At 60.2% G+C, this 57,671-nt stretch carries 52 protein-coding genes (1 of these 52 running past the window's edge); 42 read left to right on the forward strand and 10 right to left on the reverse strand.

Translation table 11 applies throughout. From position 1 onward, the window contains the following. From B5E43_RS07720 to B5E43_RS15485, 4 genes are all read left to right on the forward strand, one after another. Positions 1 to 723: FHA domain-containing protein (locus B5E43_RS07720; protein WP_158098993.1), on the forward strand; the 723-nt coding region annotated here is incomplete at its 5' end. Positions 724 to 756: 33 nt separating this feature from the next. After that, positions 757 to 915, forward strand: a complete 159-nt coding sequence (locus B5E43_RS15100; RefSeq protein WP_158098994.1) for a hypothetical protein — start codon at positions 757 to 759, stop codon at positions 913 to 915. Positions 916 to 932: 17 nt separating this feature from the next. Then, complete coding sequence (locus B5E43_RS07725; RefSeq protein WP_087395365.1) at positions 933 to 3,797, forward strand: WD40 repeat domain-containing serine/threonine-protein kinase; 2,865 nt, start codon at positions 933 to 935, stop codon at positions 3,795 to 3,797. 4 nt (positions 3,798 to 3,801) lie between these two features. After that, positions 3,802 to 7,392, forward strand: coding sequence for an S-layer homology domain-containing protein (locus B5E43_RS15485; protein ID WP_242964763.1), 3,591 nt, complete (start codon positions 3,802 to 3,804; stop codon positions 7,390 to 7,392). A 169-nt stretch (positions 7,393 to 7,561) separates the two neighbouring features. Here the strand turns inward: B5E43_RS15485 and B5E43_RS07735 are convergent, their stop codons facing one another. Next, entirely contained in the window at positions 7,562 to 8,632 is a 1,071-nt protein-coding gene (locus B5E43_RS07735; RefSeq protein ID WP_087395368.1) for a GntR family transcriptional regulator, read from the reverse strand. A gap of 551 nt (positions 8,633 to 9,183) precedes the next feature. Here B5E43_RS07735 and B5E43_RS07740 point away from each other — a divergent pair. From B5E43_RS07740 to B5E43_RS07805, 14 genes are all read left to right on the forward strand, one after another. After that, positions 9,184 to 10,281, forward strand: a complete 1,098-nt coding sequence (locus B5E43_RS07740) for an ABC transporter substrate-binding protein (protein WP_087395371.1) — start codon at positions 9,184 to 9,186, stop codon at positions 10,279 to 10,281. A 118-nt stretch (positions 10,282 to 10,399) separates the two neighbouring features. After that, the gene (locus B5E43_RS07745) at positions 10,400 to 11,881 is read left to right on the forward strand and encodes a sugar ABC transporter ATP-binding protein (protein ID WP_343214288.1); all 1,482 of its coding nucleotides are present in this window, start codon (positions 10,400 to 10,402) and stop codon (positions 11,879 to 11,881) included. Further along, positions 11,874 to 12,953 carry an ABC transporter permease gene (locus B5E43_RS07750; protein WP_087395377.1) on the forward strand — a complete coding sequence of 360 codons (1,080 nt, stop codon included), beginning with the start codon at positions 11,874 to 11,876 and terminating at the stop codon, positions 12,951 to 12,953. Before B5E43_RS07745 ends, B5E43_RS07750 begins: the two co-directional genes overlap by 8 nt. Further along, a complete protein-coding gene (locus B5E43_RS07755; RefSeq protein ID WP_087395381.1) occupies positions 12,950 to 13,996 on the forward strand; it encodes a sugar ABC transporter permease YjfF in 1,047 nt (348 codons plus the stop codon). The genes B5E43_RS07750 and B5E43_RS07755 overlap by 4 nt, the downstream gene beginning before the upstream one ends. Before the next feature lie 14 nt (positions 13,997 to 14,010). Then, entirely contained in the window at positions 14,011 to 15,606 is a 1,596-nt protein-coding gene (locus tag B5E43_RS07760; protein WP_087395385.1) for an FGGY-family carbohydrate kinase, read from the forward strand. Between the two features lie 40 nt (positions 15,607 to 15,646). Next, positions 15,647 to 17,131 (forward strand): L-arabinose isomerase, encoded by a 1,485-nt coding sequence (gene araA, locus B5E43_RS07765; RefSeq protein WP_206406956.1) that lies wholly within the window; start codon positions 15,647 to 15,649, stop codon positions 17,129 to 17,131. A gap of 68 nt (positions 17,132 to 17,199) precedes the next feature. Beyond that, entirely contained in the window at positions 17,200 to 17,898 is a 699-nt protein-coding gene (gene araD, locus B5E43_RS07770) for an L-ribulose-5-phosphate 4-epimerase (RefSeq protein ID WP_087395389.1), read from the forward strand. Between the two features lie 15 nt (positions 17,899 to 17,913). After that, a complete protein-coding gene (locus tag B5E43_RS07775) occupies positions 17,914 to 18,966 on the forward strand; it encodes an aldose epimerase family protein (protein WP_206406958.1) in 1,053 nt (350 codons plus the stop codon). A gap of 151 nt (positions 18,967 to 19,117) precedes the next feature. Next, a complete protein-coding gene (locus tag B5E43_RS07780; protein ID WP_087395396.1) occupies positions 19,118 to 20,170 on the forward strand; it encodes a hypothetical protein in 1,053 nt (350 codons plus the stop codon). Further along, positions 20,160 to 21,167 carry a GNAT family N-acetyltransferase gene (locus B5E43_RS07785; protein ID WP_143382973.1) on the forward strand — a complete coding sequence of 336 codons (1,008 nt, stop codon included), beginning with the start codon at positions 20,160 to 20,162 and terminating at the stop codon, positions 21,165 to 21,167. Before B5E43_RS07780 ends, B5E43_RS07785 begins: the two co-directional genes overlap by 11 nt. Beyond that, on the forward strand, positions 21,164 to 22,501 hold the full coding sequence (locus B5E43_RS07790) for a radical SAM protein (RefSeq protein WP_087395402.1): 1,338 nt from the start codon (positions 21,164 to 21,166) through the stop codon (positions 22,499 to 22,501). The genes B5E43_RS07785 and B5E43_RS07790 overlap by 4 nt, the downstream gene beginning before the upstream one ends. A gap of 13 nt (positions 22,502 to 22,514) precedes the next feature. Continuing rightward, a complete protein-coding gene (locus B5E43_RS07795; RefSeq protein ID WP_087395403.1) occupies positions 22,515 to 23,834 on the forward strand; it encodes a radical SAM protein in 1,320 nt (439 codons plus the stop codon). A gap of 372 nt (positions 23,835 to 24,206) precedes the next feature. Next, positions 24,207 to 24,542 (forward strand): hypothetical protein, encoded by a 336-nt coding sequence (locus B5E43_RS07800; protein ID WP_087395406.1) that lies wholly within the window; start codon positions 24,207 to 24,209, stop codon positions 24,540 to 24,542. Further along, on the forward strand, positions 24,539 to 25,102 hold the full coding sequence (locus B5E43_RS07805; RefSeq protein WP_087395409.1) for a hypothetical protein: 564 nt from the start codon (positions 24,539 to 24,541) through the stop codon (positions 25,100 to 25,102). The genes B5E43_RS07800 and B5E43_RS07805 overlap by 4 nt, the downstream gene beginning before the upstream one ends. Here B5E43_RS07805 and B5E43_RS07810 read toward each other — a convergent pair. Continuing rightward, positions 25,066 to 25,926 carry a helix-turn-helix domain-containing protein gene (locus B5E43_RS07810; RefSeq protein WP_158098995.1) on the reverse strand — a complete coding sequence of 287 codons (861 nt, stop codon included), beginning with the start codon at positions 25,924 to 25,926 and terminating at the stop codon, positions 25,066 to 25,068. The two genes, B5E43_RS07805 and B5E43_RS07810, sit on opposite strands and share 37 nt — an antisense overlap. Before the next feature lie 42 nt (positions 25,927 to 25,968). On the opposite strand from B5E43_RS07810, the gene B5E43_RS07815 reads away from it, so the two are divergent. The 8 genes from B5E43_RS07815 to B5E43_RS07850 all read left to right on the forward strand — a co-directional run bounded on the left by B5E43_RS07815 (position 25,969) and on the right by B5E43_RS07850 (position 33,917). Then, complete coding sequence (locus B5E43_RS07815; protein ID WP_143382974.1) at positions 25,969 to 27,585, forward strand: hypothetical protein; 1,617 nt, start codon at positions 25,969 to 25,971, stop codon at positions 27,583 to 27,585. A 678-nt stretch (positions 27,586 to 28,263) separates the two neighbouring features. After that, entirely contained in the window at positions 28,264 to 28,593 is a 330-nt protein-coding gene (locus B5E43_RS07820; protein WP_087395418.1) for a (2Fe-2S)-binding protein, read from the forward strand. Then, positions 28,590 to 29,711 (forward strand): FAD-dependent oxidoreductase, encoded by a 1,122-nt coding sequence (locus B5E43_RS07825; RefSeq protein ID WP_343214286.1) that lies wholly within the window; start codon positions 28,590 to 28,592, stop codon positions 29,709 to 29,711. The genes B5E43_RS07820 and B5E43_RS07825 overlap by 4 nt, the downstream gene beginning before the upstream one ends. Before the next feature lies 1 nt (position 29,712). Then, a complete protein-coding gene (locus tag B5E43_RS07830) occupies positions 29,713 to 30,225 on the forward strand; it encodes a 4Fe-4S binding protein (RefSeq protein ID WP_087395421.1) in 513 nt (170 codons plus the stop codon). Between the two features lie 18 nt (positions 30,226 to 30,243). Beyond that, a complete protein-coding gene (locus tag B5E43_RS07835; protein WP_087395587.1) occupies positions 30,244 to 30,522 on the forward strand; it encodes a (2Fe-2S)-binding protein in 279 nt (92 codons plus the stop codon). After that, positions 30,515 to 31,681: an FAD-dependent oxidoreductase gene (locus tag B5E43_RS07840; RefSeq protein ID WP_242964764.1), complete on the forward strand. Its 1,167-nt coding sequence runs from the start codon at positions 30,515 to 30,517 to the stop codon at positions 31,679 to 31,681. The genes B5E43_RS07835 and B5E43_RS07840 overlap by 8 nt, the downstream gene beginning before the upstream one ends. Before the next feature lie 99 nt (positions 31,682 to 31,780). After that, a complete protein-coding gene (locus B5E43_RS07845) occupies positions 31,781 to 33,199 on the forward strand; it encodes a hypothetical protein (RefSeq protein WP_087395424.1) in 1,419 nt (472 codons plus the stop codon). A 28-nt stretch (positions 33,200 to 33,227) separates the two neighbouring features. Continuing rightward, positions 33,228 to 33,917 (forward strand): aspartate/glutamate racemase family protein, encoded by a 690-nt coding sequence (locus B5E43_RS07850; protein ID WP_206406959.1) that lies wholly within the window; start codon positions 33,228 to 33,230, stop codon positions 33,915 to 33,917. A gap of 84 nt (positions 33,918 to 34,001) precedes the next feature. On the opposite strand, the gene B5E43_RS07855 is transcribed toward B5E43_RS07850, so the two are convergent. Beyond that, the gene (locus tag B5E43_RS07855) at positions 34,002 to 34,445 is read right to left on the reverse strand and encodes a hypothetical protein (protein WP_087395428.1); all 444 of its coding nucleotides are present in this window, start codon (positions 34,443 to 34,445) and stop codon (positions 34,002 to 34,004) included. A gap of 199 nt (positions 34,446 to 34,644) precedes the next feature. Between B5E43_RS07855 and B5E43_RS07860 the strand changes: the two genes are divergently transcribed. From B5E43_RS07860 to spoIID, 10 genes are all read left to right on the forward strand, one after another. Further along, the gene (locus B5E43_RS07860) at positions 34,645 to 35,718 is read left to right on the forward strand and encodes an ATP-dependent 6-phosphofructokinase (RefSeq protein WP_087395431.1); all 1,074 of its coding nucleotides are present in this window, start codon (positions 34,645 to 34,647) and stop codon (positions 35,716 to 35,718) included. A 229-nt stretch (positions 35,719 to 35,947) separates the two neighbouring features. Beyond that, a complete protein-coding gene (locus B5E43_RS07865) occupies positions 35,948 to 38,395 on the forward strand; it encodes a glycoside hydrolase family 3 protein (protein ID WP_087395433.1) in 2,448 nt (815 codons plus the stop codon). A 19-nt stretch (positions 38,396 to 38,414) separates the two neighbouring features. Continuing rightward, positions 38,415 to 39,110 carry a tRNA (N6-threonylcarbamoyladenosine(37)-N6)-methyltransferase TrmO gene (gene tsaA / locus B5E43_RS07870; RefSeq protein ID WP_087395436.1) on the forward strand — a complete coding sequence of 232 codons (696 nt, stop codon included), beginning with the start codon at positions 38,415 to 38,417 and terminating at the stop codon, positions 39,108 to 39,110. 76 nt (positions 39,111 to 39,186) lie between these two features. Continuing rightward, entirely contained in the window at positions 39,187 to 39,522 is a 336-nt protein-coding gene (locus B5E43_RS07875) for a cyclic-di-AMP receptor (protein ID WP_087395439.1), read from the forward strand. Positions 39,523 to 39,676: 154 nt separating this feature from the next. Then, positions 39,677 to 40,330: a MerR family transcriptional regulator gene (locus B5E43_RS07880; RefSeq protein WP_087395441.1), complete on the forward strand. Its 654-nt coding sequence runs from the start codon at positions 39,677 to 39,679 to the stop codon at positions 40,328 to 40,330. After that, the gene (locus tag B5E43_RS07885; protein WP_087395444.1) at positions 40,314 to 40,568 is read left to right on the forward strand and encodes a hypothetical protein; all 255 of its coding nucleotides are present in this window, start codon (positions 40,314 to 40,316) and stop codon (positions 40,566 to 40,568) included. The genes B5E43_RS07880 and B5E43_RS07885 overlap by 17 nt, the downstream gene beginning before the upstream one ends. Continuing rightward, positions 40,549 to 40,815 carry a hypothetical protein gene (locus B5E43_RS07890; RefSeq protein ID WP_087395447.1) on the forward strand — a complete coding sequence of 89 codons (267 nt, stop codon included), beginning with the start codon at positions 40,549 to 40,551 and terminating at the stop codon, positions 40,813 to 40,815. Before B5E43_RS07885 ends, B5E43_RS07890 begins: the two co-directional genes overlap by 20 nt. After that, the gene (locus B5E43_RS07895; RefSeq protein ID WP_087395450.1) at positions 40,796 to 41,107 is read left to right on the forward strand and encodes a YbjQ family protein; all 312 of its coding nucleotides are present in this window, start codon (positions 40,796 to 40,798) and stop codon (positions 41,105 to 41,107) included. Before B5E43_RS07890 ends, B5E43_RS07895 begins: the two co-directional genes overlap by 20 nt. A 125-nt stretch (positions 41,108 to 41,232) precedes the next feature. Then, positions 41,233 to 42,195 (forward strand): L-lactate dehydrogenase, encoded by a 963-nt coding sequence (locus B5E43_RS07900; protein WP_087395453.1) that lies wholly within the window; start codon positions 41,233 to 41,235, stop codon positions 42,193 to 42,195. Between the two features lie 24 nt (positions 42,196 to 42,219). Continuing rightward, complete coding sequence (spoIID, locus tag B5E43_RS07905) at positions 42,220 to 43,293, forward strand: stage II sporulation protein D (RefSeq protein WP_242964765.1); 1,074 nt, start codon at positions 42,220 to 42,222, stop codon at positions 43,291 to 43,293. Between the two features lie 49 nt (positions 43,294 to 43,342). On the opposite strand, the gene mnmE is transcribed toward spoIID, so the two are convergent. The 4 genes from mnmE to B5E43_RS07925 all read right to left on the reverse strand — a co-directional run bounded on the left by mnmE (position 43,343) and on the right by B5E43_RS07925 (position 47,539). Then, positions 43,343 to 44,716: a tRNA uridine-5-carboxymethylaminomethyl(34) synthesis GTPase MnmE gene (mnmE, locus tag B5E43_RS07910; protein WP_087395456.1), complete on the reverse strand. Its 1,374-nt coding sequence runs from the start codon at positions 44,714 to 44,716 to the stop codon at positions 43,343 to 43,345. A 358-nt stretch (positions 44,717 to 45,074) separates the two neighbouring features. Next, on the reverse strand, positions 45,075 to 46,475 hold the full coding sequence (locus B5E43_RS07915; RefSeq protein ID WP_087395459.1) for an NAD(P)/FAD-dependent oxidoreductase: 1,401 nt from the start codon (positions 46,473 to 46,475) through the stop codon (positions 45,075 to 45,077). A 158-nt stretch (positions 46,476 to 46,633) separates the two neighbouring features. After that, a complete protein-coding gene (locus tag B5E43_RS07920; RefSeq protein WP_087395460.1) occupies positions 46,634 to 47,020 on the reverse strand; it encodes a hypothetical protein in 387 nt (128 codons plus the stop codon). Between the two features lie 123 nt (positions 47,021 to 47,143). Beyond that, on the reverse strand, positions 47,144 to 47,539 hold the full coding sequence (locus tag B5E43_RS07925; protein WP_087395462.1) for a hypothetical protein: 396 nt from the start codon (positions 47,537 to 47,539) through the stop codon (positions 47,144 to 47,146). Between the two features lie 270 nt (positions 47,540 to 47,809). Here B5E43_RS07925 and B5E43_RS07930 point away from each other — a divergent pair, with 270 nt between their 5' ends. Together B5E43_RS07930 and rny are read left to right on the forward strand one after the other, a co-directional pair. Next, positions 47,810 to 48,295, forward strand: coding sequence for a deaminase (locus tag B5E43_RS07930; RefSeq protein WP_087395465.1), 486 nt, complete (start codon positions 47,810 to 47,812; stop codon positions 48,293 to 48,295). A gap of 282 nt (positions 48,296 to 48,577) precedes the next feature. Then, complete coding sequence (gene rny / locus B5E43_RS07935) at positions 48,578 to 50,125, forward strand: ribonuclease Y (RefSeq protein ID WP_087395468.1); 1,548 nt, start codon at positions 48,578 to 48,580, stop codon at positions 50,123 to 50,125. A gap of 605 nt (positions 50,126 to 50,730) precedes the next feature. On the opposite strand, the gene B5E43_RS07940 is transcribed toward rny, so the two are convergent. Further along, complete coding sequence (locus B5E43_RS07940; protein ID WP_087395471.1) at positions 50,731 to 50,949, reverse strand: helix-turn-helix transcriptional regulator; 219 nt, start codon at positions 50,947 to 50,949, stop codon at positions 50,731 to 50,733. A gap of 91 nt (positions 50,950 to 51,040) precedes the next feature. Between B5E43_RS07940 and B5E43_RS15105 the strand changes: the two genes are divergently transcribed. Then, positions 51,041 to 51,196: a hypothetical protein gene (locus B5E43_RS15105; protein WP_158098996.1), complete on the forward strand. Its 156-nt coding sequence runs from the start codon at positions 51,041 to 51,043 to the stop codon at positions 51,194 to 51,196. A 56-nt stretch (positions 51,197 to 51,252) separates the two neighbouring features. Here B5E43_RS15105 and lepA read toward each other — a convergent pair whose 3' ends face one another. Continuing rightward, positions 51,253 to 53,061 carry a translation elongation factor 4 gene (gene lepA, locus B5E43_RS07950; protein ID WP_087395477.1) on the reverse strand — a complete coding sequence of 603 codons (1,809 nt, stop codon included), beginning with the start codon at positions 53,059 to 53,061 and terminating at the stop codon, positions 51,253 to 51,255. A gap of 82 nt (positions 53,062 to 53,143) precedes the next feature. Beyond that, positions 53,144 to 53,845: a helix-turn-helix domain-containing protein gene (locus tag B5E43_RS07955; protein WP_087395480.1), complete on the reverse strand. Its 702-nt coding sequence runs from the start codon at positions 53,843 to 53,845 to the stop codon at positions 53,144 to 53,146. Between the two features lie 227 nt (positions 53,846 to 54,072). Between B5E43_RS07955 and pta the strand changes: the two genes are divergently transcribed. The 3 genes from pta to B5E43_RS07970 form a co-directional block, all read left to right on the forward strand. After that, a complete protein-coding gene (gene pta / locus B5E43_RS07960; RefSeq protein WP_343214287.1) occupies positions 54,073 to 55,047 on the forward strand; it encodes a phosphate acetyltransferase in 975 nt (324 codons plus the stop codon). A 190-nt stretch (positions 55,048 to 55,237) separates the two neighbouring features. Further along, entirely contained in the window at positions 55,238 to 57,646 is a 2,409-nt protein-coding gene (gene feoB / locus B5E43_RS07965) for a ferrous iron transport protein B (RefSeq protein ID WP_087395486.1), read from the forward strand. Positions 57,647 to 57,668: 22 nt separating this feature from the next. Further along, positions 57,669 to 57,671: the start of a Cof-type HAD-IIB family hydrolase gene (locus B5E43_RS07970; protein WP_158098997.1), read on the forward strand. 807 nt of this gene lie beyond the right edge of the window; only the first 3 of its 810 coding nucleotides appear in the window; its start codon is at positions 57,669 to 57,671; its stop codon lies off the right edge, out of view.

The raw sequence follows: 57,671 nt of genomic DNA on the forward strand, positions 1-57,671 counted from the left end.
GCTTCGGAGCCTGCGCCCGCCCCGGCTGCCGCGCCGCAGCCCGGGTATTCGGACCCCAAGCCCCAGGGGGCTTCCCAGGCTTCGGGACTGTTCCCGGGCATGGAGGACGACATTGTGATCGACTTGTCGGGGGGCGGAAAGAAAGAGAAGGAAAAGGGCTGGGGCCTGTTTGGCAAGAAGGGCAAAAAGGCCCCCAAAGAGGAACCCCACAAGGAGGAGCCCCACAAGCGGGGCGGCCTGTTCCAGAAAAAGGAGGCCCCCGCTCAGGAGCTGCTGCTGGGGGCGGCGGCCCAGCCCGTCCCGGATCCCGTCCAGGTGATCCCCCAGCAGTCCTGGGCCCCTCCCACGGAGGAGAGCTGTGAGGCGACCCAGCTGTCTGACGAAATGAACTGTCCCCGGCTGCGCCTGATCGGGGACCCCTCCCTGCCCCGGGAAATTCCCGTGGAGATCGAGGTGGGCCGCCCCTTTACCATCGGCCGCTTCGACGTCTCCGTGGGACGGCCCCAGTCCGACTTTGAGTTTGATAAGCGCACCCGCGCGGTGAGCCGCCATCACGCGGCCATTGAGCGGGGGCCGGAGGGTTACACCGTACAGGACCTGTCCTCCAGCGCGGGCACCTTTGTGGACGGGGAGAAGCTGATCCCCAACGTCCCCAAGCCGCTGCGCCAGGGCAGCCGGATCGCCTTCGGCACCGGAGGAGCGGAGTACATCTGGGAGGAGTAAATCCGTCCAAAGCAAGGAAAGGAGGGTGGAACGGTGTTGCACCTGACCACAACGGAACTCTTTTTTTACGGCGGAATCGTGCTGATGGGCGCGGCGGCGGTATTGGCCTTGGCGGCGGTTGGCATCTTCCACGCCACCGGGCGGCGCCTTCGGCGCCGTCTGGAGGAGGAATACGGAAAAAAGCCGCGCTGATGCGGTGAGGAGGTCCCATGTCTCATATTGTTGCGTCTACCTATGAAATTCTGGGAGAGATCGGTTCGGGCGGCGGCGGCGTGGTCTATCTGGCCAAGCATCTCCGCCTGGGCAAGCAGGTGGTGCTGAAGGCGGACAAGCGCACCCTGTCCGCCAAACCGGAGGTGCTCCGGCGAGAGGTGGATGCCCTGAAAAATTTGAGCCACACCTACATTCCCCAGGTCTATGACTTTGTGGCGGAGGACGGCGTGGTCTACACCGTGATGGACTATATCCAGGGCGAGAGCCTGGATAAGCCGCTGAAACGGGGGGAGCGCTTTTCCCAGCCCCAGGTCATCCACTGGGCCAGGCAGCTGTTGGAGGCCCTGTGCTACCTCCACAGCCGTCCGCCCCATGGTATTCTCCACAGCGATATCAAACCGGCCAATATTATGCTGACCCCCAGCGGGGACATCTGTCTGATCGACTTCAACATCGCCCTGGCCCTGGGGGAGGAGGGGGCGGTGCGGGTAGGGTTCAGCCGGGGCTACGCCTCCCCGGAGCACTACGGCCTGGACTACACCGCCGCCGCCGTCACCCAGGGTCTGGACACCGACGTGAACACCCGCCTGACGGAAGGGGCGACCACCCAGCTCCCCGTAGTGGGGGAGTCCAGCTCTTCCGGCTCCGGGTCCGGGAGCGGACAGCGAACGGTGCTGCTGGATGTCCGTTCGGACATCTACAGCCTGGGGGCGACCCTGTACCACCTGCTCACCGGCGTGCGTCCGGCCCAGGACGCCAAAGAGGTGTTCCCCATCGGGGACCAGAACGTCAGCCCCGCCGTGGCGGCCATTGTCCAAAAGGCGATGCAGCCCAACCCGGACCTGCGCTACCAGACGGCGGAAGAGATGCTGGCCGCCCTGAACGGGCTTCACGAGAACGACCCCCGCTCCCGCCGGCACAAGCGGAGAGAGCGGATGGCGGCCGCTGTGCTGGCGCTGGTATTTCTGGGGGGAGGTCTATCCACCTTTGTGGGTCTGAAGCGGATGGAGGCGGAGCAGGCCGCCTACGCCCTGGCGGAGTACTCCGGGAACGCCCTGGCGTCGGGAGACGTGGCCGGAGCGGTGGACTACGCCCTCCAGGCGCTTCCGGACCAGAACAGCATCCTCACCCCGCCCTATATTCCCCAGGCCCAGCGGGCCTTGGCCGACGCGCTGGGGGTCTATGACCTGTCCGACGGCTTCAAGGCGCTGGAATCCATCCAGCTGCCCTCGGAGCCCCTGAAGCTGGTCCTCTCCCCGGAGGGGACCCGGCTGGCGGCCCTGTACGCCTATGAGGCGGCGGTGTACGATACCGCCACCGGCGGGCAGCTGGCCGCCCTGCCCGCCGAGCCCTCCGCCCTGTCCGACCTGGTCTTCTCGGGCGAGGACAAGCTGATCTACGCCGGAGAAGGGGCCCTGCGGGCCTACGATCTGGCTCAGGGTCAAGAGCTGTGGGCCGGCGGTCCGGCCACCGGCATCGCCCTCTCCGCCGACGGAAGCCGGGTGGCCGGGGTGTACAAGGACCAGGGGACCGCCTCGGTCTATGACGCCGCCACCGGGGCCCTGGTCAAGACCGTGGAGTTCGGCGGCCGGGGACAGCGCACCCTGACCAACGACACCTTTGCCGATCCGGAGGACAACCTCTTTGCCCTCAGCGCCGACGGGAGCTGGCTGGCGGTGAGCTTCTCCGACGGCACCCTGGCTGTCTTCGACCTGGAGACGGGGGAAAACGACCTGGAGCTGCTGGACCCCTCGGGGTACACCCATTTTGAAGGGGGATTCTACGGCCCCTATCTGGCCTTCTCCGCCAGCGGCTCGGGGGAGGACGCCCTCTTTGCCGTCATCGACACGGAAAATCTGGTCCAGACCGGAGGCTTTTCCGGCCAGCAGCCCTTCCGGGTCCAGGCCGGGGAGGACGGCATTTTCGTGGCCACCGAGAACGTACTGGTCAAGCTGGACCCGGTGACGGGGGAGCAGACCGAGGTGGCCTACACCCAGGGGAGCACCATCACCGGGTTTTCCCGGGGGCCGGAGTACACCATGGTGGCCACCGGGGATCAGACCTTCTGGTTCTTTGACCGGGGGGCCGGCCTGCTGTCCAAGGAGGACCTGGGATACAGCTGCGACTTTGTCCAGGCCGCCGGCCCTTATGCCGTGGCGGCCAGCCGGGACACCCCCCAGGTGCGGGTGCTGCGGCTGGAGGACCATAGCCAGAGCCAGATCTTCTCCTACGACCCCACCTATGACCACGACGAGCTGCGTCTGAGTGCCGACGGCCAGACCGTGATGCTCTTCCGCTACAACGCCTTCCGCCTGTACGGAATAGACGGCGGCCTCATCCGGGAAGTGTCCATCCCCGACCCCAACCAGGTCTATGACCAGCAGTACCGCCGGGTGGAGGGGGACTCCTATCTGGAGGTCATCTACTACGACGGGACGGTGCGCACCTACTCCGCCGCCGACGGCTCGCTGCGCTCGGAGACGGCGGGGGAGGCCCCTAACCCGGATCTGTACGAGGAATTTTTCACCGACCGCCTGCGGATCACCGCCCCCCTCCATGAGGCTCCGGTGGCTTACGACCGGGAGACGGGCGAGGAGATCCGGACCCTGGAGCAGGACGCCTACCTCACCTATGTGACCCAGGTAGGGGAGTATGTGGTGACGGAATACATCTCCGCCCAGGGGGAGCGCTACGGCCTTCTTCTGGACGAGAACTGCGAGACCCTGGCCTACCTGCCTGACCTGTGCGACATCGTGGGGGACCGGCTGGTCTTTGATTACCCATCGGGAAGTGTGCGGGAGAGCCGCATTTATTCCATCCAGGAGCTGATCGCTCTTGGGAATACGTATAAGGAGGTATAGAGAAATGCGAACCCTGAAAAAGAGACTGGCGCTGCTCCTCTCGGCGCTGATGCTGGTCTCTGTCCTGCCCACCGCCGCGTGGGCGGGCGAAACCGCCGTGGGCACGGCGGTGGGCGGGGATCTGAGCTCCAGCGTCCAGGCGTCGGAAGAGATGCTCCCCACCTATATGTCCCTGCTGCCTCTGGATGAGGACTATCTGGATTTGGATTTGACCCATTATCTGCCGGGTGAGCTGGCAGCTGTGCCGGTCCAAACCATTCTGGACAACACCACGAACTATTCTGGTGCCTCTCCAATCACCGTGGGAGCGGGGGAGACCATCGTCTGGGCAGCAAACGGAGATGACAACTTCCAGTTTGTCAAAGCGGACGATGTGATCGACCTGACCCCCCGTAGTGACTACAATGACTATGTGAGCTTGACACTGATTGTGGGGGATGGGGACCAGCTGAACGCCAGCAACCAGCGCTACGAGATCGACGTGGCGATTACTCCCATGAGGGAGATATTCTCCTTCCAGGCCAAGTCGACAGAGGGAACCGAAATTGCCATCTATGACACCTATCTCTCGGAGCGGAGCAATGGAGATGTGATGCAGATGGGGGCCGACCCCAAGGCGTGGCAGGCGGGCCAGCAGGCCTATCTGACCATGGACCTGCAGCCGGAGCTCACAGGTCTGAGCGCGGTGGTGTACAAGGGCCGGTACGACTCGGAAGCGGCAGCTGTGGCAGCTGGAGCGGAGGAACTTACCGCCCAAATCTGGGGCGCTTCCGCCGCTGGTTATCTGGCGGATTACAGCTATCAGACAGGATACAAAAATATGCCGGAGGTCACCGTTGTTCTCAAGCGGGATGGCCAGACGGTGTATACAGAGAATTTTGTCCTCTACATGTATGAGGCCACCATGGACCTGTCCTGGAATGGACTGTATGCGGAAAAGGATGGGGGCCGAACCAACATCTGGGATATAAGTTACAGCGACTATGACGAGTATCTGCATCTGGAGATTGCGCTGGACTCTGGCTACCCGGTAAATGGAGACTACTATTTTGGTGCAGAACTGTACAACCCTGCCGATGACTATGTCACAGACAACGGGATCGCCTATGTACAGTCCGCCTGTGTGGGCTATGTAGCCAGCGCCGAGGACATGCCTGCGGCAGGAGCGGCAGAGAATATCAAGGACCAGCTGTTCTCCGATGCCGGCTATGATGGGGGTTACCTGGCCGATTACAGCGACGGGGTAATCTTCAGCGTGTTGGATACCGATGGCTTTATGCACTACATGGAGGTAAAGACGGTGGGAAGCCGGCTTCCCTCGGAGCCTAGACCGACCTCCAGCGACACCTACTTCCGGGCCAATGGGGCCAAGGAGAGTGCGGACGGTTCCAACTACAGCGCATATACCATGTCCTATAAGGACGACAGCTACTATTACAACGGTTACCAGACCGTTTTCCTGCTGAAAACCAACGATGGATCGGACCAGGACAATTACCCAACTGGAGTCTATCGCTTTATGCCGGTGGCGGACGATGAGATCGTTCCTCTGTTCTACACCGGCAACCAGGTGACCATGTACGCCGGGGAGGGAACCACCAGCGGAACCAAGCAGGAGAATGGAATCACTTCCGTCTCCTTTACCTCCGGGGCACCCATCCAGTACTCCGCTGCGGCGGAGAGCGGAAGCCACCTGAAGAACTACTGGGTGACCTACCTGACCCTCCAGCCCGGTCCCAAGCTGTTTGTCAACGCCACCAATTATGAGGGCCACTACGACGAGGAGGATAATCTCCCGGTTCGGACGATCTACCTGGATGAGGCCCATAACTATCGCCACGATATTTTCATGGCCAATATCGGCACCCAGGAGTTGACCGGTCTGACCGTCACTTTGTCCGAGGATGCCCAGAACATCGCCCTGGACGAGTATTGGCAGGTCCGGGACGGTTCCACCCAGACTCTGGGAGCCTTTGATAGCGCTAGTAGCGCGGACATGGGCAACATCGCCAAGGTCCGCCTGGTGGCCCCCGAGGGCGCTCAGGGTGAGATCAGCGGCACGTTGACCATCTCCGCCGACGGCCAGGAGGATGTGGTCATCAAGCTCACCGGTGTGGCAGGCGTACCCAAGATCACCACCACGGATATTCGGGATGGAGTTAAGTACGTCCCCTACTCCAGCGTGATTCAGACCAACAACATGGATGCCAGCGATGCCATTCGGTTCACTCTGGTCAGCGGCGAGCTGCCCCGTGGGGTAGAGCTGAAGCCCAATGGTGAGATCTACGGTGTACCCACCGAGTACGGCGAGTTTACCTTTACCGTAAAAGCCGCCTACAACGGAGAAGAGGAATATTCTGACACGGCGGAGTTCACCATGACGGTGCTGAACAACACCAACGAAAACGTGGAGGGTGCCACCGATCCGGGCTACGAGCTGGACGTGCGTGTTCCTGACAGACTGACGGAATTCACCGACCAGGTATTTGAGTCCCGTGGCGAGCTGGGCGAGTTCCAGGACTTCTGGCTGGACGGCGAGAAGCTGGTGGAAGGTGTGGATTACATTGCCGAAGAGGGAAGCACAAAGATCACCATTAAGGCCCAGACCTTCCAGAATGCCGGCGGCGGCACCCACACCATCGCCGCTGAGTTCCGTGTCAACGGTACGGTAAATGGAGAACTGAAGCGTGCTGCCCAGAACTACACCGCACCTGGCGGAGGTGGCGGAGGCAGCTCCACCAGCTACTACACCCCCAGTGTATCCAAGAGCGAAAACGGCTCTGTGACCCTCTCCACCGAGCGCGCCAAGAAGGGCGATGTGGTCACGGTCACCGTCAAGCCTGACACCGGCTATGAACTGGATAAGCTGACGGTACGGGACAACAAGGGCAATGTGCTGGAGCTGACGAAAAAGTCTGAGAACGTCTATACCTTCGTTATGCCTTCCGGTACAGTAGATGTGAAGGCCACCTTCAAGGCGGTAGAGCCTGAAATCATCCCCGCCCAGGGCCAGCCCTTCCTGGATGTGGCCGAAGGCGCCTGGTATGTGGATGCTGTGAAGTACGCCTATGAAAACGGGCTGATGGCCGGCGTGTCCGCCACCCAGTTTGCCCCTGAAGTTACGACTTCCCGCGGCATGGTGGTCACCATCCTGTACAGCCTGGAGGGCAAGCCCCAGGTGTCCGGCTGCTCCTTTACCGACGTGGCCTCCGACGCCTACTACGCCGATGCCACCTGCTGGGCTGCCCAGAACGGGATCGTCAGCGGCTATGGTGACGGGATCTACGGTCCCAATGACCCGGTGACCCGGGAGCAGCTGGCCATCATCATGATGAACTACGCCAAGCAGAAGGGATTGGACGTGAGCAAGAGGGGCGACTTGTCCGCCTTTACCGATGTGAGTATCGCTTCCGCGGGCGCACAGGATGCTCTGTCCTGGGCCAATGCCATGGGCCTGCTGGCCGGCAAGGGCGACGGTATCCTGGACCCCGTGGGCCAGGCCACCCGTGCGGAGGCCTCCGCGATCCTGGGGCAGTTCCACCGCCTGATGGAGGAAATGAACCAGGAGAATGTGCCGCAAGACGTAAACGGCTGAGCGGCTGCTTGTCTTGAACGAGCAAAACCGGAAGTAAACTAAGAAGAAGCGCCCGTATCCATCCAAGAACTTGGAGGATACGGGCGCTTTTGTCATAAAAGCATATGCAGCGTTCCGGGGATAGAACCGGGAGGGGGTGGGCTTGCCGCGGACCGAAAGAAGCGGGAGGTCAGCTGCTCTGACGCTCCACCAGAGTCCAGGGGGCCAGCTGGGACTGTCCGGTTTCCCCATTGAACAGGCGGATCAGCAGCTCGGCCGCCATGCGGCCCACATTATATTCCCCGTGGGACAGGGACGTGATGGGGAGAACGGACAGCTCGCTGTATTGACTGTTGTCGAAGCTCACCACAGCCACCTCCTCGGGGATCCGGACGCCCCGCTTCAGGAGCAGACTGACCAGCCGGGAGGCGATCTCGTCGTTGTAACAAACCAGGGCGGAGCAGTTGAGGAACATATCGCCGGCCAGATCCCAGAAGGCGTCGCCGGAGAGGAAGAGCTCCTTGCTCTCGGTATTGTACCAAAGGACCCGCTGGTCCTCCAGGGGAAGGCCCAGGTCGCGGAGGGCGTCGGTATAGCCGGCGTAGCGCTGCAGGCCCTGAATGTCGTCATTTTTAAAAATACCGGCAATGGAGCGGTGGCCCTTGGCGTACAAATACTCCACCAATTGCCGTCCGCCGCCGTAGTTGTCGTCTAAGACGGATAAGGAGTCGGACAGCTCGGGGTAGATGCCGTGCATAAATACCATGGGCACGCCCCGGCTGATCAGCTTGCGGTAGAGGTCCAGGTTGGGGTTTGGCAGGCCGGTTTTTGTGCCCTCCACCAAAATACCGTCCGGCAGCTCGCCGTCCAGGAGGGATTGCAGAATGCGCCGCTCACTGGACACCTGGTTTTGGGTGGCGTAGAGGGTGGGAGCGCCGTTGTTGGCGGAGAGGACCGTTTCAATTTCCCGGAGGATGGAGGGGAAAATGTAATTGCTGATATAGGTGGTGACGACAGCTACCGTTCGTCTGGGTGCGGAAAGCCCTTCATCCCGTTTCAGGATGTGGGAGCCGCTTCCCTGTTTGCGCTGGATATAGCCTTCCGAGGCCAATACGGAAAGAGCCTGCCGGATGGTCTGGCGGCTGACATTGAACTGCTGGCACAGCACCTGCTCGGTGGGCAAAAGCATCCGCTTTTGGTAGAGGCCTTCCGCGATTTCACCCCGCAGAACGTCGGCCACCTGTTGGTATTTCGGAGCCATGGTTCCCTTCCCCCTTAGTGACACTCTAAGCTTTCCTATACCATACCATAGTTAGGCTGACAATTTCAAGGAGCAAAGTGAAAATTGTACGTATTTTTAAAAAATGAAAATGGGGGAGTTCTGGAGCGAAACCAAGACAACCTGGAGATCGTACGAAGGCAGGAGGGAAAAAACAGACCAAAAAGGAAAAAAGTGGTGTGCAAAATACACAGAAGAACGGGCGGAACTTCCGGGAGAACTGAGATGATTGTGGAATATCACGAAGGCTCGGCTGGGAAAAAAGGGAGAAAAAGAACAAAACAAACCTGAAAAAAGTTATTAAAAACAAAGCAACAGATAAATATTAAAAACTTAATCAAGAAAAATAAAAAATTGTACCGTTCTAAAAATGGATTATTGACATAATTTGTATTGTTTATACGTATAAAAATGAAAATCATACGGATGTATTTATTGACAAGGGGATGTGGGCGCGCTATACTCCAAACATAAAGTCCAAGGGCGGAACCCTTGGACACCTGCAAAATCGATATAGATTGGAGAGTTTAGGAATGAAAAAGAAACTGCTTGCTCTGACCCTTGCTCTGGCTATGTCTCTGGCTCTTGCCGCCTGTGGAGGCACTTCCAGCTCCTCCAGCTCCGCTGGTTCCGCCGGTTCCGCTGGCTCTGCCGGATCTGCCGGTTCCGCCGGCTCCGCTTCCGGCAGCGATGGCGATGTGATCTCCGTTGGCTTCGCTCAGGTGGGTCACGAGTCCGACTGGCGTACCGCTTCCACCAATTCCGCTTATGATGTGTTCTCCGAGGAGAACGGCTACGATCTGGTCTTCGTGGACTGCGACAACGACTCCGCCAAACAGCTGGAGGCCGTCCGCAACTTCATTCAGCAGGGCGTTGACTACATCATCATCGACCCCATCGTCTCCACCGGCTGGGACGCCGTCCTGACCGAGTGTGAGGATGCCGGTATCCCCGTCATCGTCATCGACCGTACCATCGACGACTCCGACAAGTACGTTTCCTGGGTCGGCTCCGACTTTAAGGTTGAGGGTCTGGCCTGCGGCGAGTGGCTGAAGGCCTATGCCGCTGACAAGGGCATCGCTGAGATCAATGCCCTGGTCATCGAGGGCTCCGTGGGCGCCTCCGCCACCATCGGCCGTACCGAGGGCTTCAAGGAGATCGCTGACCGTGAGGGCTGGAACATTCTGGACTCTCAGTCCGGTGACTTCACCGAGGCTGGCGGCCAGGAGGTTATGGAGTCCTACTGCCAGAGCTACAAGGGCCAGTTCAACGTGGTCATCTGCCAGAACGATAACGAGGCCGCCGGTGCTATGACCGCCATGGACAACGCCGGTATCACCTACGGTGTGGGCGGCGACGTGATCCTGGTGTCCTTCGATGCCAACAAGCCCTATGTCCAGATGGTTATGGACGGCAAGATCAACGCCAACTTCGAGTGCAACCCCATGGCTGCTCCCACTGTTGCTGAGATCATCGACCAGCTGGAGGCCGGTGAGACTCCCGAGAAGGAGATTTACGTGACTGAGTCCTGGTTCGCCGCTGAGGACAACGTGGCTACCATCACCGTAAACGGTGAGGAGCAGCCCGTGATCCATGTCACCCAGGAAGTTCTGGACGGCCGTCCCTACTAATTCAAACAACGCAGGTGTAAACCCCAGGGAGGACCCCGGTGAATCTCGGGTCCTCCCTTTTAATACGAGGTGATCTGATTTGGAAGAAAACATCGTTCTCACGGCACGGGGGATCAGCATGACCTTCCCCGGAGTCAAGGCACTGGACAATGTGGATTTTACCCTGCGTAAAGGGGAGATCCACGCCCTCATGGGGGAAAACGGAGCGGGAAAGTCTACCCTCATCAAGTGCCTGACCGGCATCAACGACTTTGAGGCCGGTGAAATTCGAGTGGCCGGCGTGGATGGGCCGGTGAAAAACCACTCCACTCTGGACGCCCAGCGGGTGGGGATCTCCACGGTGTACCAGGAGGTCAACCTGTGCCCCAATCTGAGCGTGGCAGAGAATCTGTACATCGGACGGGAGCCCATGACCCTCTTCCGCACCATCGACCGGCGGACCATGAACAAAAAGGCCGACGAGCTGGTCAAGCGTCTGGATATCAAGGTGGATGTCACCCAGAACCTGGAGAACTACTCCCTGGCCATCCAGCAGATGATCGCCATCGCCCGGGCGGTGGACATGGACTGCAAGGTTCTGATCCTGGACGAGCCCACCTCCTCTCTGGACGACAGCGAGGTGGAAAAGCTGTTTAACATGATGCTCCAGCTGAAGAAGCAGGGGGTCGGCATCGTCTTTGTCACCCACTTCCTGGAGCAGGTGTACGCGGTGTGTGACCGGATCACCGTACTGCGCAACGGAACCCTGGTGGGCGAGTATCCCGTTTCCGAGCTGCCCCGGGTAAAGCTGGTGGCCGCCATGATGGGCAAGGACTTTGATGATCTGGCCTCCATCAAGCCCGAGGGCTTTACCTACGACGCCGACTCCCCCCTGGAGATTGAGGCCCGGGGGCTGAGCCACAAGGGAACCATCAAGCCCTTTGACCTGGATATTCATAAAGGAGAGGTCATTGGCCTGACCGGCCTGCTGGGCTCCGGCCGCAGCGAGCTGGCCCGGGCCATTTACGGCGCGGACAAGGCCCAGACGGGTACCTTGAAGGTGGGGGGCAAGCCCGCCAAAATCAGCCAGCCCATCGATGCCATGAATATGGGTATGGGTCTGCTGCCCGACGACCGGAAGGCGGAGGGTATCATCGGGGACCTGTCTGTGCGGGAGAATATTATCCTGGCCCTCCAGGCCAAGCGGGGCATGTTTAAGCAGCTCTCCCGGGCCAAGCAGGAGGAGATTGCCGACCGCTATATTGACCTGCTCCAAATCAAGACCGCCAGCCGGGAGACTCCCATCAAGCAGTTGTCCGGCGGTAACCAGCAAAAGGCCATCCTGGCCCGCTGGCTGGCCACCGATCCCGACTTCCTGATTCTGGACGAGCCCACCCGAGGCATTGATATCGGCACCAAGACAGAGATCCAAAAGCTCATCATCAAGCTGGCCGCAGAGGGCAAGAGCATCATGTTTATCTCCTCTGAGATCGAAGAAATGCTGCGTACCTGTAACCGCATGGCGGTTCTCCGGGACGGTGCTAAGGTGGCAGAGCTGGACGGCGAGCTGACCCAGGAGCGGGTTATGGCTGCCATCGCGGGAGGTGGGAAGGATGAGTAAGCTGAAAAAACTCACCCAGCAGAAGCTGTTTCTGCCGGTGTTCTGTATGCTGCTGGTGCTGTGCGTCAATATCGTCTACGACGTGGCCCAGGGCAACGAATTTTATAACTTCTTTAAAATCACCATTACCAACGACCTGCTCACCGGCCGTATCATCAACATCCTGAACCGGGGCAGTGAGGTGGCTATCCTGGCCATCGGCATGACCCTGGTGGTATCTGCCTCCGCCGGTACCGATATTTCCGTGGGCTCGGTCATGTCTCTGTGCGCCTCCTTCTGCTGCATGCTGGTGGCCGGCTTCGGCGTGTCCTCGGTAAACAGCGCCGAGGAGTTTGCCATGCCTCTGGCGGTGGGCCTCATCGGCGCACTGCTCATGGGCTGCCTGTGCGGCGCCTTCAACGGAGCTCTGGTGGCTTACCTGAATATCCAGCCCATGGTGGCCACCCTGATTTTGTGGTCGGCCGCCCGGGCCATCGGCCTGTTGCTGTGCAACAACCTGATCGTCTACATCCGCGTGCCGGAATACGGCGTGTTCGGCGGCTATATCGGCCCCGTGCCCACCCCTATTATCATTGCGGCGGTGTGTGTGGCCATCGTGTCCGTGGTGCTGAAGAAGACCGCCATGGGCATGTACATCCAGTCTGTTGGCATCAACAAGAAGGCCAGCCGTATCGCCGGCCTCAATTCTAAGCGCATTATCTTTGTCTGCTACCTGGTGTGCGGCCTGTGTGCCGGCATCGCCGGCATTGTGGCTTCCTCCCGAATCACCAGCGCCGACTCCAACAACATCGGCCTGGACATGGAGCTGGACGCCATCCTGGCGGTGGCCCTGGGCGGCAACAGCTTGGGCGGCGGCCGGTTCAATCTGGCTGGCTCCATCATCGGCGCCTATACCATCCAGGCCATTACCACCACCATGCTGGCCATGGGTGTGTCCACTGCGGTCAACCCGGTGTTTAAGGCGGTTATCGTCATTGCCATTGTGGCGGTGCAGGCACCCCCGGTGAAGGCCTGGTTCAAAAAGCGGGCCGCTGCGAAAGCGGTCGTCCAGAAGGAGGTGGCCCGGGTATGAGCAAACAGGCTGAGGCAATCAAAGAGCGCAAGCAGATCAATGGAAACACCATGCTGCTGCTCATCACCATCCTGCTGTTTATCGCCCTGTATGCCGCCGGCTGCGTGGCCTACTCCAGCAAGGGCTTTACCAATTTGCAGACCTTCCTGAACCTGTTCCGGACCAACGCGGGCCTGATCTGTGTGGCCTGCGGCATGACCTGCGTGATGCTCACCGGAGGCATCGACATCTCCGTGGGCTCCCTGGTGGCACTGGACTGTATGCTCCTGGCCTACGGCATGAGCGAGTGGCAGCTCAGCGCCCCGGTGATGGTGGCTCTGGTGCTGATCATCGGCGTGGTGTTCGGTCTGGTCCAGGGCTACTGTGTGGGCTACCTCCAGATCCAGCCCTTTATCGTCACCATGGCCGGTATGTTCTTTGCCCGAGGCATGACGGCGGTCATCTCCACCAATCAGCTCTCCATTACCGCGGAGATCAACCAACTGTTTTATGATGTGGCCAACTTCCGCATCTATCTGCCCTTTGGAGGCACCGTCAACCGGGCGGGCAAGCTCATCATGCCCTACATCGGCATCGGTGTGGTGATCGCTCTGGTGGTACTGGTGGTCATTTTCCTTGTGCTGCGCTATACTAAGTTCGGCCGCTCCCTCTATGCCGTGGGCGGTAGTGAGCAGAGCGCGGCCATGATGGGCCTGGACGTGAAGAAGACCAAGCTGAAGGCCTACGTCCTCTCCTCCTTCCTGTGCTCCATCGGAGGTATCTGCTACTGCATGAACACCATGTCCGCCAGCGTCAGTCAGGCCACCGGTATGGAGATGGATGCCATCTCCTCCGCCGTCATCGGCGGCACCCTCCTCACCGGAGGCGTGGGCAATGTGATTGGCACCCTCTTCGGCGTGCTCATCAACGGTACCATTTCCACCATCGTGCAGACCAACGGCAAGCTGGCCTCCTCCTGGCCCAATATTCTCACTGCCGCTCTGCTGTGCTTCTTCATCGTGCTTCAGAGTATCTTTGCCAAACTGAAGGAAAAGAACAAGTGACGGAGGCCCTTTGTATGGATAAAACTGAAATGATCCGCACAGGCAATGTCTGCCTGGGCATTGAGCTTGGCTCCACCCGCATCAAGGCGGTTCTCATTGGTCCTGACCACGCCCCTCTGGCGTCCGGGGACTACATGTGGGAAAACCGCCTGGAGGACGGCTACTGGACCTACCACCTGGATGAGGTGTGGAGCGGCCTGCAGGCGGCCTATGCCGCCCTGCGGGCGGATGTGGAGGGGCGCTATGGGGAGAAGCTAGGTCAGATCAAGGCCATGGGCTTTTCCGCCATGATGCACGGCTACCTCCCTCTGGACGAGAAGGGGGAGGCCTTGGCCGCCTTCCGCACCTGGCGCAACACCACCACCGGCCGGGCCGCCCAGGCCCTGACGGAGCGGTTCTCCTTCAACATCCCCCAGCGCTGGTCCATTGCCCACCTCTATCAGGCCATGCTCAACGGGGAGGAGCATGTGCACCGCATCGCCTACCTCACCACCCTGGCCGGCTACGTCCACTATAAGCTCACCGGAAGAAAGGTGTTGGGCGTGGGAGAGGCCAGCGGTATGTTCCCCATCGACAGTGACACCCGGGACTACGACCAGACCATGGTGGAGTCCTTTGATGTCCTGGCCGGCGAGATGGGCTACTCCTGGAAGCTGCGGGACATCCTGCCCCAGGTGCTGTGCGCCGGGGACGAGGCCGGTACCCTCACGGCGGAGGGGGCCAAGCTGCTGGATCCCACCGGCCAGCTTCCGGCGGGTATTCCTCTGGCCCCGCCTGAGGGCGACGCGGGCACCGGCATGGCGGCCACCAACGCGGTGGCCAAGCGTACGGGCAATGTGTCGGCGGGCACCAGCGTGTTTGCCATGATCGTGCTGGAGAAGGCCCTGTCCAAGGTGTACCCGGAAATTGATATGGTGACCACCCCAGACGGAGCACCAGTGGCCATGGTCCACTGCAACAACTGCACCAATGAGATTAACGCCTGGGCCCAGGTGTTCAAAGGCTTCCTGGAGGCCCTGGGCCAGACGCCCGACATGAACCAGATTTTTACCGCCATGTTCCAGTCCGCCCAGGCGGGAGAACGGGACGGCGGTGGACTGCTGCTCTACAACTACCTCTCCGGTGAGCCCATCACCGGTTTGGAGGAGGGACGGCCCCTGCTGGTCCGTACCCCCGAGGCCCAGCTCACCTTTGCCAACTTTATGCGGGCCCAGCTTTACTCCGCCCTGGCCACCCTGAAGATCGGCCTGGACATCCTGGCACAGGAGCAGGTGAATGTGGACCGGCTGCTGGGCCACGGCGGATTCTTCAAAACCCCGGTGGTGGGACAGAAGATCCTGGCCGCCGCCGCGGGAGCTCCCGTGTCCGTCATGGAGACGGCCGGCGAGGGCGGCCCCTGGGGCATGGCGCTGCTGGCTGCCTATATGGTCAACCGGCAGGAGGGAGAGACGCTGGAGCACTATCTGGATCATCAGGTCTTTGCGGGACAGCAGGTCTCCACCCAGAGCCCGGATGCGGAGGACCGGGAGGGCTTTGCCCGCTTCCTGGGTCGGTACGCCAAGGCGCTGGCGGTGGAACGGACCGCTGTGGAGTGTGTTCAGGAGGACTGAGCGGCAGCGCTCGGTCCGGTAAGGAATGGAGGTAATTCTGATGAATATGAAGGACAAGGAATTTTGGTTTGTAGTGGGCAGTCAGTTCCTGTACGGCCCTGAGGTGCTGGAGATCGTGGCCGCCCGGGCCGCCGAGATGGCCGAGAAGCTCAATGCCTCCGGAAACCTGCCCTGCAAGCTGGTGTACAAGGTGACCGCCAAGACCAACAAGGAGATCGCCGACGTGGTCAAGGAGGCCAACTACAACGACAACTGCTGCGGCATCATCACCTGGTGCCACACCTTCTCCCCCTCGAAAATGTGGATCAACGGCTTTGTGAACCTGCAGAAGCCCTACTGCCACTTCGCCACCCAGTATAACCGGGAGATCCCCAACGAGGAGATCGACATGGACTTCATGAACCTGAACCAGGCCGCCCACGGCGACCGGGAGCACGGATTCATTGCCGCCCGGCTGCGCATGCCCCGGAAGGTCATCGCCGGCTACTGGCAGGACGAGGACGTACAGAAGCGTCTGGGCGACTGGATGCGGGCAGCTGTGGGCGTGGCCTACAGCAAGAGCCTGAAGGTCATGCGCTTCGGGGATAACATGCGGGAAGTGGCCGTCACCGAGGGCGACAAGGTGGAGGTCCAGGCCAAGCTGGGCTGGCAGGTGAACACCTGGGCCGTGGGCGACCTGGTGAAGGTGATGAACGAGGTCACCGACCAGGAGATCGACGCGCTGGTGGAGACCTATAAGGCCTCCTACGACATTGCCACCGATAACCTGGCGGCCATCCGCTACCAGGCCCGGGAAGAGATCGCCATGAAGAAGATGCTGGACGCCGAGGGGTGTAAGGCTTTCTCCAACACCTTCCAAGACCTGTACGGCATGGAGCAGCTGCCTGGCCTGGCCAGCCAGCACCTGATGGCTCAGGGCTACGGCTACGGCGGCGAGGGTGACTGGAAGGTGGCCGCCATGACCACCATCATGAAGGCCATGGGCGAAAATGGAAACGGTGCCTCCGCATTTATGGAGGACTATACCTATCATCTGGTCCCCGGCCAGGAGTACAGCCTGGGCGCCCATATGCTGGAGGTGTGCCCCTCTCTGGCTGCCGGAAAGCCCCGCATTGAGACCCACCACCTGGGCATCGGGATGAACGAGAAGGACCCCGCCCGCCTGGTCTTTGAGGGCAAGGAAGGGGACGCCATCGTGGTCAGCCTCATCGACATGGGCGGCCGCCTGCGTCTGATCTGCCAGGATATCCACTGCGTCAAGCCCATCATGCCCATGCCGAACCTCCCTGTGGCCCGGGTCATGTGGCAGGCCGAGCCCAGCCTCACCACCGGCGTGGAGTGCTGGATCACTGCCGGTGGCGCCCACCACACCGTACTCAGCTACGACGTCACCGCCGAGCAGATGAAGGATTGGGCCAATATGATGGACATTGAGTTTGTCCACATCACCAAGGATACCACGGTGGAGGGGTTGGAGCAGCAGCTGTTCCTCAATGATATTGCCTGGAAGCTGAAGAATCTGTAAGAGTAAGCCGAATGTGCCGCCGGGCAGCTCCCCGCTGTCCGGCGGCCTGCTTGAAAGGAGTATATGCAATGCTGGAAGAACTGAAACAGCAGGTCTGTGAGGCGAATCTTCTCCTGCCCAAGCACGGGCTGGTCACCTTTACCTGGGGCAACGTGTCCGGGGTGGACCGGGAGCAGGGCCTGATGGTCATCAAGCCCTCCGGCGTGGAGTACGACGACATGGCCCCCGAGGACATGGTGGTGGTCAGCCTGGAGACCGGGGAGCGGGTGGAGGGGAAGTATAAGCCCTCCAGCGACACCGATACCCATCTGGCCCTCTACCGGGCCTTCCCCGCGCTGGGGGGGATCGTCCACACCCACAGCCGCTGGGCCACCTCCTTTGCCCAGGCGGGCAGGGGCGTGCCCGCCATGGGCACCACCCAGGGGGACTATTTCTACGGGGAGATCCCCTGCACCCGGAAGATGACCCCCGAGGAGATCGCCGGAAAATATGAGCTGGAGACGGGCAATGTGATCATCGAGACCTTCCGCACCCGGAACATCGACCCCGCCCAGGTCCCCGCCGTCCTGGTCTACAGCCACGGACCCTTTGCCTGGGGCACCGATCCCTTCAACGCGGTGCACAACGCCGTGGTGCTGGAGGAAGTGGCCTTTATGGACTTCCATGCCATGGCCCTCACCCCCGGCCTGCCCCCCATGCAGCAGGAGCTGCTGGATAAGCACTATCTTCGCAAGCACGGACCCGGGGCCTACTACGGCCAGGGCTGACCGGGAGGCATTGCTATGGAAGGAACGAATATCCGCCCCTTTGGGGTCATGCCCGACGGGCAGACGGTGGAGGAAGTCGTGCTGCGCCAGGGGGAGACCTCCTGTTCCATCCTCACCTACGGCGGGGCGCTGCGCTCTCTGGTAGTTCCCGACCGGGAGGGAAAGCCGGTGGATGTGCTGCTGGGCTTCGACCGGCTGGAGGACTATCGCAAGCAGGATAAATTCCTGGGGGCTCTGGTGGGCCGATACGCCAACCGCATCGGGGACAGCCGATTTTCCCTGGGGGGTACTACCTATACCCTGCGGGCCAACGACGGAAAAAATCATCTCCACGGCGGGCCGGAGGGGTTTGATAAGCAGGTCTGGAGGGTGGAACGGGTGACCAACAATAGCCTGACCCTGGGGCTCTTCAGCCCGGACGGCCAGGAGGGGTACCCCGGTGACCTGGAGGTGCGGGTGACCTACACCCTGGCTCCCGGGGAGCTAACCCTGGATTATCGGGCCCAAAGCAGCCGGGACACCCTGTGTAACCTGACTAACCACGCCTATTTCAACCTCAACGGCCATCAAAGCGGCGCAGTGGAGGGGCAGTTCATGCAGATCTTTGCCGACTCCTATACGCCCACCGACGGGGGCTCCATCCCCACCGGGGAGATCGCCAGGGTGGAGGGAACTCCCATGGACCTGCGCAGCGGGGTGCTCATCGGCGCCCATGTGGAGGCCCCCTTCCCTCAGCTGACCCTAGCGGGGGGCTATGACCACAACTGGGTGCTGTCCCAGGCGGAGGAGGGACCAGCTCTGGCGGCCAGAGCCTGGTCGGAGGAGTCGGGAATCCAACTGGAGACCTACACCACCATGCCGGGACTGCAATTTTATTCGGGGAACTATCTGGACGGCTGTCCGACGGGAAAGGGGGGCGCGCCCTATGCCAAGCGCTGGGGCTTCTGCCTGGAGACCCAATTTTTCCCCGATTCCCCCCATCATTCCAATTTCCCCAGTGCCCTGCTGAAGGCAGGGGAGGGCTACCGCCACCAGACCACCTACCGCTTTTCCGTAAAGGAATCCTGAAGCGGACAGGGAGAATAAGGGAGAACATACACGCACCGGATGAGATCATCCGGTGCGTGTATGTTTAAGGGAAAAAGGAAGCTGGGTTGTCTCTGTTGGGGCTGCTATGGTATACTGTGGCTAAAAAAGCGAGAGACACGGGGAGGCGGTCATGAAGCTGATAAACATCACAGACGCCCGGGGCAGGAGGCGGTATCTGGCCTTTCAACAGGCTCTCTATGCCGGAGATCCCTGCTATGTGAGTACCAGCTCCTTCCTGCTGCGGGAGCTGCTGGGACAGACCACCCCCTTTGCCCGGTCCTGCCAGGTGATGCCGGTGCTGGTAGAGGAGGGAGGGAGAGTGCTGGCCCAGGCCATATACCTGTATCACCCCGGCCTGCCCGCTCTCCAAGTTGCCTGCTTTGAGGCGTTGGAAGGACAACAGCCGGCGGTGGAGCTGCTGCTGACGGAGGCAAAGCAGCGGGCCCGGGCGCTGGGCCTGTCCCAGGTGGTCATCGGCCTGAATGCCCATATTAGTTACGGAATGGGCATTTTGTCCCGGGGATTTTCCCATAAAAACACTTTTGACAGCCTCTATAACAAGCCCTGGTACGCTGGCTACTTTCAAAATCTGCGGAAGGACACCCTGTCCACCTACCGGGGGGAGAAGAGAGCGGCGGAGGAACGGCTGCCCAAGACCCCGTCCCAGGTGCGGGTGTGCCGGAGCGATATGAGACAATTTTACCGGGAGACCGAGCGCCTGCGGATGTTGTGCGAGGCCACCATTGGGAAAACCCACCTTTATTACCCCACTGGGGAGGGGCACTTCTACCACCTGATGAAGGACCTGCGGCCTTTCCTCCGGGATGAGCACCTCCTCTTTGCTCAAAATCAGGCGGGGGAGGATCTTGGCTTTCTCTTCTGGCACCCCGATTTTAACGAGATGCTCTCGGGAGGGCGGGAGCACAGCATGCTTTCCATCGGCGTGGCTTGGATGGTGCGGCGAAACCAAATCACCACCGCCAAGCTCAACGCCATCGGCTCCCTGTCCCCTAGAGCCACCATTGCCCTGCTGCGGGAATTTGCCGCAGTGACCGGGGACCGGTACCGGTATCTGGAGACCAACTTTGTCTGGGACTGCAACGGCCCATCCACCCGGCTCAACCGGCATCTGCTGGGGGAGCCCCACCGGAAGTATGAGGTATACTGGATCTATGACCTATAAAACAAAGCGAGAGACCCAAGCCCGGTGCCTGCCCGAGGACTGGGACCGCCTGGCCGGGGATAACCCCTACCTGAAACGGGACTTCCTTGCCTTCGTGGAGGAGACGGAGGAGGATTACCACCCGGTTTACCATATGATTTTCGGCGCAGAGGGCCGTCTGGACTCCTATTTTGTGGCCTTCCGTCGCAGGGGCTACAATTTGGGCATGTTCTCCCCGGTGAATCTGCCCATCTCCGTTACCCTCATCTATCTGCCCATGTGCGTCACCCGCAGCGGAGTGGTGCTGGGGGAGCTGCGGGAGGCGGTGTTCCGGGAAATCCGGACCATAAAGGGCTTTAAAATGGTCCTCAACCTGCCCGACGGGGATGTGGATGGCTTTGCTGTAGGTCTCACCTGCTCCAAGTGTATCCTCACCCTCCGCTGGGACAGCTTTGCGGACTATCTGAACAGCATGCGCAGCAGCTACCGAAACCACTATAAGCGTATCCTCAACAAAAGTGCCGGACTGACCATCCGGTATCTGGAGGAGAACAGCGCCTTCGATGACCGGCTCTACCGCCTGTACCGGAACGTGGTGGACCGCTCCCGGGTGAAGATCGAGACCTTGAGTAAGGCCTATTTCCAGGGGAGCCAATTCCGCCTGTTTGCGGCGGAGTACCGGGGGGAGCCGGTGGGATTTGTCCAGCTGCTGGAGAACGGGGAGGAGCTGATTTTTGAGTTTGTGGGGGTGGACTACAGCTGTAACGCCCATATCCCCGTCTACCACCGCATGCTGCTGGAGATCGTGGACTATGGGCTCCGAAAAGGCTTTCGGACCATCGACTTCGGCCAGACGGCGGACGACACCAAGCTGAAGCTGGGGTGCGGCTACACCTACCTCTACGCCGCCCTCCACCACTCCAACCCGCTGGTCAATGGGATCTGCCGCCGGTTTGCCCCTTTCCTGGAGTACAAGCCCCTGAAAACCCGGTTTCGTGTGTTTAAGGAGAAGCTATGAACATTCTGCTGGTGAAGCCCCGTCCCCATAAGGACTCCATCAATTTGCACAGCTTTATGCTCTGTGAGCCCCTGGAGCTGGAGTACGCCGCCGCCTTGCTGGAGGGGTTGGGACACCGGGCGGACATTGTGGACCTGGTGCTGGACCGAAACTTTTCGGTCGCCCTGAGGGGTAAGGACTACCAGGTGGTGGCCTTCACCGCCTACCAGATCCACATCGGAGTTGTGAAGGAGTACGCCCGGCAGGTGAAGGACCATAACCCCGCCATCGTCACCCTGGTGGGGGGAGTACACGCCGAGGTGGTTCCCGAAGATTTTGACAGCCCCTATCTGGACGTGGTGCTCACCGGGGGGATGTACGCCCTGGAGGGGGTGATGGCGGGGATAGAACGGGGCGCAGACCGGGAGCAGCTGCGTGCCCTTGGCCGCGCCCCCAAGCAGCTGCACTTTCACTTTCCCCATCCGGACCGGAGGAAAACCGCAAAATACCGCTCCCACTACAATTATATCTACCACGACCGCTGCGCCACGCTGAAAACCTCCTTCAGCTGCCCCTACGACTGCTCCTTCTGTTTTTGCACCCGCCTAGGCCCCTACTTTCAGCGGGAGCTGGAGGATGTGCTGGACGAACTGGAGGAGATTCAGGAGGAGAATGTATTCATCGTGGACGACGACTTCCTCTTCGATCCCCAGCGGCTGCGGGACTTCTGCCGGGGGCTGGAGGAGCGGAACATTCAAAAGACCTTTCTGGCCTTTGGCCGGGCGGACTTTATCACAGAGCATGAAGACCTGGTGGAGCTGCTGGCTTGCCACGGCTTCGACGCCTTTTTCGTGGGACTGGAGTCCTTTCGGGCGGGGGAACTGGAGGAGTACCACAAACGAACCACTGTGGAGACCAATAACAAAGCGGTGCGCATCCTGGAGAAGCACGGTGTGCAGTGCTACAGCGGCCTCATCGTGGGCTACGACTGGAAAAGGGAGGACTTTGACGCCCTCATCGCTTACCTCAACTCCTTTGCCCACCCCATGGTGAATATCCAGCCCATCACCCCCATCAAGGGGACCCCCCTCTACCAGGCGTGGAAGGGGCGTATTACGGAAGACGAGAGCCATTACCATCTCTTTGACATGGCCCACGCCGTTTTGGAGCCAGAGCATATGTCCAAGCGGGCCTTTTACTACCACATCCTCCGGGCTTACTGGAAAACCGCAGCCTCCCGGAAGGGGCGGCGGTATATCCGGGAGCGCTACGGCCTGCCGGTCTACCGCCGGGTGCGCCGGGGGGCGGTGTGCATTACCTGGCAGTACATCAAGCTGATCATCCGTCCAAACTGAGAGGAGGCGTGCCGTGAATAAGAAAATCCTCTTCATCCAGCCCTCCATTTACGATGACTGGGGCCGGGTGGTGAAAAAGAAAAAGCTCTATTTTGTGGGGCTGGCCTATCCGGTGCTGGCCTCCCTGCTGCCCGAAGGGTGGACGGCGGAGATCTGTATTGAGACCATTGAAGACATCCCCTACGACACCGACGCCGACGTCATTGGCATCGGGGGCATGGGCCACGCGGCCAACCGGGGCAAGGACATCGCCCTGGAGTTTAAAAAGCGGGGGAAGATCGTCTACATGGGCGGGCCCATGGTCAGCCTGGTGCCCGAACTGGCGCAGCAGTACTGCGACAGCGTGATGATTGGGGACTCGGAGGAGTCCATTGTGGAGCTGTGCCACGACCTGGAGCGGGGGGAGCTGAAACCAATTTATAACCGGCCCATCACGAAGCTGGAGCTGCCCCTGCCCCGATATGATCTGGTGGTCAATAAGTCCATCGGGGATTTTTTGCCGGTGCAGGCGGGACGGGGGTGTCCCAACACCTGTAAATTCTGCTCCATCCACTGCATCTACCGGGGAAAATACCTGAAACGGCCCATCCCGGAGGTCATTCGGGACATCCGATATGTGAAGAGCCTGGGTTTCCGGAAATTTTTGCTCATCGATGACAACATTGTGGCCGACCCGGACTATATGCTGGAGCTGTGCCGGCAAATCAAGCCACTGAAAATGAAGTGGATGAGCCAGTGCGCCATCCAGATCGCCGACAATGAGCCGCTGCTCCGGGCGGCGGCGGACAGTGGGTGCTATACCCTCAGCTTCGGGCTGGAGAGCATCACCAAATCCAACCTGGACCAGTTCCATAAGAGCTGGTGCGATCCGGCGGACTATGTGCGCATCATCAAAACAGTGAGCGACGCAGGCATCGAGGTGGCCAGCGAGATGATTGTGGGGGCGGACGGGGATACCCGGGAGAGCCTGCTGGCCACGGTGGACTTTATCAAGCACACCGACATTGTGGCCCCCAAATTCTACTGCCTCACCCCCATTCCTGGGACAGACCTCCACGAGGAGATGAAGGCGGCTGGGAAAATCACGGACTACGACTATTTTCAGTACAAGCCCTCTGTCTCTGTGCTGGACACCCCCAACCTAAACGCAGCGGAGGTGACGGAGTGCTATTGGATGGTCTATGAAAAGCTCTACACCATTCCGGCCATTCTGAGGCGGACCATCTTTCATCGCCGCTTCCTCCGCCACCCCGGCCGTACTCTGTTTTACCTGATGGTTAATCTGGTCTACCGGGACCAAATTAAGCGGAGAATTGCCCCTAATATTTTATAAGGAACACCTATGCCCACCGGGAGACACGTCTCCCAGTGGGCATTTTTAAATTTCTTGCTTTTCTACCATTTATAGATAAAACTGAAAAACAGGGAAAAAGGCAAAAATTATAGTTAAAATAAACAAAAAATACCGATATTTTTCGTAAGGCGACAGCGGAAGTACCGACTCTCTTGTCTCTAACTTGCCTATCTATATTAAAAAATTGCTCTAAAAAGAAAAGAGAGTTGCCTTTCTGGCGTGTATCGGTAGAATGAAACCAGGACGGACAAATAAACCAGTTTTAAAAAGAAGGATTCTCTATTTTTTGTTCAAAACGCAAGGCCGGAAGGTGCCTGCGTGATTTGAAAAATTTATTTGGAGGTAATTGGTATGAAACGGAAACTATTTGCTCTGCTGACCGCTGCGGCTCTGCTGGCGGTCTGCGCCTCTTGCTCCACCCAGCCCCCCACGGGAAGCACTTCTTCGGGTGGCACGTCTCAGTCCAGCTCCAGCGGATCCAGCAGCGGAGAAAAGGACAAGATGGTAGGCGGCGTGTGGCGCACCGTGTGGGGTGTGTTGATCATCGGCTTTATCAAAAACATCATTAACCTGCAGGGCAACGTCAACTCCTACTGGCAGAACATTATCATGGGCATCATCCTGCTGGTGGTCATCATCCTGCAAAACCGGACCAAACTGTTTCATATAAGGAGGAAACCAGAATGAGCACTCCGCTGTATCTGAAGCCGCAACCCATGACCCCCCAGCTGATGGAACAGCTGGAGGCGGAGGGACTGATCCGCCGTCTGGCCCCCGGACGGGACGATCTGGATGCCGCACCAGGGGAGACCCTGGGCCAGGACCTGTATGAGCCCAAGGAGGGCTACGGCCCCCATAAGCTCATTACCGTCACGGTGAACCGGGAGGCCTTTGCCGCCTTCGGCACCCACCCGGATAACGAGGAGTTCTGGATGGCAGGGGACCCGGACCGCCGTCCCCTCTATCTGGCCATCGCCCGGATGGACCGGCCCGCGCTGGAAGCAAAACTGAGGGCCGGCACCGTCACCCCTCAGGACTTCGTCCTGCTGGAGATGCGGTACAACGACCCTCAGGTGAGTTTCTTTGTTATGCTTGCGGGCATCCCCCACGGGGAGGCTGTGGCCCCGGGCGCTGGAGCACCCCCCTCCTTCTATGTGACGGAGAGTCGGGACCTGCCCTTGGACGTGATGGATCTGGGGGAATACGTCCTTCAAGTGGACAGCGCCTCGCTGTCGTCATCCCGGTAAACGCCGGGGGTTTCTCCGGTAAAGCGCCGGAACACAGCGCAGAAATTGCTCTGGCTGGAGAAGCCGCAGCGCTGGGTGATCTGCTTAATGGAGAGATTGGTGCTTTTTAAGTAGTATTTTGCCGCATTGATGCGCACCATGACCAGGTACTGATGGGGGGTATACCCCGTCTCCTCCTTAAATAGCCGGGAGAAGTAGTAGGGGCTCAGGGAGGCCTGGCGGGCCATCTGTTCCAGGGACAGGGGTTGGTCCATGTGCTCAGTGATGTAGGCGCATAGGGAGCTACAGATATTTTCCGCGTCCATCTCCCGGGAGGTGGGGGCGTGGGTGAGCAGCTCGGTGAGCATGCCTACGATGTGCTGGTTGATCAAAGGCTCACTGGCCTTGTTCTCCTCGTGGTACATGCGGTAAATCTTCTCCAGATGCTGCTGGGTGCCGTAGGGGTTGGCGGAGGTGCAGCAGACGGCGTTTTTTCCCTGGGAAATGAGCCGGAAGTACTCCTTGGCCAGCACGCCGTCATAGTGCAGCCACAGGATCTCCCAGCCGGTGCCGGTGCCGTAGGTGTGGGGGGCATAGCAGTCCACCAGGGCCAGAGAGCCCTGGGCCAGCTTGACCCGCTTGTGGCCCACGGTGGCAAACCCGCTGCCCCGCTTCACGTATAAAAACAGATAGCTGTCGTACTGCTGCCGCTGGACCAGGTAGCGCTCGGTACAGTAGTAGTGGCCGGTACATAAGGGGAAAAAGTAAAGCCGCTGGGCCAGCTCGCTGGGGTTGTGAAAATTGATGTTGGACGCATCCAGCACGCCCGTTTCGTGTACGTTCATGTCCAAACCCCCTTTAGTCCAGTATAGCATAAATTTCCTGCTGTGTCATGGCCGTCGGCTAAGGGCGATATCCGCCTGAACAATGCCTACGGCCAGTTGCTGCTGCGGCGGGGGCCGTTTGCCCGGGCGGAGGGCTACTTCCGCACAGCCATCCAGCGCCTGACCTGGAAGAACCCCAACCCCTACGACAGTGAGTCCTACTACAACCTGGGGTTGGCCCTGTGGTATCAGGGGAAGGAGGACGAGACTTATGACGCCTTCTTCAAGGCCACCTGGACGGCGGCCCAGCAGGAGATGTCCTTCTACTATCTGGCCGCCATCGCCTGCCGGGGAGGGGAGTGGGACCTGGCTCTGGCCCACGTGGAGCGCTCGTTGGTGAAAAATGGGCGGAATCTGAAGGCCATTGCCCTGAAGGGGTTGATCCTTGCCAAAGAGAATCGCCCGGAGGAGGCCCGGAAGTGGCTGGCCTCCCAGCTGGAGCAGGACCCCTTTGACTATGTCTCTCGGTTCCTGCTGGAGGAGCTGGAGGACTGCGGACACCAGCAGCTGTTGCAGCTGATGGGCAGCCGGGTGAGCAGCTTTGTGGAGGGCGCCATCGACCTGCTGGACGGCGGCTTTGCCCGTCTGGCGGGACGGTATCTGGACCTGTGTCCGGGCAGCAGCCCCATGCTCTATTACTACCGCGCCCTGTGCGCCTGGCGCAGCGGGGAGGAAGAGAAGGCCGGGCAACAGATGGAGCTGGCGGCCCAGGCGGACCCCTATTGCTGCTTCCCCAACCGTCTGGAGGACCAGCGGGTGCTGGAGTGGGCCATGGAGCAGCGGCCGGAGGACGGCCGGGTGCTGTTGGAGCTGGACCAGCTCTATAAAAAGCTGGGCATGGCGCCCCAGCAGCGGTTGGAGCATTTGGAGCAGTACCCCCAGACCTTCCCCAAGCGGGACGACCTGTTTGTGGAGTACATCACCCTGTTAAACCTGGTGGGCCGGTATGCCCAGGCCCATGAGCTGACCATGGGTCGGAAGTTCCATCCCTGGGAGGGGGGCGAGGGAAAAATCACCAAGCAGTACGCCGTCTCCCTGACTCGGATGGCGCTGGAGGAGCTGAAGCAGGGCCGGCCGGAGCAGGCCAGCCAGCTGCTGCGGCAGGCTCTGGTCTTCCCGGAAAATTTGGGCGAGGGCAAGCTGGAGGGGGCCAAGGACAACGACATCTACTATGCTCTGGGTGTGGCTTCCCGCCAACTGGGACAGGAGGAGCAGGCGCGAGCCTTCTTCCAAAAGGCCAGTGTGGGCACAGGGGAGCCGGCAGGAATGATGTATTATTATGACCAGCCGGCTGACATGATCCTGTGCCAGGGTCTGGCCCACCGCGCCCTGGGGGAGGAACAGGCGGCCCGGGCCCGGTTCCACAAGCTGGTGGACTACGGGGAGGCCCATCTGTTTGATGTGGTGAGCTTTGATTACTTTGCCGTGTCTCTGCCCGACCTGCTGCTGTTCCAGGAGGATTTAACGGTGCGCAATCAGGGACACTGCCACTTCCTCATTGGCCTGGGCTGCCTGGGTCTGGGCGAACTGGATCGGGCGCGCGAGAGCTTCCGGCGCACGCTGGAGATTGATCCCTCTCACCAGGGAGCACTGCTGCAACTGCGGCATATGGAGGGCTGAGTAAGCATTCGGAACCGTACCGGGCTTCGTGTGGGCCAGAGGAGAGGGACTGACAAAGAGGGCAGCGTGGCCCCATGAAGCCTAGGTATGGAAGGAAAAAGAGCCTGCAACGGAAGCTACCGTTTCGATGCAGACCCACTGTATATATATTCAGTACTCGCCGTGTAGAATCCTTAAAAAAATGAAGAACCCATTTGTACTTTTTTGAAGAAGACCAGCATAGGATAAGAAAGAATCTGTTCTGTCTGTGCTCTATAGCTGTTTCAACAAGTGGACAAAACAACTGGAAAGGGACAGGCTTTAGGAAAGAATTTTTTAGAAAAAATGGTCATTCATAGAAGGAAAAAACGATCGATAAAGGATAAAAAAGGACAATAAAGACCGTTCTCGACAGGAAATAGTCAATTATAAACAAAAAATAAAATTTTATCTCGACTGGTTTTGACATCTTGACAGGAAAAGCTGGTTGTGGTACGATGCTTTATGAGTTTAGTTCGGCAAAGTTACCGCGTTGCTTTTGCAAGAAATCGCGGCGATGACGTGACGAATTGCGAGGGCGCACTTTGACTTTGAAAGTGCGCCCTTTTTGTTTCTTGCAGGCGGACTGAGCAGAGAACAAAGACGTGTGTTTCGCATACGTCTATGTATATTATTTGAAAGCAGGGAGTGTAAACGGTAATGAGAATTGTAGAGCATCCCATACTGGACGAGCTGGACACCTCAAAAAAGGTGACCATCTACTGTGATGGCCAACCCATTGAGGCGTTGGAGGGGGAGCCCGTTGCGTCGGCACTGATGAACGCAGGAATACGCTCCTTCCGCACCACTCAGAAGAGGAAGGAAAAGCGGGGAATTTTCTGCGCGATCGGCCGGTGCACCGACTGCATGATGATTGTGGACGGGGTTCCCAATACACGCACCTGTGTCACCATTGTTCGGGATGGAATGCAGGTAAAGACCCAGGAGGGACTGGGGTCCTTTGAGGAGAAGAAGGGGGAAGACAAGTGAAGATTAAGGAAGTGGACGTAGCTGTCGTCGGCGCCGGCTCGGCTGGCCTGAGTGCGGCCTATCAGGCGGCCTCTGCTGGGGCCAAGGTGCTGGTGCTGGATGAGAACCACCGTCCCGGTGGACAGCTGTTTAAGCAGATCCACAAGTTCTTTGGTTCCCGGGCCCATCAGGCAGGGACCCGCGGCTTTGTGATTGGCCAGCATCTGCTGGACCGGGTGCAGGAGAGCGGCGCTGAGGTGTGGCTGGACACGCTGGTCTACGGTATGCAGAAGGACTGCGCTCTGGGCGTGATCCATGAGGGCCAGCACTGGGTGGTCAAGGCCAAGAAGGTTATTGTAGCCACCGGAGCCAAAGAGAACTACTTAGCCTTCCCCGGCAGCACTCTCCCGGGCGTGATGGGCGCCGGCGCGGCACAGACCATGATCAATGTCAACCGTGTGCTCCCCGGCCAGCGGGTTTTGATGCTGGGCTCGGGCAACGTGGGCCTGATCGTCTCCTACCAGCTGATGCAGGCGGGCGCCGAGGTGGTGGCCCTGGTGGAAGCGGCCCCCAACATTGGCGGCTACGGCGTCCACGCCGGCAAGATCCGCCGGGCGGGCGTTCCCGTCTATGTCAGCCATACCATCAAAGAGATCCGGGGCAAGGACCAGGTGGAGCAGGTGGAGATCGTCCAGGTGGACAGCAAGTTCCAGCCCGTTCCCGGCACGGAGCAGGTATTTGATGTGGATACGGTGTGCTTGGCAGTTGGTCTGAATCCCATGACGGAACTGATCTGGATGGCGGGCTGCGAGTTCTGCTTCATCCCCGCCTTTGGCGGACATGTCCCCCTTCATGACGAGAATATGGAGACCACGGTGCCTGGCCTGTATGTGGCGGGCGACGTGACGGGCGTAGAGGAGGCCTCCTCGGCCATGGAGGAGGGCAACCTGGCGGGTGTTTCCGCGGCCCAGGCGCTGGGCCTGCTGACCCAGGAGGAGGCGGAAGCCAAGAAGGGAGAAATCCGTGCCCGGTTGGATATCCTGCGTTCCGGTATGTTTGGAGAGAAGCGCCGCACGGCGAAGCTCTCTCAGCTCAAGAGCATGGAGGAGTATCAGCTGAAGAAAGGTGGGGCCGTGTAAGATGGAAGGCGTAAAGTATACAGGAATTCCTTCCGCCGAGGAGCTGGCGAACTGCCCGGGCAGACCCAGCGAGGAGCGGATGAAGAAGGGCCGCGTGGCCTGCGTGGAGTGCGTGCAGGAGATCCCCTGCAACCCCTGTGAGGGTATCTGTCCCTTCCACGCCATTACCGTTGGGGATCAGATCACCAATCTGCCCCATCTGGACGAGAGCAAGTGTACGGGCTGCGGCCTGTGTGTGGCCAACTGCCCCGGTCTGGCTATTTTTGTGGTGGATAAATCTCTGGACGGCGGCCAGGGGACGGTGGACTTCCCCTTTGAGTATCTGCCCCTGCCCCAGAAGGGGGACGAGGTGGACGCTGTGGGCCGGGACGGCCAGTTTGTGTGCAAGGGAACTGTGATGGCGGTGACCAAGGCCAAGAACTACGGCGGAACGGCTGTGGTGCGGCTGAAGGTGCCGGTGGAATATGTGGACCAGGTACGCAGCATGAAGCGGCTGCCTCGGGACGTGGGCTAAGAAGGGGGACGAAACACCATGAGTGAGAAGGATGAACTGATTATCTGCCGGTGCCAGGAGGTCACCCAGGGGGAGATCCTGGAGGCCATCGCAGACGGAGCGACCAGCGTGGACGGCGTGAAGCGGCGTACCCGGGCCTGCATGGGCCTGTGCCAGGGCAAGACCTGCGGCAGATTGGTGCAAAATATTGTGGCCCGGGAGACGGGCCAGGCCCCCGCGGATGTACTTCCCCAGAAGAGCCGTATGCCGGCGCGGCCGGTAAAACTCGGGGCGTTTGGAGGGTCTGAGGATGTATGATGTAATTGTAGTAGGCGGCGGTATCATTGGCTGTTCCGTAGCTTGGCAGCTGTCCAAGCTGGAGAAGAAGGTGCTGGTGATCGAACGGACCGACGTGGCCAGCGGCTCTGCCGGTGCCACCGACGGCGTGGTGGGTTATCATACCAAGAAGCCCGGCGTGCAGCTGGATCTGGCCGTACAATCCATTGAGATGTTCAAGACCCTGGGCCAGGAGCTGGGCATGGATGTGGAGTACGAACTAAATGCTGGCGGTCTGCAGCCGGTGGAGGACAAGGAACAGTGGGATATGCTCTCGGCTATGGTGGAGGAGCAGCGCAAGAGCGGCGTGGACATCCGAATGATCTCCGCCGAGGAGGCCTGTGCCATTGAGCCCAACCTGAGCAAGGATATTTATGGCGCGTTGTATTCTCCCACCAGCGGAAAGGTGAACCCGCTGAATCTGACGGTAGCCTATGCCCGCGCGGCCAAGAAGCTGGGCGCGGAGATCATGACCAATACCGAAGTCACCGGCTTTATCATTGAGGACGGCCGGTGTAAGGGTGTTATGACCTCTAAGGGCGAGTTCCGGGCGGACGCGGTGGTCAACGCCTGCGGCTCCTGGGCGGGGAAGGTGGCCAAGCTGGCCGGCCTGGATCTGCCCATCAAGCCCAGAAAGGGTCAGCTGGCGGTCACGGAGCCCATCGGCCCCTATCTCAAGGCCACCGTCCAGTGTGCCCGGTACAATGTGATCAAATTCCGTCCTGAGACCATCAAGGACCAGACGGTGCTGAAGCTGGGCGCCTCCCTGAGCATTGAGCAGACGGAGAATGGCGGTCTGATCATTGGCGGCACCCGTGAGTTTGTGGACTACGAGGGCGAGAACACCTTCGAAGGCATTGAGGCCATGATGCAGCGGGCGGTGCGGTTCTTCCCCGCCCTGAAGGACGTGAGCGTGATCCGTTTCTTCTCTGGCTTCCGGCCCTATACCCCGGACGGCCTGTCCCTGATGGGTGAGGTAAAGACCCTGCCGGGCTTCTATATGGCGGCCGGCCATGAGGGCGACGGTATTGCCCTGTCTCCCATAACCGGCAAGCTGATGGCGGAGCTGATTGTCTACGGCAAGTGCTCCTACGACATCTCCGACTTCAGCCCCAACCGTTTCCTGACGGAGGAGGGTTAATTACAGCAGCGGCCGGGTGCGGGGCCCCGCGCAAGCGCTGATCTACACCCGGCCCGTTGAGCTTAAGAACAAGTGAATATGTGAATGGGAGGGAAAACTATGCTGAAAGTTGTAGTAGCCATCGCCCTGTTGCTGGCGGTCACTTTGTGCAAAAAGATCCCTGGCATCGGCGGGAAGATCAATATTGCCCTGCTGCTGACCGGCGCGGTTACCATGCTGCTGGGAGGATTTTTCAATCCGGCGGACTGGGTATATGCGTTTGTAGACGGTTTGAACCGCATGGGCTGGATTATGGCGCTGTCCATTGCCGGAGCGCTTTTTGCCGAGATATCCGTACGTATCGGGACGATGGACACCATCATTGGCGCGATGACGGCAAAGTTTAGCCACCGTCCCAGGATCCTGGTGTTCTGCATTTTGTTTGCCCTGCTGATTTCCGGTTCCCTGTTGGGAGACGCTATTGCCGCCTCCACAGTAATCGGCATGCTGACCATCGGTATCTTGGTCTCCATGAATCTCTCCTTTGAAAAAATCGCTGCCATTATTGTCATGGGCGCTGCCACTGGTTCCATTATGCCCCCCATGACCCAGGCCCTGGCCCTGTCCTCCACTCTGGTGAATACGGATCCTGACCCGGTTATTACGATCGGTTATGTTACGGTAGGCTGTGTATTTGTAGTTGTCGCCATATACAGCATGCTGTTTCTCGTCAAGAAAGAAAATGTGGCGGGCGCCAACGGTATGGTGCAGATTAAACACATGGACAAACCGGCGGGGGAGATTTTAAAACAAAATTGGAAGTCCTTGATTCCCGTTTGCTTTTTGATCCTTGTGGTATTGCTGCGTACCGTCAATATCCCCGGCCTGTCGGTGGATCTGGGCCCCACCATCCTCAAGAGCATTACATTCCTTACCGTGGGCGGTGAAGTGGTTTCCCTGTATGACTGGCTGGCGGGAATCACAATCTTGAACGGCCTGACAAACGGAATTGTGCTGTCCATCTTCTGCGCGATTGCCATTACCTTCTTCTTTAAGGAGGTACGCCAGAATGCGGGGGTCATCTTTAAGGAAGGCTTGTCCAAGGTATCCACGACTCTGATTCTCCAGGTGTGCTGTTCCTTCATGTTGGGCAGCTTCTACTATGCCGGTTCCATTGACGCAGTGTCTCAGTTCACCCAGAACCTGGATCCCAATGTGTTGAAGATCGGTGGCGCGGCGGCTATGCTGCTGATGGGTATGCTTACCGGTTCCCAGTCCACCACCCAGAACGTGGTATTCTCCTTCTTTGGCCCGTCCCTGTTGGCTGCGGGCGTAACCCCTGTGTTCGCCGCTGTGGCGGGCGCTCATCTGGCCGCCGGTGGCCAGGGAATGCCCCCGGCCGACCTGACCACCTTTGTGGTCTGCGGTATGATTGGCTCCATGTACAGCCGGAAGGTGGACCCGGTAAAGGCTATGCTCTATTGTATGCCCATGAGTATTTCCCTAGCTATTGTGGGCATGGTCTTCCTTTACATATGACGAAAAAGGAGGCATGTGTGCAGTAGCCATGGGAACGCAAGGTGAATTGGGTATTTTAATGTTGGACACTCAGTTCCCCCGCATCCCGGGGGATGTGGGCAATGCTGAGACCTTTTCCTTCCCCGTGCGGAAGCACATGGTAAAAAACGCCTACACCAGGCGTGTGGTGCTGGAGGGAGACACCTCCCTGCTGGAGCCCTTTCTCCAGGCGGCGGAGCAGCTTCAGGCGGAGGGTGTGAGCGCCATTACCACCAGCTGCGGCTTTTTGGCCATGTTCCAGAAGGAACTGGCGGCGCGGGTGCACATACCTGTGTTTGCCTCCTCCCTGCTGCAAGTGGGACTTGTGGGCCGGGAGCTGCCTGAGGGGCAGTGTGTGGGGATTATGACCGCGGATAGCCGAAATCTGGACCACCGCCACTTCCGGGGAGTGGGGATCGAGGACATTCCCAAGGTGGTATACGGGATGGAAGGGACTCACTTCCACCATATCTTTGTGGAAGATACCACCGACCTGGATGTGGAGTTGGCCCGCCAAAATATGGTGGATGTGGCCCAACGCATGGTGAAGGAGCATCCGGAAGTGGGGGCAATTGTGTTTGAGTGTACCAATATGCCTCCCTATGCCGACGCGGTGTCCGCAGCAGTAGGCCGTCCGGTCTATGATATCACCACGCTGGCCAATTACATGATGTCCAGCCTAGGACCCAGAAACTTTTGATTTGGATGGATTCCATTTTATCTGACAAATGAAAACCAGGACCAGCGCCTCCAGATGGGGTGCCGGTCCTGGTTTTGTTTTCGGTTATTGAGTGTTCTGGTGGTGGCCGCCCTGCCAGCCGTTGCCCTGGCCGCTGCCCCAACCACCGCCTGAGCCTTGGGATGGGCCATGCTGGTTGCCGGAGCCGCCCCCCTGCCCGATGCCCGTCCATGGATCACGGCCGGAGGAGTGGGCTGACAGCCAGTCCCGCAGCTCCCGCATGGTCATCTCCTGCACCTGTTCAGGTGTGAGACTGGGGTCCAGCTCCTGGGCCAAGAGGTAGAGACGATATTTCCCGTAGGAGAGGCCCACGCTGTGGGCTTGGGATACCTCCTCCATGGGTACGGCGCAGCAGTAGGTGTTGGAGCGGCCTGCGGTGCAGGACTCCAGAGTGGCCAGCAGCTCCTGGGACTGGACAGGGTCGCTGCCCACCACAGACAGGGAGAGCACCTCATCCTGCTCCAGGTAGCCGAGGATAGTGGGCTTCACTTATGATACGATTCAGAACCGCCCATCCATTCAGATTGGAAAAATTTTATGGTCAGTGGGTTTCAAGGGCTTTCTATTATTGTAGTACGGAATGGAGCCGAAGGCAATTCCGGGATAAAAAAGGATTGACAAGGAGGGAGGGAATCCTTACTCTTGAAGTAGCAATTTTGACTTGTTGTAAGAGGAAGGAGCGATCGTCATGAAAAAGCGTGTGGGAATATTGACCTCTGGGGGCGACTGCCCGGGGCTGAACGCCACCATCCGCGGGGTGGCCAAGGCCCTATATCAGCGGATGGGAGAGAATGTGGAGATCATCGGCATCTCCAACGGCTACTCCGGCCTGATCAGCGGAGAGTGGCGGGTCATGCGCCGGGACGAATTTTCCGGCATCTTGACTGTGGGCGGCACCATATTGGGCACCAAGCGTACCCCTTTTAAGCTGATGCGGGTGGAAGAGGGCGGCGTGGACAAGGTGGAGGCCATGAAGAAAAACTATAAGGAGATGCGCCTGGACTGTCTGCTCTGCCTGGGGGGGAACGGCACCCATAAAACCGCCAACCTGTTGTCCCAGGAAGGCTTGAATATCATTGGCCTGCCCAAGACCATTGACAACGACATCTACGGCACGGATGTGACCTTCGGCTTCCATTCGGCGGTGGATATCGCCACCGAGGCCATTGACCGGGTCCACACCACCGCCGGCAGCCACAGCCGTTGCATGGTGGTGGAGCTGATGGGCAATAAGGCCGGATGGCTGACGCTGTACGCAGGCATCGCCGGGGGAGCGGACATCATTCTCATCCCCGAGCTGCCCTATACCATTGAGAATGTGTGTGCGGCCATTGAAAAGCGGGCGTCCCAGGGAAAATCCTTCTCCATCCTGGCGGTGGCAGAGGGCGCGATGGATGCCAAAGAGGCCCGGATGAAGAGAAAGGAACGCATGGCCAAGCGGGCCGAGGAGGGGTATACCACTGCCACCAACCGCATTGCGAAGGACATAGAACGCATTACGGGTATTGAGACCCGTGTGTGCGTCCCGGGCCATATGCAGCGGGGCGGGAGCCCCTCGCCCTACGACCGGGTGTTGGCCACACAGTTTGGCTCCTACGCGGCCAAAATGGTGTCGGACGAGAACTATGGCATTACCGTGGCCATGAAAAATAACCACGTGGGAGAAAACAAGCTGGAGGACATAGCGGGTAAGAGCCGGCTGGTCCCGGAAGGGCATGGCATGCTGGAGGTAGCCCGGCGAATGGGAATCTCCATGGGCTGAGCATAGTCCCCTCCTGGAAGGTTGCCGTAGTCATTCCGGCCCGGCAGCTTGCATCGTGGGAAACCAAATTAAGGATAAGGGAGCGCCTAACAGATGGGCGCTCCCTTTGTTATCCCCCCGGGTTTTCCCCTCTTTACCCCTGGGCATATTTTTGATATAGTAACAAAAACAAGGGATATCAACTTGGTGCCAACCACAATGGCCAAATCAAGCGGAAGGGAGCAAGCCCATGAACCATCCGGAAATCCTCCGCCGTCTCACCCTGGAGCAGAAGGTCGCCCTTCTCTCCGGCCGGGATGTGTGGCATACCCACGCCTTTCCCCAGGCGGGGGTGCCGGGGATGCTTTTGTCCGACGGTCCCCACGGGGTGCGCCGCCAGACCGGACGGGGGGACCACCTGGGTCTACACAAAAGTGAGCCAGCCACCTGCTTTCCCACCGCCGCTGCCCTGGCCAACAGCTGGGATGAACAGCTGCTGGAAGCCTGCGGCCGGGCTATCGGGGAGGAGGCCGTGGCCCAGGGGGTCAACGTGCTGTTGGGGCCGGGGCTGAACACCAAGCGCAATCCCCTGGGCGGCCGGAATTTTGAGTATTTCTCCGAGGACCCCTATCTGTCGGGGAAGCTAGCCGCCGCTTTGATCCGGGGGGTGCAGGAAAACGGCATTGCCGCCTGCCCCAAGCATCTGGCGGCCAACTCCCAGGAGCTGCTGCGGATGACCAGTGACAGCGTGGTGGACGAGCGGACCCTGCGGGAGCTGTATCTGACCAATTTTGAGATTGCCGTCCGGGAGGGAAAGCCTCTGGCGGTAATGTCCTCCTATAACCGGGTCAACGGTACCTATGCCCATGAAAACCCCTATCTGCTCACCCAAGTCCTCCGGCGGGAGTGGGGATTTTCCGGGATGGTGGTTAGCGACTGGGGGGGCTGCAACCGGCAGAGCGCCGCCCTCCGGGCGGGGGGCAACCTGGAGATGCCGGGCACCTATGGCGACAGCGACCGGGAGGTGTTTGCCGCCCTGGCGGCGGGGGAGCTGACCGAGGAGGAAGTGGACCGGCGGGTAGACCAGCTGTTGACGGTGGTTCTGTCTACCCAAATTCCTCCGGAGCGGAGGCAGACCTGTGTGGATTGGGAGGGCCACCACGCTCTGGCCCGGCAGGCCGCTGCCCAGAGCGGGGTGCTGCTGAAAAATGAAGGGGGGCTGCTGCCCCTTGCTCCGGGGAAGCGGGTGGCGGTGCTGGGCGAGTTTACCCAGCGCCCCCGGTTCCAGGGGGCTGGATCCTCTCTGGTCTGCCATACCAAGCTGGACCTGCCCCTGGACTGCTTGACCCAAGCGGGTCTGGAGGTGGTGGGCCACGCCCTGTGTACCGGCGGGGGCGGACATTGGCGGGAGGAGGCCGCCGCCCTGGCCCGCCGGGCGGAGGTGGTGCTCCTCTACCTGGGCCTGCCCGACTGGATGGAGAGCGAGGGGATGGACCGCTCCCACATGGAGCTGCCCTCCTGGCAGGGGGAGCTGGTGGAGATCGCGGCCCAATCGGGTACCCCGGTGGTGGCGGTGCTGGCCGGAGGAGCGCCGGTGGAGGTGCCCTGGGCGGACCGGTGCGGGGCCATCCTCCACAGCTACCTGGGCGGCCAGGCGGGAGCGGGTGCGGTAGCCGATCTGCTCACCGGTCGGGTAAACCCCTCGGGGAAGCTGGCGGAGACCTACCCCTTTTCCTACCAGGACGTGCCCAACCGCTCCTATTTCCCCGGCCGGGAGCGGACTAGCCAGTACCGGGAGGCCCTGTTTGTGGGCTACCGCTACTACCTCACGGCGGAAAAACCGGTGCGCTGGCCCTTCGGCTTTGGCCTGAGCTATAGCACCTTCCGGTATGAACAGCTAAAGGTCTCTCCCCAACAGGTGTCCTTTACCCTGACCAACACGGGGGAGCGGGCGGGGAGCGAGATCGCCCAGCTCTACGTCGCCTGTCCCGGTTCCCGCCTGTTCCGGCCCCGGCGAGAGCTGAAGGGATTTTCCAAGGTGTTTTTGCAGCCGGGGGAGAGCCGGGCGTGCGTCATCCCCCTGGACGATAAGGCCTTTCGCTACTTTCATGTGGGCAACCACCGCTGGGAGGTGGAGGGCGGGACGTATACCCTGGAAGTGGGGGCCAGTGCGGAGGATATCCGTCTGTCGGCCTGCCTGGAGGTGGCGGGCACTGGCGCGCCCATTTCCTATGATCCCAATGCCCTGGCTTGCTACTATTCCGCCCAGGTGGAGCAGGTGCCTGACTGTGCCTTTGCCGCTCTCCTGGGCCGTCCGGTCCCGCCCCTGGGCTGGGAGCACAGCGCCCCTCTGGACCTCAACGACAGCCTCTACCGGCTCCCGGACAGCAAGGGCTGGCTGGGACGGCTGGTTGGACGGTCCATCCAGCGGTCCATCCGCCGGGGGGAGGAGCGAGGCGTGCCCAGCGTCAACGGCCTGTATGTGGCCAGCCTGCCCATTCGGGGACTGGCCAAGCTGTCCAACGGCTGGGTGAGTACCCCCATGGCCCGTTCCCTGCTCCAAGTGGTCAATGGCCATACCCTCCGGGGCCTTTGGGGCTTTATCCGGGGCTTTGGGAGCAATGAGCGGGAAAAGAGAAGACGGAAACAGATGCTGGGCTCTTCCCACGGGAATCCCCGGCACAGACCGAAGGCTTGAACGAGAAGGAGGAAGCACCATGTCCCAGACGGCGCAGATCCATGTGATCGCCCATATAGACAGCGAGTTCCCCACCAAATTCGGCATCCCCCGCCAGAGCGGACTGGTGCAGGCGCTGGAGGCGAGGGTGGTCTTTGAGCCGGAGTACCGCAACCCCGACGCCCTGCGGGGCCTGGAGGGCTTTTCCCACCTGTGGCTCATCTGGGAGTTTTCCCAGGCCCGGCGGGAGGGGTGGTCCCCCACGGTCCGTCCTCCCCGGCTGGGAGGCAACCAGCGGCTGGGGGTCTTTGCCACCCGCTCCCCCTTCCGGCCCAACCCCATCGGCCTGAGCTGCGTGGGCCTGAAGGGGATAGACCTCTACACGCCCCAGGGGCCGGTGCTCTATGTGATAGGGGCCGACCTGATGGACGGCACCCCCATCTATGACATCAAGCCCTACCTGCCCTACGCCGACGCCCACCCCGAGGCTGTGGGAGGCTTTGCTTCCGTGCCCAAGGGGGAGAGCCTGGAGGTGGAGTGGGAAGGAGAGCTGTGGCAGCGGGTGCCACCGGAAAAGCGGGAGGCCCTGCGGGGGGTGCTGGCCCAGGACCCCCGTCCCGCCTACCAGGACGACCCCCAGCGGATCTACGGAATGGCCTTCGGCGGCCTAGAGGTTCGCTTCCGGGTGGAGGGACAGCGGCTGATTGTAGTAGAGGTGGAGCGGGCAAAACATTAACAGAACTTTCATAGCCATTTGCGGCGGTTTGTGGTATGATAGGAACTACTAGGAACAAGCGATGGGAGGCATAGGAATGAAACTCATCTTTGCGGTGATCCGGGACAAGGACGCCAACGACGCGGTGGAAGAACTGATTGAACGGCGGATCGGAGTGACCAAGCTGGCCAGTACCGGCGGCTTTCTCCGGGACGGCAACACCACCCTTATGATCGGCACGGAGGACAACCGGGTGGAGGAAGTGATGCAGGCGTTGAAGGAGACCTGTGCCAAGCGCAGCCAGATGGAGGTAGTGGCGCCCCACGCCACAGGGGGAGTTCCGGTATGGAACCTGGGCTATGCGCCGGTGAAAGTAGAGGTGGGCGGAGCCACCGTATTTGTGCTGGACGTGGAGCAGTTCCGAAAGCTGTAAGGGTCAGTCCCGGCCGCAATCGGCCGGGACTTTTTTTAAAAATAGAAAGGTTCCACCGGATGGAAGGCCATAGTTGAGAGAAAAAATGGGGAGAATGGGGTTGACCTTCTCCCTGGTGGAAGGTGTATGGTAGCCTCAGAAAGGAGAGCGGAGGGTGAAAATCAACGAGGTAGAGGCCCAGGTGGGCATTACAAAAAAGAATATCCGCTTTTATGAGGAACAGGGCCTGCTCTCCCCCCGGCGCAACAGCGAAAACGGCTACCGGGACTACGGTCCGGCGGAGGTGGAGACACTGCGGCGGATCAAGCTGCTGCGCAAGCTGGGGGTGCCCCTGGAGGAGATCCGGCGGATGCAGGGGGGCGGCTGTACGGTGGCGGACGGCATGCGCCGTCACCTGGTCACCCTGGAGCGGGAGCGGCGGAACCTGGAGCAATCCATGGAGCTGTGCCGGGCGCTGAAGGACCGGGAGATCCGGCTGGAGGACCTGGAGGCGGGCGAGCTGCTGGAGGAGATGGAGCGATTGGAGCGGGAGGGCGCCACCTTTTTGAACAGGCAGGTGGGGGACGCCCGCCGCATCCGGTATGTAGCCCCTTCGGTGGTGGCGGTGCTCACCGTGCTGCTTATGGGCGGTCTCATCGGACTGATGCTGTGGGCCTTTGCCATCGACGCCTCGGACGCCCCGCCCCTGCCGCTGATCGTGGTGCTGGTGATGCTCCCTGGAGTGGTCATCCTGGGTGTGCTGCTGGCGCTGTACCAGCGGATTCGGGAGATTCAGAAAGGAGAGGCCGACGATGCGAAAAACTACTAAGGGCCACGGAATGGCCGGAGCCGTGTTGACGGCCGTATTGGTGGCAGGCCTGATGGTGCTGCTGGTAGTTGCCATGCTGACCGGATATTTTGGCGGCAGCACCGATGGAGCGGCCACCGCGCTGGTGCTGGTCTATGTGCTGATTTTGTTGGCGGTGGCGGGGGGCGTGATGGCCGCCCTGGTCCAGCGCTGGCGGGAGGTGAAGGGAGGAGAGGAAGATGAAGCCCGGAAATACTGATCCGAACCGTCAGCGGGAGCTGAGACGGGAGGCAGTAAAGGGAGCTGTGCTGTACTGCCTGGCCCAGCTGGCCACCGTGGCGGTGCTACTGGGGGGACGGCTGCTGGTGAGCGAGGGCTGGCTGGACACGCTGCTGTTGGTGCTGGCGTTGGCGGACCTGATTTCCATCCCCCCAGTATTTCTGGTACTCAAGGAGCGGCTGAAGGAAATCAAAGGAGGAGAGTTAGATGCTGCTGGTAAATATTGATTACATCCCCGGCAAGGACCTGGAGGTGCTGGGCCTGGTGAAGGGCACGGTGGTCCAGTCCAAAAACTTCGGGAAGGACTTTATGGCGGGTATGAAAACCCTGGTGGGCGGCGAGATCACCAGCTACACCGAGATGCTCAACGAGGCTAGACAGATTGCCGTCAAGCGGATGGTGGATGAGGCGGAGGCCCTGGGGGCAGATGCCATTGTGAACATCCGTTACGGCTCCTCCTCGGTGATGCAGGGGGCGGCAGAGGTGATTGCCTACGGCACTGCGGTAAAATATCGATAAAAAAGCTATGGGGCCGTCCCTGTTACAGGGACGGCCCGATTTTGTGGGGATAGTTTGCCTGGGCAGGCGGCATACTGACAGAAGAACACGCCGGTTTCAGCCGGCAGTTGAGAAAGGAGCATGTTATGTCAGTCAATCCCAGAAAAGCGGCCATTATCGGCTGCGGTTCGGTAGGGGCCTCCATCGCCTTTCGGTTTTTGCAGCTGGGCCTGTTTTCCCAGCTGGTGCTGCTGGATGCCAACCGGGACAAGGCGGAGGGGGAGGCTATGGACCTCAGCGACGGCCTGCCCTACGGCGCCTCCATGGAGATCACCGCTGGTACCTACGACGACGTGGCCGACTGTGCCCTGGTGGTCATCACCGCCGGGGCCAACCAGAAGCCGGGGGAGACCCGCCTGGATCTGATCGGCAAAAATATCGCCATCCTCAAGAGCATTTTGGAGCAGATCACGGCCCGGGACTTTGGGGGGATCCTCCTCATCGTCTCTAACCCGGTGGATGTGCTCACCTATGCGGCCTGGCGGCTGACGGGCTATCCCCGGAGCCGGGTGCTGGGCTCCGGCACGGTGCTGGACACCGGGCGGCTCAAGCAGCTGCTGGGGGACAAGCTGGGGGTGGACAGCCGAAATGTCCACGCCTTTATCATCGGGGAGCACGGAGACAGCGAGCTGGCGGTGTGGAGCGGGGCCAACGTGTCCGGGGTGGACCTGGAGGACTTCTGCCGCCTGCGGGGGGATGGCCTGGGCCACAAGGAGCTGGAGGAGCTATATGAACAGGTCCGGGACAGCGCCTATGAGATCATCCGCCGCAAGGGGGCCACCTACTACGGCATCGCCATGGCGGTGGGGCGTATTGCCCAGTGTATTGTGCGGGATGAGCACGGCGTGCTCCCCGTCTCGGCGGTGTTGCAGGGGGAATACGGCCTAAAGGGGCTGGCCCTGAGTGTGCCCGCGGTGGTGGACCGGGGCGGGTTGGAGGAGATTTTGGAGATCCCTCTGAGCCAGGAGGAGCGCTGGGCCCTCACCGCCTCCGCTCATCAGATGGAGCAGGCCATTGCCTGCCTGGACCTACCAGGAGAGAAAAAATAGGAATAAGTGGTCCTCTCTTCCCATATGCTGTTTTATCTAGCCTATGGGGAGGGGACGGGAATGCGCCTGGGTCGGACAAGGATTGGATTTTTTGGAGTGGTGGGGACCCGGCAGGTGGTGGCCGCGGCCTTAGCGCTGGTGACCGTCACCTTTTTTCTCCCAGCCGCCTCCATTCCTGCCCAGCCCATGGGGGTGGGGGAGGAGGAGCCGCTGGGCGAATTGCCTCTGGACCGGGCCGCCCAGACCATGGCCTCCAAGGACAAGGGGAGGGCGGTGCGGCTGCTGGAAAAGGACGGCACGGTCACCGACCTGACCATGGAGGAATACCTGTGGGGTGTGGTGGCGGCGGAGATGCCCGCCTCCTTTGAGGAGGAAGCGCTGAAGGCCCAGGCCTGCGCCGCCCGGACCTATACGGTGATCTGCCAGGGGGCGTCCAAGCATCCCGAGGCCGACATCTGTGCCGACAGTACCTGCTGCCAGGCCTATATTGCCCGGGACGCGGCGGAAGCCCGGTGGGGGCTGAACGCGGGAAGCTATTCCGATAAAATCCAGCGAGCGGTGGAGGGGACCGACGGCCTGGGGATTTTATATGAGGGAGAGCCCATCCAGGCCCTCTTTTTCTCCTCCGCCGCCGGACAGACGGTGGACGCGGTGGAGGTCTGGGGCAACAGCGTGGACTACTTGAAGAGCGTGGACAGCCCGGAGGGGGAAGAGGTGCCCAACTACCACTCCCAGGTGGTGCTCACCGCCCAGCAGGTCAAGGACGCCGTCCTGGCGGCCTATCCCGGGGCGGACCTGTCGGGGGACCCGGGGAGCTGGTTTGGGACCCCTGTGTGTGCCCAGGGGGAGACGGTGTCCTCCATAACGGTGGGGGGCGTCACCCTCACCGGGGGACAGGTGCGCTCCCTCTTCTCCCTGCGCTCGGCCACCTTCACGGTGGATTGGGACGGGGAGCAGTTTACCTTCTCTGTCACCGGCTACGGCCACGGGGTGGGAATGAGCCAGTATGGGGCCAATGCCATGGCCAAGGAGGGCTCCGACTTCCGGGAGATCCTCACCTGGTACTACACCGGAACAGAGGTGACCGATCTGTGGTAAAACAAAAAGGGGCGGGACGTCACATTGGCGTCCCGCCCTAAGTTTACCGTTATTTCCCCACGCAGAACCGCTCAAAGATCCGGGCGGTGATATCCTCCCGCACATGCTGCCCGGTGAGCTCCCCCAGGGCCTCCAGCGCCAGCTCCACGTCGGTGAGCAGGGCGTCGGGGGTGACCCCGGCCTGGAGGGCCTTCCGGGCCCGGGATACCGCCTCCAGGGCACGCCGGGCGGCCTCTGCCTGGCGCTGGTTGGCCAGCAGCTCCCCGGAAAGGTTTCGCCGGTCCGGAGGGAAGAGGGCGGCCACCGCCTCCTCCAGCTGGGAAAGCCCCTGTCCGGTTTTGGCGCTCAGCTCCACCACAGGGGGCATGGGGTCTAGGTTGAGAAAGGGGATGGGGGCAGAGGGGAGGTCAGTCTTCGTATGGACCAAAATGGTGGGGGCCAGGGCGATGGCCTGTTCTAGCAGGGCTCCGTCCTCCTCAGTCACGGGCTGGGAGCTGTCCCACAGCACCAGAATGAGGGCGGCCTCCTCCATGGCCTTCCGGCTGCGCTCCACTCCCATCTGCTCAATGGGGTCGGCGCTCTCCCGCAGGCCGGCGGTGTCGATGAGGCGGAGGGTGACCCCGCCCAACTCCACCCGCTCCTCCACCGTGTCCCGGGTGGTGCCGGGAATGTCGGTGACGATGGCCCGGTCATAGCCCACCAGGGCGTTGAGCAGGGAGGACTTCCCCGCGTTGGGACGTCCCACCAGGGCGCAGGGCACTCCGTCCCGGAGGTAGCGCCCCCGGTGGTAGCTGTCTGCCAGGGCCCGGAGGGCCTCTTCCTGGGCGGTGAGGGCCTGGTCCAGCTCCTCCAGACGGAAGGGGTCAATGTCCTCATCGGGGTAGTCCAGTACGGCGTGGAAGTGGGCCATGATATCGGTGAGGGCGGAATATACGCCCTCGATGCGCCGAGACAGAGCGCCGCCCAGCCGTCCCGCCGCCTGACGGGCCCCCTCACGGCTAACAGCCTCCAGCAGGTCGCCCACTGCCTCGGCCTGAACCAGATCCAGCTTGCCGTTGAGAAAGGCCCGGCGGGTAAATTCCCCCGGTCTGGCCTGACGGGCCCCCTGAGCAAAGAGGGCCTCCAGCCCCAGGGACAGGACCATGGGGGAGCCGTGGCAGTGAAGTTCCGCCGTATCCTCCCCAGTGTAGCTGGCGGGGGCGCGGCTGTAGGTGCACAGCACCTGGTCAATGGGCTCGCCTTCCCGGTCCAGAAGCTGGCCGTAGACCAGAGTCCGGGGGGCATAGTCCGTCAACCCCTTGGGACCCAAGGGCCGGAAACAGCTCTGAGCGACGGACGCCGCCTGAGGTCCAGATAGGCGGAGGATGCCAATGGCTCCCGGCCCGGGAGGGGTGGAGATGGCGGCGATGGTATCGTGATTCATGACAGGTGCCTCCTGGAAACGGAAAGTTTAAATTCGACAGGTCCCGGCGGGTTTCTTGCAAAAAAGGAGGGAATTTCTTTTTGGCGAAAATTTAGCCTTGACAGTCGTTATGGAAACTGAAAGATGAATAAAAGTTGTACACAGTCTTCTCCACAGGGGTGTGGAAAAGTCGGTGGAAAATGTGGATAACCCTTGTGGGAACAGGGAAAGCGGGCGGGGAAGAGGGGGACGGGCAATATTCACAGAGTTGTATGAGGGGTGTCAACGGATACAGCATAAAACAGGGAAGGTGAGACGGAAGCCTTGCAGAGAAAGAGACGCCGCCCTGCCTGGGGATGCAGGCGGGCGGCGAAGGGAATCAGAGGAGGTTGTCCACACGCTGGCAGATGGCCCGGGCGGCCTGGACACCGGAGGCGCCGGCCTGGGCTAGTCCCCGGGTGACACCCGCTCCGTCGCCGGCGGCAAAGAAGCCGGGGAGGGCTGTCTCCATGTCGGAGGAGAGCTGGAGGCGGGCGGAGTAGAACTTCACCTCCGCTCCGTAGAGGAGGGTATCGTAGTTGGCAGTGCCGGGGGCGATCTTGTCCAGCTGATAGATCATCTCAATGATGTTGTCCAACTGCCGCTTGGGCAGGGCCAGGGACAGGTCGCCGGGGACGGCGGCAGTGAGGGTTGGCCGGACAAAGGACTTGCTCATCCGGTGCTCGTTGGTGCGGCGGCCGCCCACCAGGTCCCCGAAGCGCTGGACCAGCACACCGCCGGCCAGCATGTTGCTCAGGGAGGCCACGTGCTTGCCGTAGCGGTAGGGCTCGTTGAAGGGCTTGGTGAAGCGATTGGATACCAGAAGGGCGAAGTTGGTGTTCTCACTGCGCAGGGCGGGGTCGGCGTAGGAGTGGCCGTTGACGGTGTTGATGCCCTCCACGTTCTCTGCCACCACATGGCCGTAGGGATTCATGCAGAAGGTGCGAACCTGGTCACCGTACTGCTTGGTGCGGTAGACCAGCTTGGACTCGTAGACCACATCGGTGATGTGTTCAAAGACGGTGGCGGGCAGCTCCACCCGCACGCCGATGTCCACCTGGTTGTTCAAAAGCTCCAATCCCAGCTCCTTACACTGATTGGAGAACCACTCAGCGCCGGAGCGGCCGGGGGCAGCCAGCAGATAACGGCAGGACACCTCACCGCCCTTGGCCAGGGTGAGACGGTAGCCGCTATCTGCCTGAGCAATGGCGGACACCTCGGTGTTGAACTGGAATTCCAGCTTGTCCCGCAGACCTTCGTAGATGTTGGTGAGGATGCGCAGGTTATTTTCCGTGCCCAGATGCTTGCACCGGGCTTGGAGCAGATGCAGGTCAAAGGCCAGGGCCCGGCGCTCCAGGGCTTTGGCCTCGGGGGTGGAGGTGGAGAAGCACTGGGTGGTGGCCCCGTGCTGTACGTTGATGGAGTCCACATAATCAATGAGCTCCATTACCTTACCCGGCTCCATAAAATCAGTCAGCCAGCCGCCAAATTGGGTGGTAAAATTAAATTTTCCGTCGGAGAAGGCTCCAGCTCCGCCAAAGCCGCACATGGTATGGCATACGGGGCAGTGGATGCACTCCTTCACCTTGCCCGCCACAATGGGGCAGCTGCGGTGGTAAATATCCTGACCCTGGTCCAGGGCCAGCACCTTTAGATCGGGGCGCAGCTGGGAGAGCTCATAGGCGGCAAAGATGCCCGCTTCACCGCAGCCCAGGATAACGACGTCATAGTTGGGGTTCATAGGGGGAACTCCTCTCATCTGTAGTGATCCCTGTTATGGAGAAAGATGATTTCATCCATAACAATACAGCTTATAGTATATCATATTTTTAAAAAAAAGAAAGGGCTGAGGCCTGGAAAAACAGGCTCTAGCCCTAAAAAATGAAACAAACCATGGATTTATGAGAGACGATCGGTCAACCAGCCCAGCTGGGTGAGCTGATTGATGGTATCCTTGGGCAGATCCTCCATGGAGCCGCCCCCCAGCCGTAGGCACCAGTAGGCTCCGGACCGGCCGGGGTAGGAGGTGTTGATTCCGCCACAGACCACCAGTACCCGGTCTCCATCCTCCAGAGGGTCAAACATCCGAGGAAAGCTGTCGGGGGCCTCCAGAATGACAGGGGAGCCTGTGGAGTCAATAACCATGTGGGAGCCGTCCCTGGCCTGGAGGTAGCGGCCCACAAAGACACTTTTTCCCGTCGCAATACACCAGCCCAGGGCTGCCGCGACCAGAAGGATCAGCACCAGTCCCAGGGCGGCCAGCCGTTTTGTGATATGGTGTTCCATGTGCACGGTCCCCCCTGTCAGAGAAAGTCTTTTCTCTTATACAGACGGGAAAATAAGAAAAAAGTTCCAACCATGCCCCAAATTTTGTAAAAAAAGTCCGGCTGCTTCAGCCGGACTGATGTATCAACTTTTTTCCTGGAAGGAAGCGCCGCAGCCCCGACAGGTGACGGTAATCCGTCCTTTGCCCCGAGGGACCCGTAGCTGCTGGCCACAGTTTGGGCACTTGAAGTAGCGGTGTTCCTTGTCCTTGTGAATGGTGCGCTGCAGGCGCAGCCATTGAAGAATGGGCCCTGCGGAGCGCATAAATTTAGCATTTTCCTCCCGGCGGCGTGGCAGGTTACGGGAGAGCAGGCGGAACAAAACCACAAAAAGCAGAACCAGGCTCAGCCAATACAGAGGAACGAACCGGGTAAAGGCATACAGCAGGTAGAGTAGCAAATAAGCGCCAATTAGGAACAAATTCAGTTGATCATTTCCGTAGCGGCCGTACATAAACCGCTGGATCGCGTTGCGAATCATAGGGGAGACCTCCTTACAGAAGGACAGCAGGCGCGTCCGCCTGCTCAGTAACGATACAAATATGATAGCGCTTCCCCCGGAAATCGTCAAGAAGCCATTCGTAAACAAAGTGTAAATTTCCTAGGGGCGGAAGGGGTTTGGGGCTTTTTGCCTGGAAGCGGACAGGAAAAAAGAGGATGTGGGGCCTCTTGCGCGGAGGGTCAAGATAGGCTATACTGCATCTATACCGGAGGTCCAGCTTGTGGATCCCGCCCACGAGGAGGAGCGGCTATGAAGCGCATTGATAAGGAAAACTACTACCTGGATATCGCCCAGACCGTGTCCGAGCGGTCCACCTGCCTGCGCCGGTGCTATGGGTCCATCATTGTGAAAAACGATGAGATCATTGCCACCGGCTACAACGGAGCCCCCCGGGGCCGGAAGAACTGTGTGGATTTGAACTACTGTACCCGGGAGGCCATGAACATCCCCAGTGGGGAGCGGTACGAGCTGTGTCGGTCGGTCCACGCAGAGGCCAACTGTATTATCTCCGCCGCCCGCAGCGAGACGTTGGGAGCCACACTGTATATGACCTGCCGGGACCCGGGCACTGGAGATCTGATTGCCGGGTCCACCTCCTGTTCCATGTGTCGCCGGCTCATCATCAATGCCGGCATCAAGCGGGTGGTCATCCGGGACACCCGGGAGGACTATCGGGTGGTGGATGTGGACCAGGAATGGGTGGAGCAGGACGATTCTCTGCCCAAGCAGGTGTGAAGAATTTCCTGGTGGAGGACTGGTAAAAACCCCAGAAAACCCTTTGGCTTAAATGTGAATAAATCTTGACAGAAAACCAGGTTGCCTTTACAATATGTACAGGACAAAAATGAAAAACCTGGGGGATGTTTTTCAGTTGTCGCAAGGGGCTCAAACGCCGTTGGTGTGGAGCGCCTTGCGGCTCATTTTATGTACAAGACCCGCCGGACCTGTTGGGTTCAGGCCGGGCGCTGGAGCGGTCCGCCCCAGCTTTATGAATCATTTGGAGGTGTAAAAAACCACATGCTGCCCTATATCATTGGAGCGATCATCGGCATTGTGATCGGTCTGGTGGCAGGTATTCCGGTTGGTATCCAGCAGCGTAAGAAGTCCGCAGAGCGGGAAATTGGTTCCGCGGAGGAAGAGGCCAAGCGCATTGTAAACGACGCCTACAAGAGCGCCGAGAGCAAGAAGCGGGAGGCCCTGGTGGAGGCCAAGGAGGAGATTCTGAAGGCCCGGAACGAGCATGAGCGGGAGGTCAAGGAACGCCGTGCCGACTTGCAGCGCCAGGAGCATCGGCTCCAGCAGAAGGAAGAGAACCTGGACCGCAAGACCGAAAACATGGAGAAAAAGGAAGAACAGCTGTCTGCCAAGCTCAGCAAACTGGAGGCTACCCAGGCCGAGGCAGAGGAGCTGAAGAAGAGCCAGATGGAGGTGCTGGAGCGCATCTCCGGCTTTACTGCTGAGGAGGCAAAGAACTATCTGCTTCAGCAGATGGAAGAGGAAGTCACCCACGAGTCGGCCATGAAGATCAAGGAGATCGAGGCCCGGTTCAAGGACGAGGCGGACACCAAGGCCCGGGAAATCATCTCCCTTGCCATCCAGCGCTGTGCCGCCGACCATGTGGCGGAGGCCACCGTATCGGTGGTGCCCCTGCCCAACGACGAGATGAAGGGCCGAATCATCGGCCGGGAGGGCCGGAACATCCGGACCCTGGAGACACTCACCGGGGTGGATCTCATTATCGACGACACCCCCGAGGCCATTACCGTCTCCTGCTTTGACCCCGTCCGCCGGGAGATCGCCCGGCTGGCTCTGGAAAAATTGATTTTGGATGGCCGCATCCACCCCGCCCGCATTGAGGAAATGGTGGAGAAGGCCAAGCGGGAAGTGGACGCCGTCATCAAGTCTGAGGGCGAGCGGGCCATCTTCGAGACCAATGTCCACGGGCTGCACCCCGAGCTGGTCAAGCTGCTGGGCCGGATGCGTTACCGCACCAGCTATGGCCAGAACGTGCTCAACCACTCCATCGAGGTCTCCCATGTGGCCGGACTGCTGGCAGCCGAGATCGGCGCCAACGTAGCCGAGGCCAAGCGGGCCGGACTGCTCCACGACTTGGGCAAGTCCATTGACCATGAGGTGGAGGGGTCCCACGTCCAGATCGGCGTGGAGCTGGCCCGGAAATACCGGGAGAGCGAGGGCGTGATTCACGCCATCCAAGCCCACCACAACGATGTGGAGCCTAGGACCATCGTGGCCTGCCTGGTACAGGCGGCCGACGCCATCTCTGCCGCCCGACCCGGCGCCCGGAGAGAGAACTTGGAAAATTACATCAAGCGGTTGGAGATGCTGGAGGAGATCACCTCCTCCTTCGATGGCGTGGAGAAGTCCTTTGCCATCCAGGCTGGCCGTGAGGTGCGTATTATGGTCAAGCCCGAGGTCATCAGCGAGGATCAGATGGTTCTGCTGGCCCGGGATATTGCCAAAAAGATTGAGGATGAGCTGGAGTATCCCGGCCAGATCAAGGTCCACCTGCTGCGTGAGACCAAGGCTATTGAATACGCCAAGTAATATCCTCGAATTGAATAACAAAATGAAATCGGGACGCCCCCCAGCGTCCCGGTTTTTTTGTGTGTTTTAATGAATAAGGGGGAGTTTCGCTCTGCGGAGCGAGTTCCTTTTGCAGTGATGCAAAAGGAACCAAAAAATCGCCGGGGGTGCGGCGGCGTATGGAAACACAAACATTCCGGGAATGTTTGGTGTTTCCCCTTGCCGCCCCCCGGACCCCCGTTTAGACGAGGGGAGCGCGCAAGCAGGCGGGCAATCTCCGGCCGGCGCGGGCGGTTTTCGATTGGGCTCTGGCCGCCGACCGCTGCCGCTCCGTGGCCGAAATCCTGATTTTGCTGCTCCGCCTGGATTGGTCGCGCCTGGGTTGCACCAACTGCGGAGGGGGAGCGAATCTCCCGGGGGTACATCCAATAGGGGGCCGCAGCCCCCTGATTGGTCGTTTTAGGGAGTGGGGATTTCAAAGGGGAGAGGCCGACTCCCCCTGTCAGGGGGAGATGGGCAAAGCCCAGAAGGGGTAGGGCCATCGAAACCCCTCTCCCCTTTGACGGCTCTTTGGTGACTTTCTGGCCGGCCAGAAAGTTACTCGCCCCGGAGGGCGAAATACCCTATTACTTCCTGGGATAAGGCTCCCGCACGTCGGTGAGCCCCAATAGGTAGTCCACGCTGGTATGAAAGAATGATGCCAGGGTCTGGAGTGAAGAAATGGGAATGTTCAGCCGGCCCAGTTCATAATCGGAATAGGTGGTTTGATGGACATTAAGCAGCTGTGCCATGTCCTGTTGAGAGAGGTCTTGATCCTCTCGGAGAGCCCGTAAATGTTCCAACATGGAATCACCTCAGGGCTATTATGGGATAAGGGATATTCCCTTATTGATTTTTAAGGGGATATCCCTTAAAATAAGAGGAGGTGACTGGTTTATGAAAAAAGATACCGAAACAAAACGGGTACAGGTCACACTTCCGCTGGAACTGTACCAGGCCCTGCAACAACAGGCACAGGAAGAATTGCGCTCCATCCCAGCCCAAATCCGTCAGATTCTGAAAGCAAATCTTGGTTCCCAAGAGCGGCACTAAACCAAACCCAAATAAAAAGGCCCGGACTAATGGCAGTCCGGGTCTTCTTGTTTCCTTTATTCCTCGTCCAGCTTGAGTACCGCCATAAAGGCTTCCGTGGGCAGCTGGACCGTGCCCAGAGTACGCATTTTCTTTTTGCCTTCCTTCTGCTTTTCCAGCAGCTTCTTCTTCCGGGTGATGTCGCCGCCATAGCACTTGGCCAGCACGTCCTTGCGCATGGCCTTTACCGTCTCCCGGGCAATGATCTTGCCGCCAATGGCCGCCTGGACAGGCACCTCAAAGAGCTGGCGGGGAATGTTCTCCTTCAGCTTTTCGCAGATGCGCCGGGCCCGGCCATAGGCCTTGTCCTTGTGGACGATGAAGCTCAGGGCGTCCACCTGGTCGCCGTTGAGGAGGAGGTCCACCTTCACCAGGTTGCTGGGCTGATAGCCCTCCAGCTCATAGTCCAGGGAGGCATAGCCCTTGGTGCGGGCCTTCAGGGCATCAAAGAAGTCGTAGATGATCTCGCCGATGGGCATGGAGTAGTGCAGCTCCACCAGGTTGGTGTCCAGATACTGCATGTCCTTAAACACGCCCCGCCGGTCCTGACACATGGGCATGATGTTGCCCACGTAGTCCGGGGGCGAGATGATGGATACCTTGGCAAAGGGCTCCCGGGCCTCGGCAATGGAGTCGGGGTCGGGATAGTTGTGGGGGTTGTCCACCCGGACCACAGTCCCATCTGTTTTTGTCACCTCATAAATAACAGAGGGTAATGTGGTTACCAGATCCAGGTCAAATTCCCGTTCCAACCGCTCCTGGATGATCTCCATGTGGAGCATGCCCAAGAAGCCGCAGCGGAAGCCAAAGCCAAGGGCAATGGAGGATTCCGGCTCAAAGGAGAGGGAGGCGTCGTTGAGCTGGAGCTTCTCCAGGGCGTCCCGAAGGTCGGGATACTTGGAGCCATCCTCGGTGTAAATACCGCAGTAGACCATAGCCTGGGCGGGGCGGTAGCCGGGCAGAGGCTCGGCGGCGGGGCTGTCCGCTCCGGTGATGGTGTCGCCCACCCGGGTATCCTTCACATTTTTAATGGAGGCGGTGAACCAGCCTACCTCGCCGGCCGACAGCCGGGGGCAGGAGTCCATGCCCAGGGGGCGGAGATAGCCGCAGTCCAGCACCTGATAGGTGGAGCCGGAGGCCATCATCTTCACGCTGTCCCCCTTCTTCAAGGTGCCCTCCATCACCCGGAAGTAGACGATGACGCCCAGATAGGGGTCATACTGGCTGTCAAAAATGAGAGCCTTCAGGGGGGCGTTAGGGTCGCCGGTGGGGGCGGGGATATTCTGAACAATGTCCTCCAGCACCGCCGGGATGTTGATGCCCTGCTTGGCGGAAATCTCCGGGGCGTCCTGGGCGGGGAGGGCCAGAATATTTTCAATCTCGTCCTTTACCCGCTGGGGATCGGCGGCGGGCAGGTCAATTTTGTTGACCACAGGAAGAATTTCCAGGTCGTGCTCCATGGCCAGATAAGTGTTGGCCAGAGTCTGGGCCTCGATGCCCTGGGAGGCGTCCACAATGAGTACCGCACCCTCGCAGGCGGCCAGGGAACGGGAGACCTCATAGTTAAAGTCCACATGGCCCGGAGTGTCGATGAGGTTCAGGGCGTAGGTGGAGCCGTCCTGGGCCTGGTAGTCCAGCCGGACCGCCCGGGCCTTGATGGTGATGCCCCGCTCCCGCTCCAGGTCCATGTTGTCCAGCAGCTGGGACTCCATCTGCCGCTGGGACACCGCCCCGCACAGCTCGATGAGCCGGTCGGAAAGGGTGGACTTGCCGTGGTCAATGTGGGCAATGATGGAAAAATTACGGATTTTGGATTGATCGGTCATAGCAAAACCTCCTGGGAACCTCGGTCGCCGGAATGGTCCGGGGCAGAGGGATGTGAAACAAAGGAAAAAGGCCGGCTGGGCCCTACCGCTTCTCCGAACGGCGGGCGGAGAGCAGAGTGTGGAAGCGCTCGCCGCTGTTGTGGACCACCTGGAGCAGGGACTGGTAGAGGACGGGATAGTCCCGGGCCAGGGCGTCGTTGGTCATCTCCGGCATGGGCCCCTTGGCCTTGACGTGAGCGGCCAGGGCGTCGGCCAGCTCGGTCTCAGAGCAGAGCATGTCCGCCTCCGGAACCCCGGAGAAAAACTGGTGGGGGGGCAGGGAGAAGAAGTCGGGGTTATTGTCGGGATTGGCCTGGTAGAGCCGGCGGTAGAGCTTATAGATGGCGGTGGACAGGTAGTTGGCGGAGGCCCGGATGGCATCCCGGCTGCCCGTCTTGGCCAGCAGATCAAAAAGAACGCCGATGGAGTTGACCAGCAGCTTCTTGCTCAGCAGAGCCAGCACGCCTCCCCGCAGGGAGTTGTCCTTCTCGCCGCTGAGATCGTAGAGCTCCTCGGGGGCGATGGTGGTGCCGTCCCGGCTGAGGGTGCGGCCCAGGAGAAAGTCGGCGGAGACGCCGTAATAGTCGCAGGCCCGGACCACAAAGGGCAGGCCGGGCTCCCGAATGCCGTTTTCATAGTGACTGAGCAGGGCCTGGGAGATTCCCAGCTCCCCGGCGGCGGTGCGCTGGCTGACCCCCTTTTCCTGGCGCAGCAGGGAGAGGGTGCGGGAAAATTCTTCGTTCACAAAGGTCACCTCAAACTACAACAATACACTTGGTATAGTATACCTGAAAAGAATCCCCCCCGTAAAGAGGCAAAAGAGAAAAAATCCTGGTATGGGACGGGGGGATTTTTCACAGGATAAATTGACGGAAAGCCCGGCTCAGGCCCTTGCAATTTCCAGGGGAAAATGCTACCATAGTCACGAGAAACAGGCGCTTTGCGCCAATTTTTGATTTGGAGGAATTGATTATGTTCCGTAAGCTCATTGAGATCCTGAAGGCACATCCCCGTAAGATCGTGTTCACCGAGGGCACCGACCCCCGTATCCTGGAGGCCTCTGCCCGTCTGCTGTCCGGTACCTTCCTGACCCCCATCCTGGTGGGCAACGAGGAGGAGATCCTGGCCGCTGCTGAGGAGGCCGGCTTCAACATCCGGGGCGCCATCATCATCGACCCGGAGAAGTATGAGAACATGGAGGCCATGGTGGAGCGTATGGTGGAGCTGCGCAAGGGCAAGATGACCGCCGACGAGTGTCGCGCCATGCTGAAGAAGAGCAACTACTTCGGCACCATGCTGGTGGCCATGGGTGAGGCCGACGCCCTGCTGGGCGGCGCTACCTACTCCACCGCCGATACCGTCCGTCCCGCTCTGCAGCTGGTAAAGACCAAGCCCGGCAACTCCATCGTCTCCTCCTGCTTCATTCTGGTGCGTCCCTCTGCCACCGGCAACAACGACGTGCTGGCCATGGCCGACTGCGCCATCAACATCAAGCCCACCGAGGACGAGCTGGTGGAGATCGCCTCCGAGACCGTAGACTGCGCCAAGATCTTCGGCATCGATCCCAAGGTGGCCTTCCTGAGCTACTCCACTCTGGGCTCTGGCAAGGGCGAGGACGTGGACAAGATGCGCAACGCCGCCGAGAAGGCCAAGCTGGCTATGCCCAACGTGCCCATCGAGGGCGAGCTGCAGTTTGACGCCGCCGTCTCCCCCCGTGTGGCCGAGACCAAGTGCAAGGGCTCCAAGGTGGCCGGTTACGCCAACACTTTCATCTTCCCCGACATCAACGCCGGCAACATCGGCTACAAGATCGCCCAGCGTCTGGGCTCCTTCGAGGCCTACGGCCCCATTCTGCTGGGCCTGAACGCCCCCATCAACGACCTGTCCCGGGGCTGCAACGCTCAGGAGGTCTACTCCATGGCCATCATCACTGCCGCTCTGGCCTAAGACGAAAAAATTCACAAAGGGAGCGCCCATCGGGCGCTCCCTTTTTTCTTTTGGGAGAAAAGTGAAGCTGGGTGGCCGGAAAGAGTCAAAACCGCTTGAAAAAGACAGGCCATACCGTTACAATAGTCTCGGCTAACTTGACCCGTTTTTGGAAGGAACGGGGTTGAGGGAAACACAGGGAGGCACATCCATGGAAGAACACAAAATGAGCGCAAAAACCCTCAATGACCTCTCGCCAGGTCAGAGCGGGATTATATTATCGGTGGGCAACCAGTCCGGGGCGGTGAAGCGCCGGCTGGTGGATATGGGACTCACGCCCGGCACCCAGGTGAAGGTGACCAAGATCGCCCCTCTGGGTGACCCATTGGAGGTGTCTTTGCGGGGGTATGAGCTGTCCCTGCGCCGCGCCGATGCCCAGCAGATCGTCATGGGCCAGCCCCGGAGGGGGACCTATCAAAGCACCTCCCGTAATCGGACGGTAACGGACCCGGAGGCGGTACGCAGACAGATCCGGGACCATGAGCACGAGCTCAATGAGCACAGCCGGGACTATGATCCCGTCGCCCACGACAGCCGGCCCATGCGCCTGGCCCTGGCGGGCAACCCCAACTGTGGCAAGACCACCCTCTTTAACGCCCTCACCGGGTCCAACCAATATGTGGGCAACTGGCCGGGAGTCACCGTGGAGAAGAAGGAGGGCATTGCCCATCTGGGGGACAAGGAGCTCACGGTGGTAGACCTGCCCGGCATCTATTCCCTCTCCCCTTATTCCATGGAGGAGATCGTGGCCCGGGACTTTATCATCGGGGAGGGCCCCGACTGTATCATTGATATCATCGACGCCACAAACCTGGAGCGCAACCTCTATCTCACGGTCCAGCTGCTGGAGCTGGAGCGGCCCATGGTGGTGGCCCTGAACTTTATGGACGAGATTGCAAAGCGGGGAGACCAGATCGACGTGGCCCGGCTGTCCAAGGAGCTGGGGATTCCCGTGGTGCCCATCACTGCCCGGACAGGGGAGGGGCTGGAGGAGCTGCTCCATACCGCCCACCGGCAGATGCACCTGGGATACACCGTGGAGCCTGACGACCTGTACGACGACTTCACCCACGATATCCACCACCAGATGGGCGAGCTGATCCACGACTACGCCTACGCCGCCCACCTCCCCGCCCACTGGGCCTCCATCAAGCTGCTGGAGGGGGACGACCTTGTGGCCAAGGCCCTGAACCTGCCTCCCCAGGTGGAGAAAAAGCTGGAGGAGGTGGTGGCCCGGTATGAAAACTCCAGCGACCTGGGGGACCGGGAGACCCTCATTGCTGACAGCCGCTACCAGTACATTGAGCGGGTGGTGGCCGCCTCTGTGGTGAAGGGGAACCGGAGTGGACAAGCTACCTTCAGCGAGAAGGTGGACCGGGTGGTCACCCACCGGATTTTTGCCATTCCCCTGTTCCTGTGCACCATGCTGGTGATGTTTGTTATCACCTTCGGACCCTTTGGCTCCTGGCTGTCCGACCTGGTGGGTCTGGGCATGGATGCCCTGGGGGTCTGGCTGGAGACCGCCCTGGGAGCGGTGGGGGTATCTCACGTACTCATCTCCCTCATCTGCGACGGCATCATCGGCGGCGTGGGCGGCGTGCTGGTCTTCCTGCCCCAGATCGCCCTGCTGTTTTTCTTCCTGTCCTTTTTGGAGGACTCGGGCTACATGTCCCGGGCCGCCTTTATCATGGACCGGCTGCTGCGCCGGTTCGGGCTGAGTGGAAAGGCATTTATTCCCATGCTCATGGGCTTTGGCTGCTCGGTGCCCGCCATTATGGGCGCCCGGACCATGGAGAACGAGAAGGACCGGCGGATGACCATTCTGCTGGTGCCCTTTATGTCCTGCTCGGCCAAGCTGCCGGTGTACGGACTCATCTCCGCCGCCTTCTTCGGCCCTTGGGCGGGACTGGTGGTCTTTGCCCTGTACATGATCGGTATTGTGACCGGCATTGCCTCCGGCCTCTTCTTCAAGCACACCCTCTTTGCCGGGGAGCCCGCCCCCTTTGTGCTGGAGCTGCCCCCCTACCGCCTGCCCTCCCTGGGCAATATGATGACCCATGTGTGGCAGAAGGTCCGGGGTTTCCTGATCAAAGCGGGTACCCTGATTTTGCTCATGTCCATGGTACTGTGGCTGCTACAGTCCTTTGACTTCTCCCTGCACATGGTGGAGGACGCCTCCGCCAGTATGCTTGGGACCCTTGGCTCCATCATCGCCCCTATTTTTACCCCCTGCGGCTTCGGCCACTGGCAGGCCGCCGTGGCCCTGCTTACCGGCCTGATCGCCAAGGAGATGGTGGTCTCCTCCCTGTCCATGTTCTATGGCTTTTCCCTCACCGCGGCCAGCGGGGCGGTGGCCGCCGCCATGACCGGCTTTACCCCCCTGTCCGCCTTCTCCATGCTGGTGTTTATCCTGCTGTATGTGCCCTGTGTGGCGGCGGTATCCACCCTCTTTAAGGAGATGAACAGCCCCAAGTGGGCCTGGTTCTCTATCGCCTGGCAGCTGGGATGCGCCTATGTGTTGTCCACCCTGGTCTACCAGGTGGGCAGCCTCATTCTGTAAGAGATCCAAGGAGTGCCCTGGAATG

It is taken from the genome of Flavonifractor sp. An100 (genome assembly GCF_002161175.1).
GTDB lineage: Bacteria > Bacillota > Clostridia > Oscillospirales > Oscillospiraceae > Lawsonibacter.

Bases quoted from the DNA above. Each gene is read 5' to 3' on its own strand.
- B5E43_RS07725 (WP_087395365.1), top strand. From the start codon at position 933: ATGTCTCATATTGTTGCGTCTACCTATGAAATTCTGGGAGAGATCGGT.
- B5E43_RS15485 (WP_242964763.1), top strand. From the start codon at position 3,802: ATGCGAACCCTGAAAAAGAGACTGGCGCTGCTCCTCTCGGCGCTGATG.
- B5E43_RS07735 (WP_087395368.1), bottom strand. From the start codon at position 8,632: ATGGCTCCGAAATACCAACAGGTGGCCGACGTTCTGCGGGGTGAAATC.
- B5E43_RS07740 (WP_087395371.1), top strand. From the start codon at position 9,184: ATGAAAAAGAAACTGCTTGCTCTGACCCTTGCTCTGGCTATGTCTCTG.
- B5E43_RS07745 (WP_343214288.1), top strand. From the start codon at position 10,400: ATGACCTTCCCCGGAGTCAAGGCACTGGACAATGTGGATTTTACCCTG.
- B5E43_RS07750 (WP_087395377.1), top strand. From the start codon at position 11,874: ATGAGTAAGCTGAAAAAACTCACCCAGCAGAAGCTGTTTCTGCCGGTG.
- B5E43_RS07755 (WP_087395381.1), top strand. From the start codon at position 12,950: ATGAGCAAACAGGCTGAGGCAATCAAAGAGCGCAAGCAGATCAATGGA.
- B5E43_RS07760 (WP_087395385.1), top strand. From the start codon at position 14,011: ATGGATAAAACTGAAATGATCCGCACAGGCAATGTCTGCCTGGGCATT.
- araA (WP_206406956.1), top strand. From the start codon at position 15,647: ATGAATATGAAGGACAAGGAATTTTGGTTTGTAGTGGGCAGTCAGTTC.
- araD (WP_087395389.1), top strand. From the start codon at position 17,200: ATGCTGGAAGAACTGAAACAGCAGGTCTGTGAGGCGAATCTTCTCCTG.
- B5E43_RS07775 (WP_206406958.1), top strand. From the start codon at position 17,914: ATGGAAGGAACGAATATCCGCCCCTTTGGGGTCATGCCCGACGGGCAG.
- B5E43_RS07780 (WP_087395396.1), top strand. From the start codon at position 19,118: ATGAAGCTGATAAACATCACAGACGCCCGGGGCAGGAGGCGGTATCTG.
- B5E43_RS07785 (WP_143382973.1), top strand. From the start codon at position 20,160: ATGACCTATAAAACAAAGCGAGAGACCCAAGCCCGGTGCCTGCCCGAG.
- B5E43_RS07790 (WP_087395402.1), top strand. From the start codon at position 21,164: ATGAACATTCTGCTGGTGAAGCCCCGTCCCCATAAGGACTCCATCAAT.
- B5E43_RS07800 (WP_087395406.1), top strand. From the start codon at position 24,207: ATGAAACGGAAACTATTTGCTCTGCTGACCGCTGCGGCTCTGCTGGCG.
- B5E43_RS07805 (WP_087395409.1), top strand. From the start codon at position 24,539: ATGAGCACTCCGCTGTATCTGAAGCCGCAACCCATGACCCCCCAGCTG.
- B5E43_RS07810 (WP_158098995.1), bottom strand. From the start codon at position 25,926: ATGAACGTACACGAAACGGGCGTGCTGGATGCGTCCAACATCAATTTT.
- B5E43_RS07820 (WP_087395418.1), top strand. From the start codon at position 28,264: ATGAGAATTGTAGAGCATCCCATACTGGACGAGCTGGACACCTCAAAA.
- B5E43_RS07830 (WP_087395421.1), top strand. From the start codon at position 29,713: ATGGAAGGCGTAAAGTATACAGGAATTCCTTCCGCCGAGGAGCTGGCG.
- B5E43_RS07835 (WP_087395587.1), top strand. From the start codon at position 30,244: ATGAGTGAGAAGGATGAACTGATTATCTGCCGGTGCCAGGAGGTCACC.
- B5E43_RS07840 (WP_242964764.1), top strand. From the start codon at position 30,515: ATGTATGATGTAATTGTAGTAGGCGGCGGTATCATTGGCTGTTCCGTA.
- B5E43_RS07845 (WP_087395424.1), top strand. From the start codon at position 31,781: ATGCTGAAAGTTGTAGTAGCCATCGCCCTGTTGCTGGCGGTCACTTTG.
- B5E43_RS07850 (WP_206406959.1), top strand. From the start codon at position 33,228: ATGGGAACGCAAGGTGAATTGGGTATTTTAATGTTGGACACTCAGTTC.
- B5E43_RS07860 (WP_087395431.1), top strand. From the start codon at position 34,645: ATGAAAAAGCGTGTGGGAATATTGACCTCTGGGGGCGACTGCCCGGGG.
- B5E43_RS07865 (WP_087395433.1), top strand. From the start codon at position 35,948: ATGAACCATCCGGAAATCCTCCGCCGTCTCACCCTGGAGCAGAAGGTC.
- tsaA (WP_087395436.1), top strand. From the start codon at position 38,415: ATGTCCCAGACGGCGCAGATCCATGTGATCGCCCATATAGACAGCGAG.
- B5E43_RS07875 (WP_087395439.1), top strand. From the start codon at position 39,187: ATGAAACTCATCTTTGCGGTGATCCGGGACAAGGACGCCAACGACGCG.
- B5E43_RS07885 (WP_087395444.1), top strand. From the start codon at position 40,314: ATGCGAAAAACTACTAAGGGCCACGGAATGGCCGGAGCCGTGTTGACG.
- B5E43_RS07890 (WP_087395447.1), top strand. From the start codon at position 40,549: ATGAAGCCCGGAAATACTGATCCGAACCGTCAGCGGGAGCTGAGACGG.
- B5E43_RS07895 (WP_087395450.1), top strand. From the start codon at position 40,796: ATGCTGCTGGTAAATATTGATTACATCCCCGGCAAGGACCTGGAGGTG.
- B5E43_RS07900 (WP_087395453.1), top strand. From the start codon at position 41,233: ATGTCAGTCAATCCCAGAAAAGCGGCCATTATCGGCTGCGGTTCGGTA.
- spoIID (WP_242964765.1), top strand. From the start codon at position 42,220: ATGCTGTTTTATCTAGCCTATGGGGAGGGGACGGGAATGCGCCTGGGT.
- mnmE (WP_087395456.1), bottom strand. From the start codon at position 44,716: ATGAATCACGATACCATCGCCGCCATCTCCACCCCTCCCGGGCCGGGA.
- B5E43_RS07915 (WP_087395459.1), bottom strand. From the start codon at position 46,475: ATGAACCCCAACTATGACGTCGTTATCCTGGGCTGCGGTGAAGCGGGC.
- B5E43_RS07920 (WP_087395460.1), bottom strand. From the start codon at position 47,020: ATGGAACACCATATCACAAAACGGCTGGCCGCCCTGGGACTGGTGCTG.
- B5E43_RS07925 (WP_087395462.1), bottom strand. From the start codon at position 47,539: ATGATTCGCAACGCGATCCAGCGGTTTATGTACGGCCGCTACGGAAAT.
- B5E43_RS07930 (WP_087395465.1), top strand. From the start codon at position 47,810: ATGAAGCGCATTGATAAGGAAAACTACTACCTGGATATCGCCCAGACC.
- rny (WP_087395468.1), top strand. From the start codon at position 48,578: ATGCTGCCCTATATCATTGGAGCGATCATCGGCATTGTGATCGGTCTG.
- B5E43_RS07940 (WP_087395471.1), bottom strand. From the start codon at position 50,949: ATGTTGGAACATTTACGGGCTCTCCGAGAGGATCAAGACCTCTCTCAA.
- B5E43_RS15105 (WP_158098996.1), top strand. From the start codon at position 51,041: ATGAAAAAAGATACCGAAACAAAACGGGTACAGGTCACACTTCCGCTG.
- lepA (WP_087395477.1), bottom strand. From the start codon at position 53,061: ATGACCGATCAATCCAAAATCCGTAATTTTTCCATCATTGCCCACATT.
- pta (WP_343214287.1), top strand. From the start codon at position 54,073: ATGTTCCGTAAGCTCATTGAGATCCTGAAGGCACATCCCCGTAAGATC.
- feoB (WP_087395486.1), top strand. From the start codon at position 55,238: ATGGAAGAACACAAAATGAGCGCAAAAACCCTCAATGACCTCTCGCCA.